At 73.3% G+C, this 52,520-nt stretch carries 51 protein-coding genes and 1 riboswitch; of the genes, 28 read left to right on the top strand and 23 right to left on the bottom strand.

Annotation, left to right across the window (positions count from 1 at the left end; genetic code table 11):
• On the bottom strand, window positions 1-510 hold a 510-nt coding region (locus IH61_RS0130950; RefSeq protein ID WP_031075994.1), incomplete at its 3' end, for a VOC family protein.
• Window positions 444-1,319 carry a hypothetical protein gene (locus IH61_RS0130955; RefSeq protein WP_031075898.1) on the bottom strand — a complete coding sequence of 292 codons (876 nt, stop codon included), beginning with the start codon at window positions 1,317-1,319 and terminating at the stop codon, window positions 444-446. The genes IH61_RS0130950 and IH61_RS0130955, both read right to left, overlap by 67 nt.
• 203 nt (window positions 1,320-1,522) lie before the next feature.
• Between IH61_RS0130955 and IH61_RS0130960 the strand changes: the two genes are divergently transcribed.
• The 9 genes from IH61_RS0130960 (at window position 1,523) to IH61_RS0131000 (ending at window position 12,127) form a co-directional block, all read left to right on the top strand.
• Complete coding sequence (locus IH61_RS0130960; RefSeq protein ID WP_031075899.1) at window positions 1,523-2,509, top strand: helix-turn-helix transcriptional regulator; 987 nt, start codon at window positions 1,523-1,525, stop codon at window positions 2,507-2,509.
• A gap of 263 nt (window positions 2,510-2,772) precedes the next feature.
• The gene (locus tag IH61_RS0130965) at window positions 2,773-4,551 is read left to right on the top strand and encodes an LCP family protein (protein ID WP_078911527.1); all 1,779 of its coding nucleotides are present in this window, start codon (window positions 2,773-2,775) and stop codon (window positions 4,549-4,551) included.
• 97 nt (window positions 4,552-4,648) lie between these two features.
• Window positions 4,649-5,098, top strand: a complete 450-nt coding sequence (locus IH61_RS0130970; RefSeq protein ID WP_051838399.1) for a hypothetical protein — start codon at window positions 4,649-4,651, stop codon at window positions 5,096-5,098.
• A gap of 181 nt (window positions 5,099-5,279) precedes the next feature.
• The gene (locus IH61_RS0130975) at window positions 5,280-6,080 is read left to right on the top strand and encodes a VOC family protein (RefSeq protein WP_031075905.1); all 801 of its coding nucleotides are present in this window, start codon (window positions 5,280-5,282) and stop codon (window positions 6,078-6,080) included.
• A gap of 87 nt (window positions 6,081-6,167) precedes the next feature.
• Complete coding sequence (locus tag IH61_RS0130980) at window positions 6,168-6,929, top strand: HAD family hydrolase (protein WP_031075908.1); 762 nt, start codon at window positions 6,168-6,170, stop codon at window positions 6,927-6,929.
• Window positions 6,926-9,331, top strand: a complete 2,406-nt coding sequence (locus IH61_RS0130985; protein ID WP_031075910.1) for a glycoside hydrolase family 65 protein — start codon at window positions 6,926-6,928, stop codon at window positions 9,329-9,331. Before IH61_RS0130980 ends, IH61_RS0130985 begins: the two co-directional genes overlap by 4 nt.
• A 158-nt stretch (window positions 9,332-9,489) precedes the next feature.
• On the top strand, window positions 9,490-11,202 hold the full coding sequence (locus IH61_RS0130990) for a pyruvate dehydrogenase (protein ID WP_031075912.1): 1,713 nt from the start codon (window positions 9,490-9,492) through the stop codon (window positions 11,200-11,202).
• Window positions 11,203-11,279: 77 nt separating this feature from the next.
• Window positions 11,280-11,906: a helix-turn-helix domain-containing protein gene (locus IH61_RS0130995; protein ID WP_031075915.1), complete on the top strand. Its 627-nt coding sequence runs from the start codon at window positions 11,280-11,282 to the stop codon at window positions 11,904-11,906.
• Between the two features lie 38 nt (window positions 11,907-11,944).
• The gene (locus tag IH61_RS0131000) at window positions 11,945-12,127 is read left to right on the top strand and encodes a DUF6126 family protein (RefSeq protein ID WP_031075916.1); all 183 of its coding nucleotides are present in this window, start codon (window positions 11,945-11,947) and stop codon (window positions 12,125-12,127) included.
• A gap of 1 nt (window position 12,128) precedes the next feature.
• On the opposite strand, the gene IH61_RS0131005 is transcribed toward IH61_RS0131000, so the two are convergent.
• From IH61_RS0131005 to IH61_RS0131015, 3 genes are all read right to left on the bottom strand, one after another.
• Entirely contained in the window at window positions 12,129-13,568 is a 1,440-nt protein-coding gene (locus IH61_RS0131005) for a PLP-dependent aminotransferase family protein (RefSeq protein ID WP_031075917.1), read from the bottom strand.
• 69 nt (window positions 13,569-13,637) lie between these two features.
• Entirely contained in the window at window positions 13,638-14,555 is a 918-nt protein-coding gene (locus IH61_RS0131010) for an undecaprenyl-diphosphate phosphatase (RefSeq protein ID WP_031075919.1), read from the bottom strand.
• Window positions 14,556-14,692: 137 nt separating this feature from the next.
• Window positions 14,693-15,463, bottom strand: coding sequence for an NRDE family protein (locus tag IH61_RS0131015; RefSeq protein ID WP_199823414.1), 771 nt, complete (start codon window positions 15,461-15,463; stop codon window positions 14,693-14,695).
• Between the two features lie 178 nt (window positions 15,464-15,641).
• Between IH61_RS0131015 and IH61_RS0131020 the strand changes: the two genes are divergently transcribed.
• Window positions 15,642-16,490 (top strand): isocitrate lyase/PEP mutase family protein, encoded by an 849-nt coding sequence (locus IH61_RS0131020; RefSeq protein ID WP_420714009.1) that lies wholly within the window; start codon window positions 15,642-15,644, stop codon window positions 16,488-16,490.
• Between the two features lie 58 nt (window positions 16,491-16,548).
• Here the strand turns inward: IH61_RS0131020 and IH61_RS0131025 are convergent, their stop codons facing one another.
• The 11 genes from IH61_RS0131025 to IH61_RS0131075 form a co-directional block, all read right to left on the bottom strand.
• Window positions 16,549-16,812, bottom strand: coding sequence for a hypothetical protein (locus IH61_RS0131025; RefSeq protein ID WP_031075927.1), 264 nt, complete (start codon window positions 16,810-16,812; stop codon window positions 16,549-16,551).
• 71 nt (window positions 16,813-16,883) lie between these two features.
• On the bottom strand, window positions 16,884-18,077 hold the full coding sequence (locus IH61_RS0131030; RefSeq protein WP_031075929.1) for a cytochrome P450 family protein: 1,194 nt from the start codon (window positions 18,075-18,077) through the stop codon (window positions 16,884-16,886).
• Window positions 17,966-19,444 carry a cytochrome P450 gene (locus IH61_RS49085; protein ID WP_234327409.1) on the bottom strand — a complete coding sequence of 493 codons (1,479 nt, stop codon included), beginning with the start codon at window positions 19,442-19,444 and terminating at the stop codon, window positions 17,966-17,968. Before IH61_RS49085 ends, IH61_RS0131030 begins: the two co-directional genes overlap by 112 nt.
• Window positions 19,441-20,082: a GTP-binding protein gene (locus IH61_RS0131040; RefSeq protein ID WP_420714010.1), complete on the bottom strand. Its 642-nt coding sequence runs from the start codon at window positions 20,080-20,082 to the stop codon at window positions 19,441-19,443. Before IH61_RS0131040 ends, IH61_RS49085 begins: the two co-directional genes overlap by 4 nt.
• Window positions 20,060-20,407, bottom strand: coding sequence for a DUF742 domain-containing protein (locus IH61_RS0131045; RefSeq protein WP_031075936.1), 348 nt, complete (start codon window positions 20,405-20,407; stop codon window positions 20,060-20,062). The genes IH61_RS0131040 and IH61_RS0131045 overlap by 23 nt, the downstream gene beginning before the upstream one ends.
• On the bottom strand, window positions 20,404-20,817 hold the full coding sequence (locus tag IH61_RS0131050; protein ID WP_031075938.1) for a roadblock/LC7 domain-containing protein: 414 nt from the start codon (window positions 20,815-20,817) through the stop codon (window positions 20,404-20,406). The genes IH61_RS0131045 and IH61_RS0131050 overlap by 4 nt, the downstream gene beginning before the upstream one ends.
• Window positions 20,801-22,081 (bottom strand): ATP-binding protein, encoded by a 1,281-nt coding sequence (locus IH61_RS41785; RefSeq protein ID WP_051838401.1) that lies wholly within the window; start codon window positions 22,079-22,081, stop codon window positions 20,801-20,803. Before IH61_RS41785 ends, IH61_RS0131050 begins: the two co-directional genes overlap by 17 nt.
• Window positions 22,082-22,266: 185 nt before the next feature.
• Complete coding sequence (locus IH61_RS0131060; protein ID WP_051838402.1) at window positions 22,267-24,552, bottom strand: SpoIIE family protein phosphatase; 2,286 nt, start codon at window positions 24,550-24,552, stop codon at window positions 22,267-22,269.
• A 151-nt stretch (window positions 24,553-24,703) separates the two neighbouring features.
• On the bottom strand, window positions 24,704-25,285 hold the full coding sequence (locus tag IH61_RS0131065; RefSeq protein ID WP_031075947.1) for a TetR/AcrR family transcriptional regulator: 582 nt from the start codon (window positions 25,283-25,285) through the stop codon (window positions 24,704-24,706).
• A gap of 72 nt (window positions 25,286-25,357) precedes the next feature.
• On the bottom strand, window positions 25,358-26,224 hold the full coding sequence (locus tag IH61_RS0131070) for an alpha/beta fold hydrolase (protein WP_078911528.1): 867 nt from the start codon (window positions 26,222-26,224) through the stop codon (window positions 25,358-25,360).
• A 73-nt stretch (window positions 26,225-26,297) separates the two neighbouring features.
• Window positions 26,298-26,582, bottom strand: coding sequence for a YiaA/YiaB family inner membrane protein (locus IH61_RS0131075; RefSeq protein WP_267884082.1), 285 nt, complete (start codon window positions 26,580-26,582; stop codon window positions 26,298-26,300).
• A gap of 197 nt (window positions 26,583-26,779) precedes the next feature.
• A riboswitch (cyclic di-AMP (ydaO/yuaA leader) is annotated at window positions 26,780-26,938 on the top strand.
• 12 nt (window positions 26,939-26,950) lie between these two features.
• Between IH61_RS0131075 and IH61_RS0131080 the strand changes: the two genes are divergently transcribed.
• Entirely contained in the window at window positions 26,951-27,799 is an 849-nt protein-coding gene (locus IH61_RS0131080; protein WP_051838403.1) for a M23 family metallopeptidase, read from the top strand.
• A 78-nt stretch (window positions 27,800-27,877) separates the two neighbouring features.
• On the opposite strand, the gene IH61_RS0131085 is transcribed toward IH61_RS0131080, so the two are convergent.
• Window positions 27,878-28,759, bottom strand: a complete 882-nt coding sequence (locus IH61_RS0131085; protein WP_031075954.1) for a hypothetical protein — start codon at window positions 28,757-28,759, stop codon at window positions 27,878-27,880.
• Between the two features lie 38 nt (window positions 28,760-28,797).
• Here IH61_RS0131085 and IH61_RS0131090 point away from each other — a divergent pair, with 38 nt between their 5' ends.
• From IH61_RS0131090 to IH61_RS0131100, 3 genes are all read left to right on the top strand, one after another.
• Window positions 28,798-29,388, top strand: coding sequence for a GNAT family N-acetyltransferase (locus IH61_RS0131090; protein WP_051838404.1), 591 nt, complete (start codon window positions 28,798-28,800; stop codon window positions 29,386-29,388).
• Between the two features lie 108 nt (window positions 29,389-29,496).
• On the top strand, window positions 29,497-30,243 hold the full coding sequence (locus IH61_RS0131095; RefSeq protein ID WP_078911529.1) for a sensor domain-containing protein: 747 nt from the start codon (window positions 29,497-29,499) through the stop codon (window positions 30,241-30,243).
• 56 nt (window positions 30,244-30,299) lie between these two features.
• Entirely contained in the window at window positions 30,300-31,025 is a 726-nt protein-coding gene (locus IH61_RS0131100; protein WP_051838405.1) for a hypothetical protein, read from the top strand.
• Here IH61_RS0131100 and IH61_RS49765 read toward each other — a convergent pair.
• Window positions 31,014-32,177 carry a hypothetical protein gene (locus IH61_RS49765; protein WP_158845467.1) on the bottom strand — a complete coding sequence of 388 codons (1,164 nt, stop codon included), beginning with the start codon at window positions 32,175-32,177 and terminating at the stop codon, window positions 31,014-31,016. The two genes, IH61_RS0131100 and IH61_RS49765, sit on opposite strands and share 12 nt — an antisense overlap.
• Before the next feature lie 281 nt (window positions 32,178-32,458).
• Between IH61_RS49765 and IH61_RS0131110 the strand changes: the two genes are divergently transcribed.
• The 13 genes from IH61_RS0131110 (at window position 32,459) to IH61_RS0131180 (ending at window position 41,821) form a co-directional block, all read left to right on the top strand.
• Entirely contained in the window at window positions 32,459-34,225 is a 1,767-nt protein-coding gene (locus IH61_RS0131110) for a recombinase family protein (protein WP_158845470.1), read from the top strand.
• A gap of 896 nt (window positions 34,226-35,121) precedes the next feature.
• The gene (locus tag IH61_RS0131115; protein WP_031075967.1) at window positions 35,122-35,496 is read left to right on the top strand and encodes a hypothetical protein; all 375 of its coding nucleotides are present in this window, start codon (window positions 35,122-35,124) and stop codon (window positions 35,494-35,496) included.
• A gap of 6 nt (window positions 35,497-35,502) precedes the next feature.
• Window positions 35,503-35,649 carry a hypothetical protein gene (locus tag IH61_RS47345; RefSeq protein WP_158845473.1) on the top strand — a complete coding sequence of 49 codons (147 nt, stop codon included), beginning with the start codon at window positions 35,503-35,505 and terminating at the stop codon, window positions 35,647-35,649.
• Window positions 35,646-36,206, top strand: a complete 561-nt coding sequence (locus tag IH61_RS41790; protein WP_037973597.1) for a hypothetical protein — start codon at window positions 35,646-35,648, stop codon at window positions 36,204-36,206. Before IH61_RS47345 ends, IH61_RS41790 begins: the two co-directional genes overlap by 4 nt.
• Window positions 36,207-36,217: 11 nt before the next feature.
• On the top strand, window positions 36,218-36,973 hold the full coding sequence (locus tag IH61_RS47350; protein WP_158845476.1) for a hypothetical protein: 756 nt from the start codon (window positions 36,218-36,220) through the stop codon (window positions 36,971-36,973).
• Between the two features lie 651 nt (window positions 36,974-37,624).
• The gene (locus IH61_RS50415) at window positions 37,625-37,867 is read left to right on the top strand and encodes a hypothetical protein (RefSeq protein ID WP_420714011.1); all 243 of its coding nucleotides are present in this window, start codon (window positions 37,625-37,627) and stop codon (window positions 37,865-37,867) included.
• Window positions 37,868-38,039: 172 nt separating this feature from the next.
• Entirely contained in the window at window positions 38,040-38,300 is a 261-nt protein-coding gene (locus IH61_RS0131145; protein WP_031075973.1) for a hypothetical protein, read from the top strand.
• Window positions 38,272-38,796, top strand: coding sequence for a DUF6879 family protein (locus IH61_RS0131150; RefSeq protein WP_031075975.1), 525 nt, complete (start codon window positions 38,272-38,274; stop codon window positions 38,794-38,796). The genes IH61_RS0131145 and IH61_RS0131150 overlap by 29 nt, the downstream gene beginning before the upstream one ends.
• Before the next feature lie 28 nt (window positions 38,797-38,824).
• The gene (locus tag IH61_RS0131155) at window positions 38,825-39,673 is read left to right on the top strand and encodes a helix-turn-helix domain-containing protein (RefSeq protein WP_031075976.1); all 849 of its coding nucleotides are present in this window, start codon (window positions 38,825-38,827) and stop codon (window positions 39,671-39,673) included.
• Between the two features lie 100 nt (window positions 39,674-39,773).
• Window positions 39,774-39,968 carry a hypothetical protein gene (locus IH61_RS0131160; protein WP_158845479.1) on the top strand — a complete coding sequence of 65 codons (195 nt, stop codon included), beginning with the start codon at window positions 39,774-39,776 and terminating at the stop codon, window positions 39,966-39,968.
• Window positions 39,965-40,162, top strand: a complete 198-nt coding sequence (locus IH61_RS0131165) for a hypothetical protein (RefSeq protein ID WP_031075980.1) — start codon at window positions 39,965-39,967, stop codon at window positions 40,160-40,162. The genes IH61_RS0131160 and IH61_RS0131165 overlap by 4 nt, the downstream gene beginning before the upstream one ends.
• A 340-nt stretch (window positions 40,163-40,502) precedes the next feature.
• Window positions 40,503-40,646, top strand: a complete 144-nt coding sequence (locus IH61_RS47940) for a hypothetical protein (RefSeq protein ID WP_014137398.1) — start codon at window positions 40,503-40,505, stop codon at window positions 40,644-40,646.
• A complete protein-coding gene (locus IH61_RS0131180; protein WP_031075986.1) occupies window positions 40,643-41,821 on the top strand; it encodes a methyltransferase domain-containing protein in 1,179 nt (392 codons plus the stop codon). The genes IH61_RS47940 and IH61_RS0131180 overlap by 4 nt, the downstream gene beginning before the upstream one ends.
• A gap of 399 nt (window positions 41,822-42,220) precedes the next feature.
• On the opposite strand, the gene IH61_RS43420 is transcribed toward IH61_RS0131180, so the two are convergent.
• The 5 genes from IH61_RS43420 to IH61_RS0131205 all read right to left on the bottom strand — a co-directional run bounded on the left by IH61_RS43420 (window position 42,221) and on the right by IH61_RS0131205 (window position 49,828).
• Window positions 42,221-43,624 carry a PrsW family intramembrane metalloprotease gene (locus IH61_RS43420; RefSeq protein WP_031075988.1) on the bottom strand — a complete coding sequence of 468 codons (1,404 nt, stop codon included), beginning with the start codon at window positions 43,622-43,624 and terminating at the stop codon, window positions 42,221-42,223.
• A gap of 154 nt (window positions 43,625-43,778) precedes the next feature.
• Complete coding sequence (trmB, locus tag IH61_RS0131190) at window positions 43,779-44,564, bottom strand: tRNA (guanosine(46)-N7)-methyltransferase TrmB (RefSeq protein WP_078911530.1); 786 nt, start codon at window positions 44,562-44,564, stop codon at window positions 43,779-43,781.
• A 123-nt stretch (window positions 44,565-44,687) separates the two neighbouring features.
• The gene (gene lhgO, locus IH61_RS0131195; protein WP_031075990.1) at window positions 44,688-45,923 is read right to left on the bottom strand and encodes an L-2-hydroxyglutarate oxidase; all 1,236 of its coding nucleotides are present in this window, start codon (window positions 45,921-45,923) and stop codon (window positions 44,688-44,690) included.
• A 450-nt stretch (window positions 45,924-46,373) separates the two neighbouring features.
• Window positions 46,374-47,981 carry a TROVE domain-containing protein gene (locus IH61_RS0131200; RefSeq protein WP_031075991.1) on the bottom strand — a complete coding sequence of 536 codons (1,608 nt, stop codon included), beginning with the start codon at window positions 47,979-47,981 and terminating at the stop codon, window positions 46,374-46,376.
• Window positions 47,982-48,400: 419 nt separating this feature from the next.
• Window positions 48,401-49,828, bottom strand: a complete 1,428-nt coding sequence (locus tag IH61_RS0131205) for a hypothetical protein (RefSeq protein WP_031075992.1) — start codon at window positions 49,826-49,828, stop codon at window positions 48,401-48,403.
• Between the two features lie 709 nt (window positions 49,829-50,537).
• Here IH61_RS0131205 and IH61_RS0131210 point away from each other — a divergent pair.
• Window positions 50,538-52,520 (top strand): asparagine synthase-related protein (locus IH61_RS0131210; RefSeq protein ID WP_031075993.1); only part of this gene is annotated, 1,983 nt, incomplete at its 3' end.

Here is a 52,520-nt window from a genome sequence, read left to right on the forward strand (position 1 = left end):
GCCCCAGCCCCCGCCCCCGCCCGAGCCGACCAGCCCACCGAACAGCTCCCCGTAGAACGCCTCCGCGCACCCCGCCGCCTGCACCCGCAGCTCGTGCCCGCAGAGGGCGCCGGGCTCGTCCACGAGGACACCCCCCACGGCCCGTTCGCCCTCCCAGAAACCGACCGTCGCCCCCAGCGCGTCGACGGCCAGGAGGAGTCGGCCCGCCCCGGCGGGGACCGGCGGCATCACGACCCGCCCGCCCTGGTGCCACACCCGTTCGCAGGTGAGGTCGGCGTCGTCCGTCGCCAGGTAGACGTTCCACGCGGCCCGGGGCGGCAGGCCCGCCGGGGCCGCGCCGAAGCCGCAGACGGCCCGGCCGCGCAGCACGGCGAGATGGTAGCCGGGTGATTCGGTGACGAACTCCCAGTCCAGCAGCGCCGAGTAGAACGCCCGGCTGCCGCTCAGATCGGGAGTGATGCAGTCAACCCAGCACGGCGTGCCGTGGGGACTGCGGGTACGTCGGGGCACGGTTCCTCCGTCATGGCGTGGTCGATCAGCCCGGCCGCCTCCTCGGCCCAGCCCACGTCGGGCAGGTGGAGACGGAGGGCGGGTGCCCCGGCGAGGGCGTCGGCGGCGTCGGCGGGCCAGAGGCGGGTGGTGTACTCGCCGGGTGTCAGCCGTACCTCCTCCTCGGCGGCGCGGCAGAGCCGCACCAGGGTGGGCGGCCCCGGTCGGGCGTGGAGGGGGACGACGGGGCCGAGGCCCTCCGGCCGTACCTGCAGCACCTCGGCGCCGCCCCCCGGCGGCTCGACGGTGCGCCAGGCGCCTTCGGGCAGCCCGGCCCCGCGCAGCCAGGCGGCCGCGGCCCCCCGGGCCTCCAGCGGTGCGAGGTAGGGCAGCGGATGGCCGGTGCGGCGGTCGAGGACGAGCAGCCGCCCGGAGACGAACGCCCAGCCGCGCCGCGCGAGCGCCGCCGCCACGTTGGCCTGCTCCCCGTACGGCCCGCCGAGCAGTGCGACGGACCGGCCGTGCCGGGCCAGCACCACGGCGGGTGTCAGGCAGTACCGGTCCCGGAGGGCGGCGAAGGGCGGTACGGCCGGCGGCAGGTTGCCCCAGTCACGGAAGGCCCGCCGCAGCAGGGGGGTGCCGTCCGCGCGCCGTACGAGGAAGTCCGGTTCGGCGCCGCCCCGGCGGATCTCCACGAGCAGCCGCGGGGTGTCGCCGCCGCTGCGCCGAAGGTGCGGCCCGAACCGGAAGGCGATCTCCTCGCGGTCGGCCCCGGTGAGACCGATCCCGAGGCCGAAGAAGTCCAGCACGATCGGTTCGGTGTCCGGCACTTCCCCTCCTGACGTGCGCGTTCTGCTGTCCGACGCCCGGAAGTCTGCTGCAGGCCCCGGGCCTTCGGAAGGGTTTCCGGACGGCAGGAAGATCGCGCTGGCAGCTTGGTGCCACGGCTGGCATGATCGAGCGGCCGACTCGCCCGGCGTCAGGCGGGGAACGGGGACGGGAACGGGGACGAGGTCGCGGGAGGGGTGGGCCGATGGTGCCCGAGATCGACGATGCGGCGCAGGACGTCTACCGGCTGATGCTGACGGAGCACCGGATCGGTGCGCCCGACATCGCCGCCGCGCTGGGCCTGTCCGAGGAGCGGGTGCGCGCCGCGCTCGACCGGTTGGAGGGCCTGCGGCTGCTGATCCCGTCGGACGGCCTGGCGGGCGAGGCGCCCGGGGGCCTGCGGCCGGTGGACCCGAGGGTGGGGCTGCCCGCGCTGCTCCGGCACATCGAGTCGGCGCAGCAGCGCAGTCTGGAGGAGTTCGAGCGGCGCCAGGCCGCGATCACCGACCTGCTCGCCGAGTACCGGGACGAGTCGGCGGACGAGAGCGCCCACATGGAGCGCCTGGTGGGCATCGCGACGGTGCACGCCCGGATGGACCAGGTGATCAGCGGGGTCCGTGAGGAGTTGCTCACGTTCGCCCCGGACGGTGTCCGGCCCCCGACCTCGCTGGAGGCGAGCCGCGCGGGCAACGAGGAGCTGCTGACCAGGGGCGTGGAGATGCGCACGATCTACCTGGACGCCGCCCGCAAGTACCGCCCGCTGGTGCGGCACGCCGAGTGGCTGACGGGGCTGGGCTGCCAGATCCGCTCAGTGCCCGCGCTGCCGCTGCGGATGCTGGTCTTCGACCGGAAGCGGGCGTTCGTGCCGATGGACCCGGCGGACACCCGCCGGGGCGCGATCCTGCTCAGCGCCCCGGGGGTGATCACGGCCCTGGTGTCGCTGTTCGAGCAGACCTGGGCGGACGCGAAGCCGTTCGGCGCCCCGCCCCGGCGCGACGAGCAGGGGCTGACCGGGCAGGAGCAGGAGCTGCTGCGGCTGCTCGGCCAGGGGTTCACGGACGAGATGGCGAGCAAGCGGCTGGGCCTCTCGCTGCGGACGGCCCGCCGGATGATGGCCGATCTCATGGACCGCCTGGGCGCCCGCAGCCGCTTCGAGGCGGGTCTGCTCGCGGGCCGTCGCGGCTGGCTCTGAGGGGCCCGGCGCCCAAGTGGTGTGGGTCACGCCGGAATCGACCGTTTTCGACCGTTCTGCCAGGGTGTCCGGAGCTGTCCGCGGGGGTTGTCGGTACACCGGAGGTTCGTGACCGCAGTGGCCCTAAATATGATCGGAAGTCACGCTCGTCGGTTCGTCCGGGCGACCGTCCGTGCAACCCGGGGCGGTGGTCGGGTCGTCATCCAAGTGTGCGGTGCGCCAGATCGTCCGGGGCGTCGCTTCCGTCGGTGAAAGGTACGCGCATGTCAGGTGAGTGGGGCGAAGGCCCGACCCAGGGCGAGGACGCCTCCTCCGGCGCGGTCTCGACCGGGGGCGGCGGAGCCGTGCCGCCACCGCGCACCGGCGGCCGCGCCGAGGCCCGCAGGGCCGCCCAGGGCAAGGGCGGCGACAGGAGCGGCAGCGGCAGCGGCCCGACGGACGGCGACAAGGGCGGCGACAAGGACGGCAGGGCCGGCGGACGCGCGGCGGCCCGCCGCGGCGGCAAGCCCAAGAAGAACGTGAAGAAGATCGTCGCCTGGTCGGCCGCCGGCGTGCTGGTGCTGATCGCGGGCGCGGGCGGAGCGATCTACCTCAAGCTCAACGCCAACATCAAGTCCTTCGACGCGGACGCGATAGCCACCGACCGCCCGCCGGAGGCCAAGGCCGACGCGGACGGCAACAAGCCGGTCAACCTCCTGCTGATCGGCTCCGACAGCCGCGGCAAGAACAACGCCGACCTCGGCGGCGGCGAGGACGGCGGCGCCCGCTCGGACACCACGATCCTGCTGCACGTCTACGCCGACCACAAGCACGCCGTGGGCATCTCGATCCCGCGCAACGCGAAGGTCCCGATCCCGTCCTGCAAGCTGCCCAACGGCAAGTGGACCAAGGGCGGCGGCGTCGACCTCTTCAACTCGGCCTTCTCGCTGGGCGGCAGCGACGACGGCAACCCCGCCTGCACCCAGAACACCGTCGAGAAGATCACCGGCATCCGGGTCGACCACACCATCGTGATCGACTTCAACGGCTTCGCCTCGATGACCAAGGCCATCGGCGGCGTGGACGTCTGCCTGCCGAAGCCGATCTACGAGGGGGACATCAACCCCAAGCTGACCAAGAAGGGCGCGCTGGTCCTGCCGCAGGGCAAGCAGACCGTCGAGGGCCAGAAGGCGCTGGACTACGTCCGGCTGCGCCACGGCATCGGCGACGGCTCGGACATCGGCCGGATGAAGCGCCAGCAGGCGTTCCTCAGCTCGTTCGCCAGCAAGGCCAAGAAGGACGGGCTCAGCCCCACCAACCTCCTGCCGCTGGCCGACGCCGCCACCAAGTCCCTGACCGTCGACCCCGGCCTGGACTCCGCGGACAAGCTGATCTCCTTCGGCATGTCGCTGCGCAACATCGACATGCACGAGCTCAAGTTCGTGACGGCGCCCTGGCGCTACCGCACCCAGGACCAGGACCTCGACCTCGTCCACCCCGACGCCGAGAAGCTCTGGGAGACCCTCAAGGCCGACCAGACCGTCGACGGCCAGAACGCCACCGGCCAGCAGCCCGACGCCCCCGCCACCAACGCCCCCGCCCCGCAGCCCACCACCCCGGCCGCCCCGGCGGCGGACACCGCCAACGCCTCGATCAAGGTCGCGGTCTACAACGGCACGATGAACAACGGCCTGGCCGGCAAGGCGACGGAACTGCTCAAGGGCGCCAAGTTCACCGCCACGACGGCCGGGCAGGGGCCCAACACCAAGTACAAGACCACCGTGGTCGAGTACGGCTCCGGGCAGAAGGCCAACGCCGACAAGGTCGCCGCGCTGTTCCCGGGCGCCACCGTCAGCTCCGGCGGCGGGCGGGGAGTGAACGTCATCGTCGGCCAGGACTTCGCCGCGGCCAGCGGCATGGCGGGCGCCTCCGGCGGCGCGGCCACGCCCGCCCCGGGCGCCCCGGCCGGCGCCCCGCAGCCGCTGCCGACCAGCGTCACCAACGACGTCCGCTCGGCCGACGACGACATCTGCGCCAACACCTCGTACGGCAGCGGCGGCTGAGCCGCGGGGGCGTGAGGGCCCCGGGGCGCGTGCCCCCGGGGTCCGTGCCATGGTGGCCCTGACGGAGGGGGCCACCACGGCACCGAAAGGCGGGCCCATGCCCGAGATCGCCCTTCAGCTCGACGTCGCCGCCCAGCGCGCCGTCGTCCTCGCCGCGCTCACCACCCACGACGGCCTGACCGGCTGGTGGACGGACGCCGTGGACCGCGAGGGCGACGTCCTGCTCCTCACCCTCCCCGGCGCCCCCGAGCCGTACCGGCTGCGCGTCCAGCGGGCCGACACCGACAAGGTGGTGTGGTCCAACGCGGGCGTCTTCCCGCCGCAGTGGGCCGGCACCTGGATCAGCTGGGACCTCGCCGAGCAGCCCGGCGCCCCCGAGCGCACCGTCCTGCTGCTGCGCCACGGCGGCTGGCAGCCGGGCAGCGAGCAGGGCGTCCCGGCGGTGGCGGGCACCTGGGCGGAGCTGGTGGTCCGGCTCAAGGACTACGCGCAGAGCGGCGAGAAGCAGCCGTACTTCGTCACCACCCGCCGCCACGACCCCGCGTAGGGCGTGTCCTCCGGGCGCCCCCCTTCGCCCGCAGGGCGCCGTCCGGTGGCGGGATCGCGGCGGCGGGCCGAAGGTGGGCGGTGTACCGCCGTCCGCGCGACGGGTGTGCGGGCCGGGGCCCGGCCCGCGGCCCGCCCGACCCCGCCACAGCCGGCCACCACCGCCTCCGGGAGGCCCCGCAATGCCCGTAGTCACCGATCCGTACCAGCCCGGCACCCCCTGCTGGATCGACCTGATGGCGAGCGACCAGCAGGCCGCGCTCGACTTCTACCGCGACCTGTTCGGCTGGCAGGGCGAGGTCGGCCCGGCCGAGTTCGGCGGCTACGCCGTGTGCACGCTGAACGGCCGCCCGGTCGCCGGGATCATGGCGCGGTCCGCGCCCGAGGGGCAGCCGCTGCCGCCCGTCGGATGGACGACGTACCTGGCCTCGGACGACGCCGACGCGACCTCCTCGGCGATCACCGGCGCCGGGGGCACCGTCCTGTACGAGCCGATGGACGTCGGCACGATCGGCCGGATGCTGGTCGCCGCCGACCCGACCGGCGCGGTGTTCGGCGTCTGGCAGGCCATGGACTTCATCGGCGCGGGCGTCGTCAACGAGCCGGGAGCGCTGGTCTGGAACGAGCTGAACACCGCCGACACCGAGGCCGCCGGCCGCTTCTGCCACAAGGCGCTGGGCCTGCGCCCGGCCACCATCCAGGGCATGGACGGCTACTTCTCCCTCAACGTCGGCGACCGCACGGTGGGCGGCATGCAGGCCGTCCCCGGCTACCTGGCGGGCGGCACGCCCTCGCACTGGATGACGTACTTCTCGGTGGACGACACCGACTCCACCGTGGACGCCCTGGTCAAGGCGGGCGGCTCGGTCGTCCAGCCGCCCTTCGACATGCAGTCCGGCCGGATGGCCGTCGTCCGGGACCCGCAGGGCGCCCTGTTCGCCGTCATCCAGGCCCCCGAGGCGCAGCTGCCCGACTCCGCCTGAGCCCGACGGTGACCGGAAGCCGCCCTTCCCGCGACGCGCCGCCGGGAATGGGCGGCTTCGCCGCGCTCCCCGGGTAAGACTGCACCCATGCTGGGGCTACCGGACGACATCCGCGCTTTCCTCTTCGACCTCGACGGGGTGCTCACCCAGACCGCGAAGGTGCACGCCGCGGCCTGGAAGGACACCTTCGACGCCTTCCTGCGCGCCGAAGCCGCCCGCACCGGCGGGCAGTTCGTCCCCTTCGACGCCGTCACCGACTACGACGTGTACGTGGACGGCCGCCCGCGCCTGGACGGCACCCGGGCCTTCCTGCACAGCCGGGGCATCGACCTGCCCGAGGGCACCCCCGAGGACCCGCCCAACTCCCGCACGGTGCAGGGCATCAGTCGCGCCAAGAACGAGGCCGTGCTGAAGCTCATCCACGACCAGGGCGTGCAGCCGTACGAGGGCTCCGTCGCCTACGTGCACCGGCTGCGCGCGCTGGGCCTGCCGGCCGCCGTGGTCTCCTCCAGCGCCAACTGCCGGGACGTGCTGCGCTCGGCGGGCATCGAGGAGCTGTTCGACGTGATCGTGGACGGCCTCGTCTCCGCCCGCGAGCAACTGCCGGGCAAACCCGCGCCGGACACCTACCTGTACGCGGCCCGCGCGCTCGGCGTGGAGCCCGCGCACGCCGCCGTCTTCGAGGACGCCCTGGCGGGCGTCGCCTCCGGCCGGGCGGGGGGCTTCGGCACGGTGGTCGGGGTGAACCGCACCGGCCAGGCCGCCGAACTGCGCCGCGACGGCGCCACGGTGGTCGTCGACGACCTGGCCGAACTCCTGGTCGACGAAGAGCGGGGAGACGAAGCATGAGCCCGTCCGACAACTTCACCATCGACCCCTGGCAGATCACCGAACACGGCCTGGACCTCAACGCCCTGGCCCGCTCCGAGTCCCTGTTCGCGCTCTCCAACGGGCACGTGGGCCTGCGCGCCAACCTCGACGAGGGCGAGCCGCACGGACTGCCGGGCACCTACCTCAACGGCGTCTTCGAGCTGCGCCCGCTGCCGTACGGCGAGGGCGGCTACGGGTACCCGGAGTCCAGCCAGAGCATCATCAACGTCACCAACGGCAAGATCATCCGGCTGCTGGTCGACGACGAGCCCTTCGACCTGCGCTACGGCGAACTCGTCAGCCACAAGCGCTGGTTGGACTTCCGCGAGGGCCTGCTCCACCGCGAGGCCGAGTGGACCTCCCCGGCCGGGCGGACGATCCGGGTGCGCTCCAGCCGCCTGGTCTCGCTCACCCAGCGCGCCGTGGCCGCCGTCGAGTACACCGTGGAGGCGGTGGACGCCCCGGCGCGCATCGTGCTGCAGTCCGAGCTGGTGGCCAACGAGCAGCTGCCCGGCGGCCCGGAGGGGGACCCTCGGGCCGCCGCCGTGCTGGAGGCCCCGCTGCAGGCCGAGGCGCACCACGCGAGCGGGGCGAAGGCGGTGCTGGTGCACCGCACCCGCTACAGCGGCATCCGGGTCGCCGCCGGGATGGACCACGTCATCGAGGGCCCGGAGCGGTACGACGTCGTCGCCGAGGCCGAGACCGACCACTGCCGGATCTCCGTCACCACCGTGCTCCAGCCCGAACAGAAGCTGCGGCTGGTCAAGTTCACGGCCTACGGCTGGTCCGGCGCCCGCTCGCTGCCCGCCGTCCGGGACCAGGTGGAGGCGGCGCTGACCGCCGCCCGGTACACCGGCTGGGAGGGCCTGGTCGCCGAACAGACCGATTTCCTCCAGGAGTTCTGGGCGACCAGCGACATCGAGATCGACGGCGACGTCGAACTCCAGCAGGCCGTCCGGTTCGCCGTCTTCCACGTCCTGCAGGCGGGCGCCCGCAGCGAGGAACGCGCCATCCCCGCCAAGGGGTTGACCGGCCCGGGCTACGACGGCCACAGCTTCTGGGACACCGAGACCTTCGTCCTGCCGGTGCTCACCTACTGCCTGCCCGGCGCCGTCAACCAGGCCCTGCGCTGGCGGCACACCACCCTGCCGCTGGCCCGTGAACGGGCGTCCCAACTCGGCCTGGCCGGCGCGGTGTTCCCCTGGCGGACGATCCGCGGCGAGGAGTGCTCCGGGTACTGGCCGGCCGGAACCGCCGCCTTCCACATCGGTGCCGACATCGCCGCCGCCGTGGTCCGCTACGTCCGGGCCACCGGGGACGTGGAGTTCGAGCGCGAGTACGGCCTCGAACTCCTCGTCGAGACCGCCCGGATGTGGCGCTCGCTCGGCCACCACGACACCGCCGGCAAGTTCCGCATCGAGGGCGTCACCGGCCCCGACGAGTACAGCGCCGTCGCCGACAACAACGTCTACACCAACCTCATGGCGCAGACGAACCTGCGCGCCGCCGCCGAAGCGGCCGTGCACCACCCCGACGCGGCCGCCGCCCTCGGCGTCGACACCGAGGAGACCGCCGCCTGGCGCGACGCGGCCGCCGCGATGTACCTGCCCTACGACGCCGACCGAGGCGTGCACCCGCAGGCCGACGGCTTCACCCACCACCAGGTCTGGGACTTCGAGGGCACCCCGCCCGAGAAGTACCCGCTGCTGCTGCACTACCCGTACTTCGACCTGTACCGCAAGCAGGTCGTCAAGCAGGCCGACCTGGTGCTCGCCATGCAGGTGCGCGGCGACGCCTTCACCGACGAGCAGAAGGCCCGCAACTTCGCCTACTACGAGCGCCTGACCGTCCGGGACTCCTCGCTCTCCGCCTGCACCCAGGCGGTGATCGCCGCCGAGGTCGGCCAGCTGGACCTCGCGTACGACTACACCGCCGAAGCCGCCCTGATGGACCTGCACGACCTCGGCGGCAACACCCGCGACGGCCTGCACATGGCCTCGCTCGCCGGGGCCTGCATCGCCCTGGTCGCCGGCTTCGGCGGGCTGCGCGACCACAGCGACACGCTGTCCTTCCGGCCCCGGCTGCCGGCAGGGCTGACCGGGCTCGGCTTCTCGCTGATGGTGCGCGGACAGCTGCTGGGCGTGCGGATCGGCCACGAGGGCACCACGTACACGCTGCGCCGCGGCGAGGTGATCCACCTGCGGCACGACGGGGAGATGGTGCAGGTCAAGGCGGGTGAGCCGGTCACCCTGCCCACCACGGTCCCGCCCGCCCAGGAGCGCTGCGCCCAGCCGCCCGGGCGCGAGCCCGCCCGCCGCCTGCCGCAGGCGGGCCTGGCGGCGGGCAAGCTCGGCCAGCAGGACCACCTGGCCGCAGAGTAGCCGGGGTAGGCCAGGTGGCCAAGGTAGGACGGGTGGGCCGGGTAACTCACCTGGCCCGCCCCGGGTGCGGGGCGGGCCGGGGCGCCGGAGGGTGGTCACGTCCTGTGGCAACCGGCGCCAGGTGAAGGAGAACTCCCGTGGCGAGCGTGGCCGAACAGATGGTGGAGGTCCTCCGGCAGGCCGGGGTGGAGCGGGTCTACGGCGTGGTCGGCGACAGCCTCAACCCGGTCGTCGACGCGATCCGCCGCGCCGAGGGCATCAGCTGGGTGCATGTGCGCAACGAGGAGGCGGGCGCCTTCGCGGCCGCTGCCGAGGCTGAGCTGAGCGGGCGCCTGGCGGTGTGCGCCGGCTCCTGCGGTCCCGGCAACACCCACCTGATCCAGGGCCTGTACGACGCCCAGCGCAGCGGCCTGCCCGTCCTCGCCCTCGCCTCGCACATCCCCTCCGGCCAGATCGGCACCGGCTTCTTCCAGGAGACCCACCCCGAGCGGGTGTTCACCGACTGCAGCTCCTGGTGCGAGATGCTCTCCGCCCCCGCCCAGCTGCCCCGGCTGCTGCGGGTCGCGATCCAGCACGCGCTGGGCTCGCACGGCGTCTCGGTGCTCGCCTTCCCCGGGGACGTCGCCGCGCTGCCCGCCGCCGGGCCGACGGGATCGAGCCACTTCCTGACCGAGCAGGCGGTGGCCGCCCCGCCCTGGTCCCAGGTGCAGGAGCTGGCCCGGCTGCTGAACGGCGCCCGCAGGGTCGCCCTCTTCTGCGGCGCCGGGGTGCGCGGCGCCCACACCGAGGTGATGGAGCTGGCCCGGGTGCTGGGCGCGCCGGTCGGGCACTCGCTGCGCGGCAAGGAGTGGATCCAGTTCGACAACCCGTACGACGTCGGCATGAGCGGCCTGCTCGGCTACGGCGCCTGCCACGAGGCGCTGCACGAGGCCGACGTGCTGGTGATGCTCGGCACCGACTTCCCGTACGACTCCTTCCTGCCGCAGGCCCGCACCGTCCAGGTCGACCACGACGCGACCAGGCTGGGCCGGCGCACGGCCCTGGAGCTGGCCGTGCACGGGGACGTGGCGGCCACCCTGCGGGCCGTCCTGCCGCTGCTGGACGAGCAGAAGGACCGCTCCTTCCTGGACGGCATGCTGCGCAAGCACTGCAGGGCGCTGGAGGACGTCGTCGGCGCGTACACCAAGGGCATCGACAAGCACCTGCCGATCCACCCCGAGTACGTCGCCTCGGTGCTGGACGAGGTCGCGGCCGAGGACGCGGTGTTCACCGTCGACACCGGCATGAACAACGTCTGGGCCGCCCGCTACCTGACGCCCAACGGCCGCCGCCGGGTGATCGGCTCCTTCCTCCACGGCTCGATGGCCAACGCCCTCCCGCACGCCATCGGCGCCCAACTGGCCTGCCCGGGGCGGCAGGTGATCGCCATGGCGGGCGACGGCGGGATCGGCATGCTGCTCGGCGAACTGCTCACCGTGGTGAAGTACCGGCTGCCGGTGAAGACGGTGGTGTTCAACAACGGCGCGCTCGGCATGATCAAGCTGGAGATGCTGGTCTCCGGCTACCCGGAGTCCGAGATCGACAACGGGGACGTGGACTACGCGGGCATCGCCCGGGCGATGGGCATCCCGGCCAAGCGGGTCACCGAGCCCGCCCGGGTGCGGGAGGTGCTGGCGGAGGCCCTGGAGCGGCCGGGGCCCGCGCTGGTGGACGTGGTGACCGACCCCAACGCGCTCTCCATCCCGCCGAGGATCACCGCCGCCCAGCTCAAGGGCTTCGCGCTGGCGGCGGGCAGGACGGTGCTCTCCGGAGGGGTCGGGCGGATGGTCGACCTGGCGCGCAGCAACCTGCGCAACATCCCGAGGCCGTAGAGAAGCCCGGTTCCCGCCCGGTTTGCCCCTGAGGCAATTTTCTTGCCTGCCAGGCAGGACGGGTGTCCACTGGTCACATGACCACCAGCCCCACCGGCGCAGACGGCCCGAACGACGACCAGGAGGTCGCCGGCCTCGCGGCCCGGCTGCGCGAGCACCGGCTCGGCAGCCGCCTGACCCTGGAGGTCGCGGCGGCCCGGGTCGGGCTCTCCCCAGCCTATCTGTCCCGGCTGGAGACCGGACGGCGCCAGCCCTCCCTGCCCGTCCTGCTGGGCCTGGCGCGCGCCTACGGCACCTCCGTCTCCGGGCTGCTCGGCGAGACCGTGGCCGAGCCGGACCCGATCGTGCGCGGCGGCGCCGTCGAACCCGGCCGCGCGGGCGGCTGGGGCTACCGCAGGGCCGGCGCCCCCGGGCGGGCCATGCAGGCGCTCCACGTGCACGTGCCGCCGGGCGTCCAGGACGCGGTGGTCCGGGTGCACCCCGGCGAGGAGTGGCTGTACGTCCTGCGGGGGGCGCTGCGCGTGACCCTCGGCGAGCGCGTCCACCACCTCGGCCCGGGCGACTCCGCCCACTACGACTCGCTCACGCCGCACTGCCTCGCCGCCGAGTCGGAGGACGGCGTCGAGCTGCTCTTCATCCACACCCTGCTGCAGAGCCCCGGCGGTGAGCTCTGCCTGGGCGGCGGGCCCTCCGCCGGCCACTGAAACCGACGCACCGTCGGAACCCCTCGGAGGAGATCACGATGGCCGATCCCACCACCACCCATGCCCTCAACCCCGACACCCCCGCCGGTCCGAAGACCATGGACGCCGGCAAGTGGGCCAACAAGCGCGTCTACCTCCGCCTGGTGATCTACACCGCGGGCATCCACGTCTTCGCCGGCTTCATCATGCTGCTGTTCGAACTGGGCAGCCGCAACCGGTAGTTCACGCGCCCCGGGTCGACCGGAGTAGCTCGCAGAGCGCCCCCAGGGCCGCCGGGAAGGCGTGCTCCGGCGGGGTCGCGTACCCGATCACCAGGCCCGGCTCCGGGTCCGGCTCCCCGCCGGCCTCGGCCCGGTGCCAGTCGAGGCCCGAGAGCCCCAGCCCCGCCGCCTCGGCGCGGGCCGTCAGCTCGGCCTCCGTCACCGAGTCGGCGGGCAGCCGGATCACCACGTGCAGACCGGCGGCGATCCCGGTCACCCGTACGTGCGGGGCGTGCTCGGCCAGCGCCGCGACCAGCCGGTCGCGGCGCCGCCGGTAGTGCAGCCGGCAGCGCCGCACGTGCCGGTCGTACGTCCCGGAGGTGATCAGCTCGGCCAGTGTCAGCTGGTCCAGCACCGGGGACATCGTGTCCGCCCGCGTCTTCAACCGGGCCACCGGTTCCACCAGTTCGTCCGGCAGCGCCAGCCAGGCCAGCCGCAGGCCCGGCGCCAGGCTCTTGGCGGCCGTGCCCGCGTACACCACCCGCGCCGGGTCGAGGGCCTGCATCGCGCCCAGCGGCTGGCGGTCGAAGCGGAACTCGCCGTCGTAGTCGTCCTCGACGATGTACCCGTTCCGTGCGCGCGCCCACCCCACCGCCGCCGCCCGGCGCTCGGCGGACAGGGCGGCACCGGTCGGGTACTGGTGCGCCGGGGTGAGCAGCACGGCGCCGTCGCCCTCGTGGAGGCCCTCCGTCCGGGCGCCGTCGCAGTCCAGCGGCAGCGGGCGCACGGCCAGCCCGGCCGCCCGGGCCGCGGCGTGCTGGGACTGCAGCCCGTACTCCTCCACCGCCAGCGTCCGGACGCCGCGCTCGCGCAGCGCGGCGCAGAGCAGGCCGAAGCCCTGGGAGACGCCGGTGCAGATCAGCAGGTGGTCCGGGTCGGTGCGCACGCCCCGGACGCGGGCCAGGTAGCGGGTGAGCGCCTCCCGCAGCTCGATGCGGCCCATCGGGCTGCCGTAGCCGAACGCCTCGTGCGGGGCGGTGGCCAGCGCCCGGCGGGCGGCGGCGAGCCAGGCGGTGCGGGGGAACGTGGACAGGTCCGGGCTGCCGGACATCAGGTCGTGCCGCACGCTGCGCCGCTGCGCTCCCGGCCGGACGGCGGAGTGCCTGACCTCCTCGCAGTGCACGGAGCGCTCCGTGACGATGGTGCCCGACCCCTGCCGCGAGCTCAGCCACCCCTCGGCGGTCAACTGCCCGTACGCCTCCACCACGGTGTTCCTGGCGATCCCCAGGTCCTCCCCCAGGGCCCGCGAGGACGGCAGCCGTGTCCCGGGCGCCAACCGCCCGTCCTGCACCGCCTCACGCAGCGCGTCCTCCAGCGCCGCCCTCAACCCCACCCCACCGGCCCGCCGCTCGGTGAGGTCCAGATGCAGATCGCCGCCGAAACTGGTCCAAGTCCCGCTCACGCTCCCATTCTCCCCGACGACGCGGCAGCGCCCGGGCCGTCGGCGGGCCGGGCGCTGCCGGGGGTGGGGTCAGACGGAGAGGTAGATCGCGCTGCCGAGGCCGGCGAGGAAGCAGTAGACGGCGAAGGGGGTGAGGCTGCGGGTCTCGAAGTACTTGGTGAGAAAGCGGACGGAGATGTAGCCGGCGACGAAGGCGGCGACGCTGCCGGCGGCGACGGGGCCGAGGACGGAGGAGTTCTCGGGCTTGAAGAGTTCGGGGACCTTGAGGGCCGAGGCGGCCAGGATGACCGGGGTGGCGAGGAGGAAGGAGAAGCGGGCGGCGTCCTCGTGGTGGAGGCCGCGCAGGATGCCGGCGCTCATGGTGACGCCGGAGCGGGAGATGCCCGGGAAGAGGGCCAGGATCTGGGCGGCGCCGATCCAGGCGCCCTGGACGAAGCTGAGCTTGGTCAGCCGGATGTCGGAGGCGATCGCCGGGTCCACCCCGGGCTCGTCGACGGGGGCCGCGTGGCCGGCCCGGCGGCGGCCGTTGCCGCCGCGCTTGAGGCGTTCGGCGCCGAGGAGGACCAGCCCGTTGAGGGCGAGGAAGACGGCGGCCGGGACGGGCTTGCCGAGGGCGTGGCGCAGGGCCTTCTCCAGGACGAGGCCCGCGACGCCGACCGGGATGGTGGAGATGATCAGCAGCCAGGTGAGCTTCTCGTCGCGGGTCTGGATCCGGCGGTGGCGGATCGAGGTGACGAGTCCGCTGACCACCCGCACCCAGTCCCGCCGGAAGAACACCACCAGCGCGAGCGCGGTGGCCAGGTGGAGGGCGACCAGGGCGGCCAGGTAGGAGGAGCCCTCGGCCGTCATGTCCAGGTCCTGCCCCAGCTTCCCGCCCACCAGGGCGGGGAGCAGGATGCTGTGGCCCAGGCTGGAGACCGGGAAGAGTTCCGTCACGCCCTGCAGCAGGCCGACGCCTATCGCTTCCGGGTAGGTCAGGGTGGACATCTCACGCCTTCGCTCGGGAATCTGCGCCCGCCGAATCCGGGGGCCCCCGCGAAGCTACTACGGACCTGTAGACGCTCGGCAGGTCCGTCGCCAGAAATTCATCGATCGTACGACCCCGCGACACCGGGGCCGAAGGGCTACCCCGGAGGCACGCGCTGCCAGGGGTCCCCGTTCGCCGTGACCGGCGCCGCCGCGAAGTCGTAGCGCAGCAGATCCGGCCCGAGTGCGAGCAGCGAGATCGAGGAGGAGCCCCAGATCCGCCCGTCCCCGAAGTCCCGCCGCTGTATCAGCGCCGCGTCCTCGTCCAGCGCCAGCCCGTCGCCCGTCACGATCGGCAGCCAGGCGCCCCACGCCTCCTGCGCCGGCCCGCCGGGGCCGGGCTGCGGCCGCGCGGCGGCGGTGAGCCGGGCCCGGAAGTGCTCGGCGCGGGCGGCCATCAGGGCGCGCACCCGCTCGGAGGTGGTCCGGTTGGCGGCCCGCCCCTCCAGGCCGTCGTTGAGCACCACGCTGAGCCCGACGGGCAGTTCGCGCTCCTCCGCCCGCCCGGAGCCGCCCCAGCTGGTGACGCGGGCGCCGTCCGGCCGGACGACCACGAGGTGGAACGGGTCGTACGGGGCGAGGTCGAGGTGCCCGATCCCGCCGCGCTCGACGGCGGTGAGCGGCAGTTCGCCCCGGGAGAGCCGGGCCTCGGCGGGGGCGAGCGGCCCGAAGCCGTTGAGCAGGCACGCGGCGGTGCGGGTGGCGGGGTCGACGGCCAGCCAGGTGCCGCCGGCAGCGAGGTCCAGCCCGCCGACCAGCCCGGGCCGTCCGGGCCAGTGCGGGCCGGGCGGCTGCCAGGCGCGCCCGAGGTACTCGTCCCGGACGGAGAGCAGCAGCACCGGCGCCGCGGACTCCGGTTCTATGCTCACGAACGCCGTACACACGACCCTTTGGCCCCCTCGGTCTCGCCCTCCCCGCCCTCCCCGCGATCCTCGCACGGACGTTCCCGCACCGGAAGGGCGGCGAAGTGGCCCGGGAGAGGCGAAGTGGCCCAGGAAAACCGCCGCCGAATGCACCAGAACTCCGGGCCGCCCGCTTCCTAGGCTGATGACCATGACGACCGAGCAGAGCACCCCGCAGAGCCAGCAGACCCAGCAGCAGAAGGCCCGCCTGCTCCGCGAGCTGCACCGCCCCGGCGACCCGCTGGTCCTGGCGAACGTCTGGGACGCGGCGAGCGCCCGCCTGGTGGTCGCCGCGGGCGCCCGGGCGGTGGCCACGGCCAGCGCCAGCGTCTCCTGGTCGCTCGGCAGCCCGGACGGCGGCGGCGCCGACCGCGACCAGGTGCTGGCCCGCACCGCCCAGGTGGTCCGCTCGGTGGCCCTGCCCGTCACCGCGGACATCGAGAGCGGCTACGCCGACACCCCCGCCGGGGTCGGCGAGACCGTCACCACGCTGCTGGCCACCGGCGCCGTCGGCCTCAACCTGGAGGACGCCGCCTACACGCCCGAGCAGGCCGCCGAGCGCATCGCGGCGGCCCGGGCGGCGGCCGACGCGGCAGGCGTCCCGGCGTACGTCAACGGGCGCACCGACGTGTTCCTGCGCGGGATCGGCGCCCCCGAGGGCCGCCTGGAGGAGACGGTGCGCCGCCTGCGGGCGTACGTCGAGGCGGGCGCGGACGGCGTGTTCGTCCCCGGCGTCTCCGACCCGGCGACCATCGCCGCCCTGGTGGAGGCCGTGCCCGTCCCGCTGAACGTGCTGGCCGGCCCGGGCTTCCCGTCCGTGGCGGAGCTGGCGAAGCTCGGCGTCGCCCGGATCAGCCTCGGCCCGGGCCTGGCCGAGGTCGCGTACGCGGCCGTGCGCCGCGCCGCCGAGGAGCTGTACGGCGAGGGCACGTACACCGCCCTGGAGGGCGGGCTCACCTACCCCGAACTGAACAGCCTGTCGCAGCAGCACTGACGACGTGAGACGTGGGCGGCCGGCCGTACGGGGGTCGGCAGGCCGCCCATACCGGGTGTCAGCCGATCTGCCCGCTGAGGCCGGGGTGGCTCATCTGGTTGGTGCCGACGGCCTCCACCTCGTTGGCGGTGTTGCTGGCCACGGGGAGCTGGAGCTTGCCGACCGTCTGGAGGGCGAGGTCGGCGGGGGAGGCGTTCAGGCCGTCGGTGAGGCCGCCGGTGGCGTCCGGCGAGGAGGCGGTCTGACCGGCGGCGGAGGCGGCCGGGGCGGCGAGCGCGAGGCCCGCCATGGTGAGGGCGGCGAGGGTGGCGAGTTTCTTCATGCCCTGCCGAACGACCCGGGCGGCCCTCAGGTAACCCCGAGGGCCCGACTCTCACCCCCGAAGAGTCGCCTTCAGGCCGTCACCCACAGGGTCCGCACGCCGTTGCTGACGAAGGACGGGAGCGGCTCGTTCGTCCGCCCCTCGGCGAGCGCCAGCGAGGGGTGGCGCCCGAACAGGTGCCGCAGCGCCGTCTCCGCCTCCAGCCGGGCCAGGCCCGAGCCGAGGCAGAAGTGCGGGCCGTGGCCCAGCGACAGGTGCCTGGACGTACGGGACAGGTCGAAGCGGTCCGCGTCCGGGTGGTGCCCGCCGTCGCGTCCGGCCGCCGCGTACGAGGCCAGCAGCGCCTCGCCGCGCCGGACGAGCACCCCGCCGACCTCGATGTCCTCCCTCGCGTAGCGCAGCGGGAACTGCCCGACGGGCGAGTCGTGGCGCAGGGTCTCCTCGACCGCCGCCGACCAGGGCCGCTCGCCCTCCAGCAGCAGCCGCAGCTGGTCGGGGTGGGTGAGCAGGGCGCGTACCGCGTTGGTGATGAGGTTGAGCGTGGTCTCGTGCCCGGCTATCAGCATCAGCAGCAGGGTGCCGACGAGTTCGGCCTCGCTGAGCCGCTGCTGGTCCTCGCTGTGGCCGGACTCCCGCGCGGCGATCAGCGCACTGGTCAGGTCGTCGCCCGGCTCGGCGCGCTTGGCGGCCACCACCGAGGCGAGCAGCGCGTTGAGGTCCCGCTGCGCGGCCACGGCCGCCTCGGGGGTGGCGGCGCTGGAGACCATCGTGTCGCAGAGGGCGTGCAGTTCGTCCTGCTGCTCCTCGGCGAAGCCGAGCAGTTCGCCGATCACCTGCATGGGCAGCGGGTAGGCGTAGCGCTCGCGCAGGTCGAACTCGCCCTCCAGCCCGGCGATCCCGTCCAGCAGCGCGAGCGCCCGCGCCTCGACGGCGGGCGCCAGCGCGGCGATCCGGCGCGGGGTGAACGCCTGGCTGACGAGCCCGCGCAGCCGCCGGTGGTCCTCGCCGTCCGCGGTGACCATGCCCGGGACGGCGACGAAGTTGAGCAGCGGCCAGCCCTGCGGCAGCCGGCCCTCCCGGAAGGTCGTCCACAGCTGGGCGTTCTTGCCGATCCGGGGGTCGGCGAGCACCGACTGGAGGGTGTCGTGATGCGTTACCGCCCAGACCACCACCCCGCCAGGGAGCTCCACCAGGACCGCGGGCCCGGCTGCCCGGAGTCGGGCGTTCTCGCCGTGCTGGTCGCGTCCGAAGGGGTCGAGCCGGATCGGCTCGGCGTCGCGGGCGGCTGCGGAGCGGTCGGTGGCGGTGTCCATGCGGATCTCTCAGGTGCAGGGGGGCGGGGCGGGGTGAAGGCGCTGTAGAGCACTGGCAGGGCGGTCAGTGCCCGCGACCACGGGGAGGGGCGCCAGGTCAGGTCGTGGGCGGGGACAGCGAGCTGGAGGTCCGGCAGCCGGTGCAGCAGGGTCTCGACGGCGGTCTCGACGATGATCCGGGCCGGGTGCTGCGCCGGGCAGACGTGCTCGCCGGCGCCCCAGGCCAGGTGGGCCCGGTTTCCGCCGAGGGAGCCCTGCGCGGCGGAGGCGCCGCCGAGGACGGCCGGGTCGGCGTTGGCCGCCGCCAGGCCGAGCACCAGCATGTCACCGGCGGCGATGTGCTGGCCGCCGAGCACGGTGTCGGCGGTGGCCCAGCGGCCGGGGAAGTTCTGCGTCGGCGGGTCGCGCCACAGCACCTCCTCCAGCGCGTCGGAGACGGTCAGCCGCCCGCCGGTGATGGTGGTGCGGAAGCGCCGGTCGGTGAGCAGCAGCCGCAGGGTGTTGCCGGTCCAGTTGATGGACGTCTCGTTGCCCGCGATCATCAGCACCACCAGGTGGTGCACCGCCTCCTCGTCGGTGAGCGCGGCCGGGTGGGCGAGCAGCCAGGAGGTGAGGTCGGCGCTGGGCGCGGCCCGGCGGCGGCGGACGAGGTCCACCAGGATCGCCTGGAACTCCTGGTTGGCGCGCACCGATTGGGCGCCGCTGTCCACGAGGTGGCTGATCAGCTCGATGAGCCGGGGCCCGGCCTGGGCGGGCAGTCCGAGGAGCTGGGTGAAGACCAGCAGGGGCAGCGTGCGGGCGTACTGGGCGATGAGGTCGGCGGTGCCGTCCGGGCCCCAGCCGTCGATGAGGCCGTTGGCGGCGGCCTCGGTGGTCTCGCGCAGCTGGTGGTGGTCGATCTGGGCGAGGGTGTCGGAGACGGCGGCGCGGAGCCGCTGGTGCTCGGCGCCGTCCAGGTTGAGCAGGGTGGGGCGCCAGGCCGTCATCGGCAGCAGCCGGGAGTCGGGGGCGAGGCGGCCCTCGGCGGGCACCCGCCAGTGCCGGGAGTCCTTGGAGAACAGGGTCTCGTTGCGGGTGAGTTCGAGCAGTTCGCCGTAGCCGAGGACGAGCCACGCCTCGACACCGGGCTCCAGCTCGATCGGGGCGACCTGCCCGTGGCGCTCGCGCAGCCGCGCGTACAGGCCGTGCGGGTCCTCGGCGACGGCGGCGCCGTACAGCGGGGCGGGCCGCGGCGCCTGCCCGAAGTGGTGGTCGCCGTACGGGAGTCGGGCGCCGTGGGCGACGGGGCAGCCGGCGGCCTCGGGATCGGGCGGCGTCATGCCCTCAGCTCCAGCAGGGAGCTGCGGTGCAGGTGGTCCACGAAGTCGATCAGGAGGTCGTAGGACTGCCGGCGGTCGCGGGCGTCGCAGAAGAGCAGCGGCACGTCGGGCAGCACGTCCAGCGAGGCGCGCACCTCCTCCTCGGGGTAACTCGGCGTCCCGGGGAAGGTGTTGACGGCCACGGCGAAGGGGATGCGCTGCTCCTCCAGCCGTCCGAGCACCTCGAAGCTCTCGTCGGGCCGGCGCAGGTCGACCATCACGATGGCGCCGAGCGCGCCGCGCGAGAGGTCCTCCCACAGCGGCATGAAGCGCTGCTGCCCGGGGGTGCCGAACAGGTAGAGCGCCAGGCGGGAGTTGAGGGTGATCCGGCCGAAGTCCAGGGCGACGGTGGTGCTGGTCTTGCCGTCCAGCCCGGTCAGGTCGTCGACGCCGGTGCTGGCGGCGGTCATGGTCTCCTCGGTGCGCAGCGGGGCGATCTCGCTGAGCGAGCCGACCAGGGTGGTCTTGCCCACCCCGAACGGCCCGGTGACGAGGATCTTCACCGAGCCCCGCACCGAGGACGGCAGGTACTGCGGCCCCGCGTCCGGGATCGCCGGGGTGTCGGCGGAGTCGACGTCAGCGGAGTTGGCGGAGCCCAACGAGCACCTCCTCCAGGAGGGTGGTGGGCAGGCGCTCGGCCTGCGGGACGGGCGGGAGGACCTGCACGGTGCCCAGGTCCCAGAGGTCGCCGACCAGCACCTTGACCACGCCGAGCGGCAGCCCCAGGTGGGCCGCCACCTCGGCGACGGACAGCAGGCTGTGGCAGAGCGCCACGATGCGCCGGTGCTCCCGGTTGAGCAGCACGTGCTCGGGCAGCGCCGGCGGGTGCGGTAACGCGCTGACGAGGCTCTCCACGGCCAGGTCGGTCCTGGTGGGCCGGCTGCGGCCCCCGGTGATGACGTACGGCCGTACGGGCCCGCTCACCGCAGTCCCTGCGCCGCGTGGTCGAAGCGCGGGGGACTGGTCAGGTGGGCGCCGATCCGCTCGACCAGCATCTGCATCTGGTAGGCGACCAGCCCGGCGTCGACCGCCTCGCCGGTGACCACGGCCAGGTGCGCGCCGGCCCCGGCGGCGACGATGAACAGGTAGCCGCCGCCGTACTCGACGATGATCTGCCGGGTGGCGCTGTCCGGTCCGCCGAAGCCCACCGCGACGCCCCGGGCCAGTGACTGGAGTCCGGAACAGGCGGCGGCGAGCCGTTCGGCGTCCTCGCGGGCGATCTCGGCGCTGCGGCCGATCTCCAGGCCGTCGCTGGAGACGACGACGGCGTGCTGGACCTGCGGCACGGCGATGATGTCGGCGAGCAGCCAACCGAGGTCAGGGGCGGTGGTCATGGAACTCTCCGGGCTGGGGAAGTCGGGGGGAAGCGGACAGGGAAGGGTCGTTCTGCTCCAGGGCCCGGGCTCGGGCGGCCGTGCGGCCGCTGGCCGTCCCGGCCTGGAACATCGCCATGAACGCCTGCGCGTCCCGGGCCGAGCGGTGCGGCGGCGCGGGCGGCGGTGGGGGAGCGGCGTGCTGGGCGGGGCGGCCCGCGCGGGGGCGCCGGTGGCTCCGGCGCGGCAGCGGGGGCGGGGAGCCGTCGGCCGTGGGGGTGGGGCCGGGCGGCGGGGTCTCCACCAGCGGGTGGCCGGTGAAGTGGCCTGAGGGGGTGCCGGCCTGGGGCACGGCGCCGAAGGCGGGTCCGGAGGGGCCGAGGCCCGGGACGGTCGGCGGCAACGGCTCGGTGAGCAGCGCGTTGGGCAGCAGCACGACCACCCGCACCCCGCCGTACGGGGAGGGCGCCGAGCTGAGCGTGACGCGGAAGCCGTACTGCTCGGCGAGCCGGCCGACCGCGGCCAGGCCCAGCTGCGGGACCTCGCCGAGCCGGGAGACCTCCAGGGTGCTGCCCCCGGACAGGGCGGCGGCAGCCTTGGCCACGGCCTGCTCGGGCATGCCGACGCCGCAGTCGTCGATCTCGATCACGGCGCCGTTGTGCACCGGCACCAGGGTCACGTACACCTGCGTGCTGGGCGGGGAGTAGCGGGTGGCGTTGTCCAGCAGTTCGGCGGTGGCGTGGATCAGCGCCTCGGCGGCGGCGCCGATGACGGCGGACTCGATGCGGCTGCGCAGCACCACCCGCTGGAACGGGAGGATGCGGGACTGCGCGCCGCGCACCACGTCCTCCAGGGCGATGGGCTCGGGCCAGTTGCGTCCGGCGCGGGCGCCGCAGAGCACGGCCAGGGTCTGGGCGAGGCGGGCCTGTTGGGCGGCGGCGTGGTCGGCCTTGAGCAGGCCCTCCAGCAGCACGGGGTCGTCGTGGGTGCGCTCCATCTCGTCGAGCAGGGCCTGCTGGTCGTGGGCCATGACGAGGATGCGGCGGGCGACGCTGAGGAAGGCCCGCTGGGTGGAGGCGGTGAGTTCGTGCTCGTGCTGGACGACGGCCAGTTCGGCGTCGCGGTGGCCCTGTTCGAGGGCGAGCTGTTCCCGGGCCTCGTGCAGCTCGCGCTGGAGCCGGTCGGCCCGGCGGCGCTGGGTGACGGACACGGCGCGGTACCGCGCGGCGGTCACGAGGGCGAGGACGGCGAGGACGCCGGTTGCCGTTGCGCACCACTGAGTCATCGTCACGCCGCGAATTCTAGGGCGATGATCCTACGAAGGTGTGAACAGATCTCGCCAAGTGACTGGATCTCGTCAAAATCCGGCAACGTGGCGTCAGTTCGGCCTGGTTCGAACGCGATCCTAGGACAAGAGCCTTGCCCGGTCCAGACCTCGTGGGCGCCAGTGGCGCCCCGGGATTGGCCGAGTCACGCCCCCGAATGTGTGGAACCCGTGTGCAGGCTGTCGGGAAGCGACGGCGCCCGGTGCAGGAGCAGCAGCGCCACGTCGTCCGGCCGGGACCGCCGCTCGGTCACGTTCAGCGTCAGCAGGTCGGCCAGTCGCTCCAGCGCGGCCGGCGACCCGATCCTCCCCGGCCCCGCCTGGCGGGCCCACAGCTCCAGCCCGCCGAGCATCCGGTGCACCGACTCGTCGTAGTCCTCCTCGCGGTCCTCCACCAGCCCGTCGGTGTACGCCAGCAGCGTCTCGCCGACCTCCAGCCGCTCCACCGCCAGCGGGTACGGCTGCCCCGGTTCCACGCCCAGCGGCGGCCCGCCCGGCAGCGCCAGCTCGAGGGCCTCGGCGTCCCCGGTGATCCGCACCGGCGGCGGGTGGCCGGCGCGGGCGGCCGTCAGGGTGCCGTCCGCCGGGTCCAGGGTGAGGTAGAGGCAGGTCGCGAACAGGTCGGTGTCCAGCTCGGCCAGCAGCCGGCTCGTCCGCTCCAGGGCGGCCGCCGGGTCGTGCCCGTCCGTCGCGTACGCCCGCAGGCCGCTGCGGAGTTGGCCCATCACGGCGGTGGCCTCGGCGTTGTGGCCCTGCACGTCGCCGATCACCAGCCCGATCCGGCCGCCCGGCAGCCGCAGCAGGTCGTACCAGTCGCCGCCGATCTGCATCCCCTCGGTGCTCGGCAGGTAGCGGGCGGCGCTGGCGATCCCGGGCAGCGCGGGCAGGGTGCGCGGCAGCATCGCGCGCTGCAGCTCGCTGGCGCGGTGGTGCTGGGTGTCGAACAGCCGGGCCCGCTCCAGGGACTGGGCGAGGATGCCGGCGAAGGCCGAGTACAGGGTGCGGTCCTCGCGGCCGAAGGCGCGCTCGGTGGCGAAGGTGATCAGGCAGGAGCCGACCTGCCGTCCGGAGGCCACCAGCGGCAGCACCGCCCAGGCGGCCGGGGCGCCGTCCGGCTTCGGGCCGGTCGGCTGGCTGAACAGCGGGGCCGAGCGGGTCGGCGCGTCCTGCATCACGCCCTCGGACAGGTCCGCCGACCGGGTCGGCTCGGCTCGGCGCGGCCCGCCGTACACGGTGTGGGAGACGGGCAGCAGCCGGCCCTCGTCCACCAGGTCCAGCACGACGCTCTCGGCGCCGAACGCCGGGCGGGCCACGTCGGTGACGGCGGTGGTCACCTCCCGTACGGTCACCGCGCGGGACAGCGCGCGGGTGAGGGAGAGCAGCAGCGCCGTCCGCGCGCCCGCCGGCCCGGCCGTCGCGGGCCCGGGCTCCCGACGCCGCACCTCGGAGAGCAGCCCGGCGATCCGCACCGGGCGGCCGTGGACGTCCAGCATCACCTCGCCGGACTCCTCGACGGGCGTCGCCCGGCCGCCCCGGCGCAGCATCCGGTAGCCGATCCGGTAGCGCCCGCCGGCCGCCAGCGCCTCGGCCAGCGCGGCCTGCACGTCGGGCAGGTCCTCGGGGTGGACGACCCGCTCCAGCTCCGGCGCCTCCCCGTCCGGGGCGACGGGCCGCCCGGCGAGGCGGAAGGCCGCCTCGTCCCAGTAGCTCTCGCCGGTGACGAGGTCGCGCTCGAAGGCGCCGTGCCCGGAGGCCCGGACGGCGAGCGACACCAGCGGGTGCGCGGCGGCCCCGCCGTCGGGGGCCGGGAGCCTCAGGGTGCGCACGTCCGCGTGGTCCAGCAGGTGGGCGAGGCGGTGGGCGCAGGCGTCGCCGATGGTCTCCAGCACGTCCAGGTCGCGGCGGGGCACCGTCCCCCGGTGGGCCAGCGCCAGGGCCAGCACCCCGACGGGCTGCTCGTCCACCACCATCGGCAGGGTCACCACGGCGACCATGCCGGTGCCCATCCCGACGTTCCGGTTCGGGTAGTCGACGCCGGTGTGCTCGGGGCTCATCAGGTACGGGCGGCGCAACCGCAGCGCCATCGCCGCCGGCAGGTCCCCGGCCGGGTCGACCACGCCGTAGCGCTCGTGCGCCCAGTCGGGCAGCCCGTGCGAGGCCGTCAGCCGCAGCATCCCGCCCGCGTCCACCAGGTAGAGCGCCGAGCCCTCCCCGGTGATCCACCCGGGCCCCTCGTCGAGGACCGTCCCCAGCAGCTCGGCCGCACTGCCGCACCCGAGCAGCAGCCGCACGCACCGCATCGCACTGCGCGGCGTCGTCCGGATCGTCCCGTCGGCGGAGGGCCGGTCGGCGGGGGGTTCGGCAGCGGAGGGTTCGTCGGCGGAGGGGTCGGCAGCGGCGGGCTCGGCGGCGGACGACTCGGCGGGGCGCACTGATTCTTCATACCCCATTTCGCCCACACCCGACTCCCGCGCCACGGGCCCCGCGTGTCCCGGCGGACCGGGGGTCTACCGGGGGTCTACCGGGGGCTCAGTGGGGGCTCGGCGCGGGCTCGGCGGGGTTCACCGGGGGCTCAGCGGGGGCTCACCGGGGGGCGTCGGCTCCCGGCCAGCCACGCAGCGCGGTGGTGAGGGTGGTGATCAGGCGGTCGTGCGTGGTCGTCAGGTCCTCGGCGAGTTGGAAGGCGCCGGAGGTGGTCAGCGCGGCGAAGCCGTGCGCCGTCGACCGCACCGTCCGGGCCGCGTGGATCGCCTCGGAGCCGTCGAGCCCGTACTCGCGCAGCACGGCGATGATCACCCCGACGAGCCGGCCCGCCGCCCGGGTGAGGTCCTCGTCGGGCTGGGGCGCCTGCGGGAGGGCGTGGTAGCGGTGCGGGTACGCCGTGGCGTACCCCTGGTACGCGCGCAGCACGGCCGCGACGGCGTCGTCCCCGCTGCGCCCGACGGCCGCCTCCGCGAGCCGGTCGGCGAGCTCCCCGGTGACGCGGACGGCGATCAGCCGCCGCAGTTCGGTCAGGCCGCCGCTGACGTGCTTGTACAGCGAGGGCGTCGCGACACCGGCCCGGGCGGCGACGGCGGCGAGGGTCAGCCCCTCCGCTCCCTGCTCGTCGATGAGGCCGAGGGCGTGGTCGACGACCTGCTCGGGGTTCAGTCCTACGCGGGGCATGGGGGTGTCTCTCCGTACGAAAGGGGTGGGCGGGGGATCGGGCTTCGCCGCGGGCTTCGGTTCGGCTTCGCTTCAGCCGCGCTCGGCGAGGAAGGGCAGCAGGGCGTCGGCGACGGCCTGCGGGTTGTCGGCCATCGGGTAGTGGCCCGACCCCTCGATCATCACCTTCTGCGCCCGCAGCGCCGCCGCCTGCCGCTCGGCGACGGCCGCCGGGTCGGGGAAGTCGGGGTCCTTGCTGCCCATCAGCACGATCGCCGGGCACCGGACCTCGGCCGCCCAGCCCACCGGCGCGGAGTCCCCGCCGACGTGCCCGCGGGTGGCGGTCTTGCGGCCGGGGGTGCGCAGGGCGGCGACCAGCCCGTCCACGTACGCGTCGAAGTCGGCGGGCTTGGCACCGGGGTAGGCCATCTTGCGCAGGTAGAAGCCCCAGGCGGCGGGCCAGTGGACGAGCATCGTGCCCATCACCTTCATGACGGCCTTCATCAGCCCGCTGGGCGGGTTCTCGACGAAGGCGTCGATCAGCGCGATCCCGGCGACCCGCCCGGGTGCGTCGAGGGCGGCGCGCACCACGGTGGCGCCGGTGTAGGACTGCCCGACCAGGACGGCCCGTTCGATGCCGAGGTGGTCGAGGAGGGCGAGGGCGTCGCCGGCGATCGCGGTGGGGGAGTAGTCGTCCCAGGCGATCGTGGACTCGCCGAAGCCGCGCAGGTCCATGGTGATCACCCGCCGGCCGGCCGCGGTGAGCAGCGGCCTGAGGTGGCGGTACGCGGTGCGGCTGTCGAGCATCCCGGGGAGCAGGAGGACGGGGAGGCCCTCGCCCTGCCGGGTGTCGTCGAAGGCGATCCGGCCGCCGGGGAGGTCGAGGTACTGGGTGGCGGGGGCGGTGGTGCCGTTCATGGTGCTCTCCTCGGTCCGGTGGTCGGTGCTGCCGATAGCCATAAAGCTAAGGCTAATAGCCTTAGCTGTCAAGCTATCGGCGCCACGGATCGGAGATTCCCGGGTCAGGGTCCTGTCAGGCCCCCTGGAACGGGTCGTGTTCCGCCAGCAGCTTCTCCAGCCGGGCCTGGTCCACCCGGGCGACGGTGTCGCCGGCCTCCTGCCGGTCCCGGATCACCTTCGCCAGGGTGAAGGCGGAGGTGACGGTGTAGAGCAGGCCCACGCCGAGGAAGGCGCGGACCCACCCCCCGACCGGCAGATAGGCGATCCCCGCGGCGAGGGCCGTGGCGGAGACGCCGAAGGACAGGACGGCCTGGACGTAGTACGCGGCCGTGGTGCGTGACTGCATCGGTGCGCTCATGGCGCCCAGCATGCGTTCGCTCCGGCCCCCGGCACATGAGTAGCGGTACTCAGCCGGGGCCGTGCAACGGGGGATCGTTCGTTGACGTCCCCTCACCCGCTTCCCGGGCGTCCCGGAGGAACGGCTTGGAATCAGAGCCTCCTCGGATTAACGTTTGATAACGCAGCGCGGTCTTCAACGCCGTACCCAGACGGCACCGTGCGCCGTCGCCTAATCCCGCCGGCCGGCCTTTGGGCAGGTCAGGGAGCCGGGGAACCACGTTCCTTGGGGTGAATCGGCGGGGCTCCGGCCCGGCCGTAGGAGACCTTCCTGCTCCGAACCCGTCAGCTAACCCGGTAGGCGCGAGGGAAGGAAAGGAGCGCGCCTCCGTGGCGTCGACGCACACCCCGGCACACCCGGCCGGCCCCGCAGCCGGTACCAGGCTGCTCGAACACCCCGGCCACGACGGCCCCGAGCCGGACGACTCCGGACTCCTCGCGGTCGAGACCGAGACCAACCGCCACCGGATGCCGCGTCAGACCCGCGGCGCCTCCCCACTGCTCGGCGTCACCGCCGTCGCCGCCACCCTGGGCGCCACCGGCTTCGCCTCCGCGACCCCGGCGGCCGCCCCCGCCGTCGAGGCCCCCGACGAGGCCCCGGTCGCCCTCGCCGCCGACCCCGGCCTCGCCCTCGCCGCCCGCATCCAGCAGCAGGCCGACAGCCAGCGGACCGCCGCCGAGGAGGGCGCCCGCGTCCAGGCCGCGAAGGAGGCGGAGGCCAAGGCCGCCGCCAAGGAGGCCGAGGCGAAGAAGGCCGCGGCCGAGGCCGAGGCCAAGAAGGCCGCCGCCCTCACCCTGCCGGTCTCCGACTACCGCCTCTCCGCCCACTACGGCCAGAGCGCCCGCTACTGGGCCAACCTGCACACGGGCCTGGACTTCGCCGCCGACACCGGCACCCCGGTCATGGCCATCGGCCAGGGCACCATCACCTCGGCCGGCTGGTCCGGCTCGTACGGCTACCGGATCGTCGAGACCCTGCCCGACGGCACCGAGATCTGGTACTGCCACCTCTCCTCGATCATCAAGGGCTCCGGCAGCGTCACCGGCGGCCAGCAGATCGGCAAGGTCGGCGCCACCGGCAACGTCACCGGCCCGCACCTGCACCTGGAGGTCCGCCCCGGCGGCGGCGCCCCGGTCGACCCGGAGACCTGGCTCGAGCAGCGGGGCCTCACCCCCTGACGGATCGCGGAAGGGCCCCGGCGACCGCCGGGGCCCTTCTCGCACTACTTCCGTAGTGCCACTACTCGCGTAGTGCCACTACTCCTGTTGTTCCGCCGGCACCTGCGCCAGGTACGCGTCGATCTCCTCCGGACCGGGCTCCGGCGCCAGCTCCGGGAACTCCTCGACCAGCAGCCGCGCCAGGCCCGGCACCGTCCACTCCCCGAACAGTTCCAGCGCCGTCCGGGCCGCCGCGTCCTCCAGCCCCCCGAAGTCCCCGGCCAGCTCCTCCGGCATCGGCCGGCCCAGCGCCGTCAGCTCGGCCAGGTTGCGGTAGCTGCGCCGCATCAGCCCGTGCTCCAGCAGCCGGCGCGCGCCGTCGGTGGCCATGCCCACGGACAGCACCCGGGCCGGGCCCCAGCCCCGCTCGTCCGGCTCGTCCAGCCACCCGGCCTCGGCCAGCGCCTCGAACGCGGCCAGGCGCTCCTCCTCGCCCAGTTCGGCGAAGGCGGCCAGCCAGTCGCGCACGGCCACCTCGTCGGAGACGTCCACCCCGTGCGCGTGCAGCAGCAGCGCGTACAGCCGGGGCCAGGTCACCAGGTCGGCGCGGCGCAGCAGCCCCGCGGCGACCTCCCCCTGCCACTCGGCCTCGGCGTGCAGCCGCTCCTGGCGCTTGGCGTTGAGCCGCTTGGTCGCCCGCTGGTGGTCGACCAGCAGCCGCACGGCGTCGCCGTACGCCAGCGGGTCCGCCTCCGGCGCGGGTTGGACGTACAGGTGCAGCCGTTCGTACAGCAGGTGCTCCACCGCGTTCGAGGTCAGCTCGGGCCAGCCGTCGTGCATCCTGCCGTCGCCCAGCTCCAGCAGCGCCAGCACCGTCCGCAGCGGCTCCTCGGCCACCGGCGGGCGGTCCTGCCCGGCCGCCCAGGCGAGCAGGTCGGCGGCCCTGGTGCGCGGGGCGAGCCGCAGGTCTTCGTCGTTCATGGTCCGACGGTATCCGCGCGCGAGTAGGGTCGGCAGTCATGGTCCCCGTCCAGCTCACCGGCTCCCGCCTCACCGTCCGCGAGCACCACCACACCCCGGAGGAGGTGGAGGCGCTGCACGCGCTGTTCGGCGACCCGGAGGTCACCCGCTATCTGCCGTTCGGGCCGAGGACGCCGGAGGACTGCGCCGACCAGCTGGAGCTGTACGTGGAGGAGGCCCTGGCCGAGCCCCGGCGCGTCTACCGCCTCGCCGTCGCCCTCCGTGAGGACCCCGGGGCCGCACCGATCGGGCAGGGCTCGCTCTTCCTCGGCCGCCACCGCAGCGCCCACCTCGGCTACGCGCTGCGCCGCGACGCCTGGGGCCTCGGCCACGGCGGCGAGCTCGCCCGGCTGCTCTGCGGCCTCGCGTTCGGCCCGCTGGGCGTGCACCGGCTGGTCGCGGTGGTCGAGGTGGGCAACCCGGCCTCCTCGCGGGTGCTCACCCGGCTCGGGTTCCAACTGGAGGGGCGGCTGCGGCACGACGTGTGCAAGGACGGGGTCTGGTCGGACGCGTTCCAGTACTCGCTGCTCTCCGACGAGTGGCAGCCCTCGGAGGCCGGGTCCGAGGCCGGGTCCGGAGCGGGGGGTTAACCCCACCCCGGATCCGCCGGGCCTCCCGATGTTCCCCGCGCCCCCGTTCGGCCAGACTGGTGATCGTCAAGGAGTACGAACGACCGCGAAGGGCCGGGGGAACGGAACATGAGCAGCAGCCGCGTCACGCAGGACGCCGAGTGGGATGTCCTCGGCGGTTACGGCGACGACGACGCGGGCCCGCGCCCCGTCCGGGCCCGCCGCACCGAGGAGCCGCCGCCGTTCTGGCGGGCGCCGTTCTCCGCGCACTACTTCCGCGAGGTCGGCTACGCGCTCACGGGCCTGCCGCTGGCGATCGTGGGCTTCGCCGTCTCGGTCACGCTGTTCTGCCTGGGCATCGGCACGGCCGTCACCTGCCTCGGCCTGCCCGTCCTGGCCACCCTGACCAGCACCGCCCGCGGCCTCGGGCGGCTGGAGCGGGCCCGGGTGCGCTCGATGCTCGGCGTGGACGTGCCCGCCCCGGCGCCGGTGCGCCCGACCCGGCCGGGCTTCTGGGGCTCCGTCACCGCGCGGCTGACGGACGCGGCGGGCTGGAAGGCCGTGCTGCACCAGGTGGTGATGTTCCCCTGGGCGATCTTCCGCTTCGTGATCACCCTGGTGTTCCTGCTGCTCGGCTGGGCGATGGCGCTCTACCCGGTCTACCACTGGGTCTTCCCGAGGTACGTCGACTGGCCGGGGTACCGGCTCTTCGACTTCACCGTCGACGGCGGGCACTACGAGTACTACATCCAGTCGCCGGCGCAGATCGCCGCCTTCTCCGCGCTCGGCCTGCTGCTCGTCCTCCTCACGGCGCGGATGGTGCGCGGCCTCACCAACGTGGACCGGGCCGCCGCCAGGGGCCTGCTCGGGCGCTGAGCGCCCTCCGTACGGCCCGGGGTGCGGGCGGGGGCGGTGCGTGGTCGGATGGCCGCGTGGCCGCCCCCGCTCGCACCCCGGACGTCCTGGTCACCTCCCGGCCGCTGGACGAGTACTGCGCGCTGTTCGACCTCACCCGGGCCCGCCTCGCCGCCCTCCCCGGCCCGCTGCTCGACTGCCCCGGCGGCGCGGCCGGACTGGCCGCCGAGGCCCGGGAACTCGGCTGCCGGGTGGTCGCCGCCGACCCGGCGTACGCGCTGCCGCCGCCCGTGGTCGCCGCCCACGCGCTGGCCGCCCGCTCCTCGATGGCCGCCGCCATGGCCGAGCGCCCGTACCTCTACCCGCCCCCGGGCCGCCGCCCCGGGAGCTACCTGCGCAGCTGGGACCGCGCCCGCCGGCTGTTCACCGCCGACTCGGCCGCCCACCCCCAGCGCTACGTGGCCGCCCTGCTGCCCCGGCTGCCCTTCGCGGACGACACCTTCGCGCTCACCCTCAGCGGGTACCTGCTCTTCGCCTACCCCGAACTGTTCGGCCCCGAGCGGCAGTTGGCCGCCCTCGTCGAACTGGTCCGGGTGACCTCCCCGGAGGGCGAGGTGCGCGTCCAGCCGCTGCACGACGGGTACGGCCGCCACTGCCGCCACCTCGACGCGCTGCGGTACGCGCTCGGCGAGCGCCGGATAGCCAGCGAGGTCCACCGCTTCCCGCGCCCCGGGGACGGCCGCACCCGCCAGGTCCTGGTGCTGCGCGCGGCCGACCACCGGGCGCGGGGCCTACGGGCCTGACGGCTCGGGGCCCTCGGCCGGTGCCGGCTGAGCGGGCTCCTGTCGGGCGGGCTCCTGCTGGGTGGGCTCCTGCCGGGCTTCCGGCTGGGCCGGGACCAGCGGCGGCATCGTCGGCAGCTGGGAGAGGATCTTCTCCGCCAGCCAGCTGCGGTCCGACCTGTACGGAATCCCCTCCGGGTCCATCAGCCGCCCGGCCACCGCGTCCCGCAGCCGGCGCGCGTCGGCCGCGGGCAGCCGGGAGAGCAGCCCCCGGGCGGCCAGCAGCGCGTGGTACTGCTCGAAGTCCGAGCGCGGGCGCTCGATCGCGTCCAGCACGCTCGACAGGTCCGCCAGCGCCGGATCGCCCTGCATCAGCGCCAGCGCCTGGATGCGCCGGCCCTCCGAACCCTCGGCGAACAGCTGCCGCACCTGCTCGGCCGTCAGTGCCGAGCGCCGCGCCGTCGCCCTGACCTCGGCCACCACGCCGTCCGGCCCGTTGGGCCCGTTCGGCGCACCCGCCGAGGGCGGCAGCTGATTGGCCAGCGCGGCCGGCTGCTCCGCCGTGCCGCCGAGCAGGCCGAGTTGCTGCATCGCCCGTACCCGCAGGTCGTCCGCGCCGACCTTGTCGCCGTGGCGGTCGCGGTCCTGTCCGGCGAGGAAGAGGTCCAGCGCCTCGTCGGCGTCGGTCAGCGCCCGGGGCAGCGCCAGCCTGGTCACCAGCCAGCCGGCCAGGAAGCCGAGCACCAGGAAGTACAGCACCAGGGCCGCCGCGAACGGCACCGCCGAGTCGCCCCCGCCGAGTGCGGGCGCCAGCGCCGTGCCCAGCTGGTGCAGTCGCTCGCCCAGCGAGCCCAGCTGCGTCAGCCCGACGCCCAGCAGCACTTTGGTCAGCCAGTCCGACACCTGCTCGAGATTGGTGTTCGGCGCGTACGAGCCCTGCGGCTCACCGGAGCCGCCGCGCACCCGGGGCACCCCGAACAGGAAGCCCAGCGCACCGCCGAGCACCATCGAGGCCCCGGACACCACCAGCCCGCCGCCGACCGCCTGCCAGGGCTCGTCCCGGCCGAGGGAGAACATCAGCAGGCCCAGCAGGCCCGTCCCCGCGAGCACCCCGGCCGCGGCCCCCTTCGCCGTCCGCAGACCCGCCGCCCCGCTCCGCCGTGCCTTCGCCACCGCACACCCCCTGTGTCCACGCCGTTGCGCTCCGGATGGTAGCGCCGTCGTGCGGCTTCGGGAATGCAGACGGCCCGTGGGCTGCTCCTCATGCGCCGGCCCGTGCACTGGCCAGGCGCCGAGGCACCGGGGATGTACCGGTGAGCCCACGGGCCGGGTGACTGCTATGGATTTCGCCTGCCGGAGGCCGAGGGCCTCACCCTGCGCAGGCAGGGGCGGCTCTAGCGAGCAGCCACCTCACGCATCCTGAAGGTACTCAAGTTCATAACATGATGCGCACTATGACCCCGTACGTGAGCCGGAACATCCGGCAGACAGAACTAGAGTCCGTTCGCGCAGTGATCTACGCCCGCCAGTCGAAGCGGCGCGTTGACGAGTCGGAGACCTCCACCGAATCCCAGATCGCCCGGGGCACTGCCCTGGCCGATGGCAAGGGCTGGAAGACCGGTCGTGTCTTCCAGGACATCGGTAAGTCCGGATGGGACCCCGACACCGAACGGGCCGGGTTCGACGCCATGATGGCGGCGGTGCGTGCGGGCGAAGTAGACGTGGTGGTCGTCTTCTCGCTGGCCCGGCTGACCCGCCAGGGCGCCATGGAGGCCATGCGCATCAACGACGTGTTCATGCAGCACGGCGTGCGCCTGGTCTCGGTCGAGGAGCCGTTCCTTGACACCACGCACCCCATCGGGGTGGCGGTGTTCGCCCTTATCGCTGCGCTGGCTCAGCAGGAGTCGGAGTTGAAGTCCGCGCACATATCCGAGGCCAAGGCTGAGCTGAAGGCCATCGGCGGGCACGTGTCCGGCCGCCCGCCGTTCGGCATGAAGGCCGAGCGGGTCAAGGAAGGGAAGCTGGTCCGCTCCCAGCTCGTGCCGGACCCCGAGACGGCCCCGACTGTTCTCAAGATCGTTGATCGGGTCATGGACGGCGAGACTGTGTCAGGCATCGTGCAGAGCCTCAATGAGAAGGGGGAGCCGTCCCCCGGAGCGCTGGCGCTGGCCGCCGGGCGGAAGCGGTCGGGCCGGTCACGCAGCAACATCACACCGGCCGACCCTGACTGCCCGCCGCTCTGGGATGTGGGCACCTTGAACACCTTGCTGCGCCACCCCGCCCTTGGGGGCTTCGCCGCTGAGTGGGTCACGGACCCTGACGGGAAGCGCCGCCGCAGGGAGATCATGAGGGACAAGACCGGCGCTCCGATGGCAGCCCACAAGGGGCTCATGGAGCCGATCAAGTGGTACCAGCTTCAGGACGTTCTCAAGGGCCGTTCCCGAGCGAGCATCCGGCCCCGCAACCCGGAGAACGACCGGACGCTGCTGGGCGGCTGGGGTGTTCTTCGGTGCGGCATCTGCAACGCGAACATGATCTACGAGGACGGCCAGGCGCGATACACATGCCCCCGGCCGACGAACCGTCTGAATTCCCACGGCCTCACCATCCGGGCAGAGGCGGCTGACGACGCCGTGGCCCGTTCGGTTTGGGCCCGACTTCAGAACGCGGACCTTGAGGATGAGGAGGACCGGGAGTGGCTGACCGCCGCTGCGATCCGCTTCGCACGCCAGCGGGACGTGACCGGCCTCGAAGAGGAACGCGCAGAGACTGCTGCACAGCTCGAACACGTTCAGGAGTCCATGACTCAGCTCTACACCGACCGCTCCGAGGGCTTGTACAACGGGGCTATCGGTCGGCAGGCGTTCAAGGACACCCTCACCAAGTACCAGGCACATGAGGCGGGTTGTAAGAAGAGGCTGGCTGAAATCGACGCCGAGACCACCAAGGCAATCACCATCCCGTCGTCCTGGACCGGTTTGGACGGCGACGCCGACCCGATCGGCGAAAAGAGCCTCTGGGCCAAGTGGGGAGTGGTGGAGAAGCGCGAGTTCCTGAGCTTCTTCGTCACCTCCTTCAAGGTCGCCAAGTCAAAGAAGCGAGGGCGCGGCGCAAATCCGGCGGAGCGGGTGACCGCAGAGTGGGCCAAGCTGCCGATTCCGGACCCTGCGGAAGCAGCACCCGAAGCTAGCGCTGAGGCAGAACTCCAACTGACTCCGTAGTTTCCTGAGAGCCCCGTCCGGCCCCTGTGGGTCGGGCGGGGCTTTCGCATGCCCGGCCTCCGTCGCGCCGCTCCCCCTGCCCGGCACGGCCACTCGGACGCTGTGATGCCTGCCACAGTACGTTTTGTAGGGCCTCGCCAGGCCGGCGAGCAGCACGGCCCCTGTTCTCCCTTGGCTGCTGCCTGGTACGCGTTGTGGGGGTCCTACAGGCGTCGTGCGTCAGCCGCCAGCGCGGACAGTTAGATCCGTTAACCACTCCCCATTAATACCCATGACAGCGGAGGCAGGCCGCAGGGTGGTCCTGTTAGGAAAGAGGCTATGTGTTGTACCTACTTCTGTATCTATCTATAGCAGTACTCGCATATAGCTCTGTAGGGGTAATTGGGAAACCTGTATCACCACCGCCCCACTTTCCCAACACCATCGGGGGAGACCGTTCCTGCTGACCATCGGAACGGCCTGCGACCGGTGCGGGAAGTCCCTGCGGGGCCGCCAGCGCGCCGTCTGCTCGAACGCCTGCCGCCAGGCACTCAAGCGGGCCGAGAAGCGGACCATCGCTGATCTCATGGGGCGCCCCTGTGACGTCTGCGAGGACGCCTCCGACTACGCCAACGGCCACGGGGCATGGTGTGAGGCGCACACTGCCAGGTCCCGGCACGAGGATGCCGAGGCAGCGCGCTGGGACGCCGTATGCGCCTTGGAGGGCTGCGAGAACAACGCCGGATGGGACGGCATGGGGCGAGCCCGCAAGTACTGCTCGAACGCCCACAGCCAGAAGGCGTATCGGCTGCGAAAGGCCGCCGCCATCGCTAACTGAATAACTACTGATCGAGCCCTGTTTCGCCACTGCTCGGCGGAGCAGGGCTTTTGCGTGCAAAATTTGAAAGGAGCAGTTGATGGATCGCAGGGAACTCGTGAACTCGGCTATTGCCAGCGCCATGGAGGAGGTCGATTCGGCGGGAAGCCGCTCCGGAAAGCCTGATTCTCCGAATGTGGACTCACCGGAGATCACCGCTATGCGCGAGAAGGTGGCGAAGTCGTCCGGCCTTTCTCTGGCGCTGGCTGGCCGACTGAGCGGCACCACCGAGGCCGAGATCAAGGCGGACGCCGATCGCCTCATGGAGGCAATTCGGTCCATGCCTGCGAATCTGCACACCCGCCCGAAGTCACTCGTTCCGACCGGCGGCGCCGTAGATCAGCCGCCCTCGCACCTGGACATTGACCCAATAAAGCTCGCCGCCAACATCATGGCTCGCCGACTGGGAAGCTGAACGCCAATGACCGAAATCAGTGGAATCCCCGAAAATTCGGACCCGTCCATTCGAGTGCTGAACCCGGAGGGCTCGAAGGGCAACGGCCAATTCGGCTGGCACTTCTGGTGCGACCCGACCGACACCGGCGAAACGGCGGAGGACTGTGAATGACTGAGTACCGAAATGCGAACTTCCTGCCCGCCCTGGAGGCGACGGCGAGCGTCCTCACCTTCTCGGCCGAGGGCCGCCCCTCGCTGGCCTACCGGCCGGTGATCGGCTGGCTGTCGGACCCCGTGCTCACCTACGCCGAGAAGACCGGCGGGCACTCGATCCCGTACGCCATTCCGCTTGTTCTCACCGCTAGCGGTGTAGCGCACGGAATGTCCCCTGCGGACGTTTCCCCGAAGGAGACCGGGGACGGAATCCGAGTGCCGGCCGACGAATTCCTGCTGGGCGTCTCGCCCAATCAGGCTGACGCGCAGCGGAGTTACGGCGCTGTACCGGATGCAGTCGAGCGCCTGTTGGCCGAGATGGCCGAACAGCAGGAGGCCGCCGAGGCCGAGGCCCGAGAGGCCGCCGAAAGTTCGGCACGCGCCGAGCGTGAAGCCGCTAAGCATGCTGCCGACATGGCCGCTGCAAAGGTGGCACAGCGAGCCGACGTGATCAGCGGCGCCGATGCGCTCATTGCCGATAACCGCGAATTCATCGCATTCCGTCACCACGCCTGAGGAGGACACCCTTGCCTGAAAACCTGACGCCTGAGCAGCAGCGTGCAAAGCGCCTTGAAATGCTCCGCACCCAGGCCGAAATGGCCATCCCGCATTACGTTGACCTGATGACCCCGGATTCCGTCCGGGCCGCCCTCACCGAATTGGAGAGCACTCGGGAGCGCCGGGACGCCGTGGACGACCTGGTGGGCGCGCTCCGCGTGGAGCTGGCGGGCCTGGACGAGAAGGACGCCAGGGCCGCCAAGGACGCGCTCCGCGACGGCAAGCCGATGCCCAAGGCCACGAACCGGGGGCCGCTGGAGAACAAGCTTGCCGAGGCCGAGCGTCAGCAGGTGCCGCTGTACGAACTGGCAGCCGAAGCGGCCCACGCGGTGAAGGCCGCAGCCATCGCCGTCCGCGCGGACTGGCGACAGACGATCTGCGAAGAGGTCGAGAAGACCCGCACCGAGGCACTGGCCGCCACCGCTCGACTTACGGCTCTCATGGATCAACTCAGCATCTACGCAACGGCAGTTGAGGACATGGACGGCGAGCTTGCCCAGCCGTGGGGGGCGAACGAGCGGCAGTGGCGGATCATGGCCCCGCGCGGCGGAATCCCGTGGGATACCGACCGGCGAGCGCTGGACCGGATCGCCTCGGACCGGCTGGAGTACTCGACTACCTACCCCGGCGGCCTGCCCGGCCGACTGAGCCCCGATGCCGACCCGGCGGAGGAGCACAACCCGCTGGCCGTTCCGTCGGCACCGTTCGGCTCCCGAGGATGGTGACCGGGGGCCAGGCGTGGGAAGGCAGCGACCGGCGGGCACGCCTGCCGCGCAACTGGGCCACTCTCCGCCGCAGCGTCATGCAGCGCGCTGGCTGGCAGTGCGAATGGATGCGGGCGGACACGGGCCAGCGCTGCCCCGAGGTGGCGTCCGACTGTGACCATGTGGTCCCGGGCGACGACCACAGCCCGAGCAACCTGCAAGCGCTGTGCGGCTACCACCACGGGGTGAAGTCGGGCCGTGATGGTGGCCTGGCCGCTGCTGCCGGTCGGAAGCCCGGCGGCCGGTACTCACGGCTGCGCAAGCCTCCCGAGCACCCCGGTTACGCCCCGTAGCGGGTCGGGGGTGGGGGAGGACTCCCTTGGTCTCTCTCAGGGATCGGTGCCGATAGCAGGAATCAGCCTCTGTACGGGTCTCGGAAATCCGGCCGGACCCGTCCGACACCCTCTGTGACTTGGCCAAGCCCCCGATTCACGGTCCGGCTCACTCGCGCGTGCACAGCGCGGGTGCACCTGCGCGCCCGCCCGTGCACACGTGGGGGCCGCTGAGTCCAGGACGCCCTACAGAGCTACCACCCGGGGCCCTGGCCGGTCCGACAGCCGGCCGGGGCCCAACGGGTTCACCGGACCCGCCACGGTCCGCCAAGTGCCCACCGTGGCAACAAGACTGGAGACGCCTATCCGAACACCCTTCGTCCATCCGCCATGCGGCCGGGAGTGGTCCGGCCTGCGCGCCGAGCACTGCCCGGTCTGTCACGAGACATTCGCCAGCACCCGAGCGGGCGACGCCCACCGAACCGGCCCGCACAACGCCCGCAGGTGCCTCCCACCGGCCACAGCCGGACTCTGGCAGGACATCCGGGGCGTCTGGCATCGAACGCCCTACCGGACTCGCTGAGCGGCCCCTTGCCCCCGTTCTGCCCTCGCTGGGCAGGGCGGGGGCCCTTCGCTGTTTCGGGCGCTCCCCTCTTTGGCTGACGCATGATCAACTTGCATGCCACCTTGACGACATCGCCGCTTTGAGTGATGGTCGTGCACATCCATGCAACCGGCACAGCACGGAGGGCACGATGGCACTAGAGTTCATCGGGATCGACCCCGAGACGCAGCAGCAGGGATCACCGACTGTCTGGGTGGATGCAGAGAAGAAGGAACTCGTGTTCCTGGGCTGGAAGGCGTCTCCGGCCTTGAAGGAGCAGTGTGAACAGAACACGGCACCCGGGCACGCTACCGAAATCCCTGAGAACGAGGACGTGATCAGGTTCCCCACGCGAATGATTCCTATTCTGAGGGAGGCGTGCGATGCCGCAGAGCGAGCCGGACTTCTTTGAGCTTCTGAAAGAGGCCAGGCACTCCGCAGTTCATCTAGAAATGCGTGATGCGTACGGCGTCGGAGACGAGTCCGAGGACTTCGACCGCTGGGTGACCTCTGGAAAGCGGGATTCTGATCCCGCTTCGCCGTACTGGGCTCCCTGGGTATCTGTCATTTCTGAGACGGTGGCCCGGGGCGTCAAGGTTCGCCGCGCTCGTATTGTTTCGGAGCCGGTTACCGATTACATCCGGTGGGAGCACGCCGGCACGGTCGTGAACATCGCGGCGGGCGAGGAGATTCGATGGCTCCCCCGTCGACTGGCATCCGGGATCGCGCTTCCCGGAAACGACTTCTGGCTCTTTGACGAGAAAATCGTTCTGTTCAACCACTTCACTGGAAACGGTGATTGGGCGGGGCAGGAGCTGAGCGTTGACCCGGACGTTGCCCAGCTGTGCGCATCTGCTTTCGCGGCGGTATGGGATTCGGGAATCCCGCACGACGAGTACAAAGTCTGACCCATCGAACATATCGGATAGCTAGCTCATGCCTTCATCTCCATCATCTAGTGCTCAAGAAGCCCGCGAAGCCGTGGCGGCCCGACTGCGGGAACTGCTCCTAGATGCAGGGCTGACAGGGCGTGAGCTAGCTATCCGCTGTGGGTGGCATCCCTCGAAGTCCTCTCGGATTATGAACGGGAAGACCCCGCCCTCTGATGCTGACATACGTTCCTGGTGTGAAGCGTGCGGCGCTGCTGGGCAAGCGGATGACATTATTGCGGCAAATCGCACTGCGGACTCCATGTATGTCCAGTGGAAAAAACTGCAGCGCCATGGCATGCGCCGAGCACAAGAAGAGGTTGTTCCACTTTGGGAGCGCACGCGCCAATTTCGCGTTTACGCTTCCAATGTCGTGCCGGGAATGCTTCAAACACCGGGATACGCCACTGCCCTCATGGCCTCCATCACTGAATTTCAGGGCACGCCGGATGATGTGGCGGAGGCCGTAGAGGCTCGCATGGCGAGGGCTCATGTGATCCGCGAGGGAAATCACCGATTCGCATTGTTGATGGAAGAAACCGTCCTGCGCTATCGAATTGGTGATTCCGAAGCTATGGCGGCCCAGCTGGGATATCTCCTCGCAGTGATGGCGCTTCCTCGGGTCAGTCTCGGGATTATCCCGTTTACGGCACCGCGCCGAATCTGGCCGCTGGAAGCGTTCTACATGTTCGATGATCAGCACGTGGCTGTGGAACTGCTCACGGCAGGAGTCAATGTCAAGACTCCCAGCGAGATTGCAGAGTACGGGCGAGCGTTCGAGGGGCTGGCAGAGCTGGCGGTCCACGGGTCCCAGGCGAGGGCGTTGATCACGTCGGCGATTGAGTCGCTGGGGTGAATCTGTGCAATCTCATGCAACTTTGTAGAGCCCAACTCGCCTAGGTCCCTAGCGTGTTGCTCATCGGTTCTGAGCAGTCCGAGGGAGTGGCCCCATGGCGGTGAGCACCAACACTCGCAAGACGAAGACCCGCGCCGAGTACCGGGCCGAGCAGCGCCAGCGCGCTCCCGCCGGGGATGCGCTGGCCGACTACGACCCCGCATACGCCGCCAAGGCCATGGGGCGGGGCATCCCCCAGGACTGGCCGTTCTGCACCTGCGGTGCCGATGTGTGTCCGGACAAGGGGGCCGCGTGACGCTGCCCGAGGCACCTACCCTGGCTGTCTGTGCGCCGGAGAACCCCTGTCTCGGGTGCGCCTACTTCGACGGGGTCGAAGCGCAGTACCCGCCCGACACGAACCCCACGATCGCGCGGCACCTGGTCCGGTGGCGGCAGCGCCACGCCGACGACGGCGAGTGCACGAACCCGCAGGCCGACCCGGATGAGTGACCACCAGGACGACCCGCAGACGGCCGCACGGGGCCCCTCCGGGGACGCTGATCCCGTGGACCCGTTCGGGTGGCTGAAGGCTCATTCCTGGCCCCGTGAGCGGCCCGCCAGGCCCCGGCCGGTTCTCAGTCCGGAGGAGCACACCGAGGCGCCCCTGACGCCGGAGGAACGGCAGCGCCGGGCGGTGCTGCTGGCCCGGGTGCGTGAGGCGAACCACCCGAGGCGCTGACGCGCCCAACAGAACTCCCGTCCCGGCCGCCTGGGGAAGGATTCGGCCGGGACGGGTCGCAAAACCCAGCAGGCAACGGCCAGTTGGGCCCAACGGCACGGAGGTACTGAGATGGGTAAGCGCGGCGGCGGCACGGGTGCCGGTGACGGCGGCAAGCAGCAGGACGACAGCAACAAGGGCTCCGGGCACGGCGGCGGCGGGTCCGACGAGGGCGGCAACACCTCGGACGGCCAGAGCCCGGCGGGCGGCAAGTGACCGGCGAGACGCTCAAGGAGGCGGGTCCCCAGGGGCTCGCCTCCGCGCTGGTGGCCAGCGGCGCGCTTTCCTCGGACTGGCTCCCGTCCTTCAAGGCCGTGCCCCGTGAGCTGTTCGTCCCGGATCGCATCTGGCCGGGCATCGCGGACGGCACGAAACAGAACCCCGTGGTGTACCGGTCGCAGGATCCCGAGGCGTGGCGAAGGGCGGTCTACTCGGACATCCCGCTGACCACGCAGTGGGACGACGGAGAACACGAGGGCGACGGGCTGGGCACGACCCCGAGTTCTTCCAACTCCATGCCCACGATGGTGTTTTCGATGCTCCGGGACCTCGACGTGCGCCCCGGTGACACGGTGCTGGAGGTCGGGACCGGGACGGGCTGGAACGCCGGCCTGCTGGCCCACCGCCAGGGCGGCCCCAACGTGGTGACCGTCGAGTACGACGCGGACGTTGCCCGTGGCGCTCGGTCGAACCTGGACCGGGCCGGACTTGAGCCGACCGTGATCGAGGGAGACGGGCGGTCGGGGTGGGCCAAGGGCGCTCCCTACAGCCGGATCATCGCCACGTGCTCCCTGCTGGAGATCCCTGCCACGTGGCTGGAGCAGACGGCCCCCGGCGGGATCATCGTCGCCCCGTTCGGCACCGAGTACGGCGGTGAGCAGGTCGTCCGGCTGATCGTGAATGGCGACGGGACCAGCGCGCACGGCACGTTCACCCGAAGCTCGGCGTTCATGCGGCTGCGCCAGCAGCGCACCGACCGGCCGCCCTTCGAGCACTACCTACGTGGCCGGGAATGGCCTGCCGACGCCGTGAGGAGCACCACCACGCTGGCCCCTCCGGACACGGGTGGGTGGTTCGAGCAGTTCGTCATCGGGGCGGCCGTGCCCGGGACGTTCTGGCGGGCGGAGCGCTACGACAACGGCGCGTACACGCTGTGGCTCTACAGCCGGGACACTCGGTCGTGGGCCTCCGCCGACTACGAGCGGGACCGCACGGAGTACGAGGTGTACCAGTCCGGCCCCCGCAACCTCTGGGACGAGGTGGAGGCCGCCTGGCGCTGGTGGGACGACCAAGGCCGTCCCGACTTCGACCGGTTCGGACTCACGGTGACCCCGGACGGCCACACGGTGTGGCTGGACCATTCGGAGAACCCGGTTCCCGTCCGAGCCTGACCCCAGACCGGCCCGGCCGTCACCACGTCCCCCACGGGGCGGCCGGGCCCCGACATGCCGAACCCCCGGGGCCTCGATTTGAGGGGGTCCCGGGGGCACGACAACTTCTGCGCGTTCCCGTCCGCTGGGCTACGACTAGGCCGTAACCTCAGCGGAGGCGCGCCCGAGCGAGTCAGACGCGCTTACGTGCGCAGTTGCGTAGTTACTCAAGTCAGGATCACCTCCTTTCAGTGTGGGTCCACCATAGGCAGCCCCTCGGAGGGCGGGCAACGGATTTAATTCCGGGCTCCGTGCCACGTGTTCCGCGCCGTCTGTACCGCGCCATGTGTTCCGCGCCAGGTACTCCGCGTCCTGCGGGAACGCGAAAGGCCCGGAGGACGAATCCTCCGGGCCTTCCTGCTACTGAGTAGCGGGGACAGGATTTGAACCTGCGACCTCTGGCCGTGGGCGGCCTGCCGGAGGGAGGGCAACGGATTCGATCCGTGCTCCGCGTCCTGCGGGAACGCGAAAGGCCCGGAGGACGAATCCTCCGGGCCTTCCTGCTACTGAGTAGCGGGGACAGGATTTGAACCTGCGACCTCTGGCGGCGAAGCCGACCAGCGCGAGGAAACAGGGCACCATCAGCACCCCGTACACGACCAGGAAGCCGTCCGTACCCAGGTCGGCGGCGGCGTTCCAGGTGCCGTGCAGCGCCATCGCCAGCAGCAGCCCGGCCGGCAACGCCAGCCGGGACAGCCAGCGCCGGCCGCTGGTCAGCGCGACGGCCAGGCCGATGCCCGTCAGCGCGGTGAACAGCGGGTGGGCGAAGGGGGAGAGCAGGGCACGCAGCACGAAGGTCTGCACGGTGCCGTCGAAGTCGCGGATGCTGGGCCGGGTGCCGAGGCCGATGCTGTCCAGCCGCTGCCGCTGGTCGCTGGTGAAGGCCCGGCCCAGGTAGAGGGCGTTCTCGGTGAAGGCGAAGCCGCAGGCCGTCATCCCGCTGAGCACCACCCCGGCGGCCAGGGTGCGCGGCCGGGAGCGGCGGTGCCCGCCGTCGCCGGGGGGCTGCGCCGGGCTCAGGTACGGCAGCGGGCGCAGGTACGGGCGCAGCCGCAGCCCGGTCACCCGGTCGGTCGGGCGGTGCCCGTACGGGCGGGCGCGGCGCGGGGCGGGGTGGCGGTGCAGCAGGGGTGCGCAGGGGCGGCCGGTGCGGCGGCCGTGGCAGCGCAGCCGCCGGCCGAGCGGGAGGAGCAGGACCAGCAGGGCGGTGGCCTTGGCGGTCTCCTCGATGAGCGGGGTGGCGATCCCGGGGCCGAGCAGTTCGCCCAGCGGGCCCTGGCGGTTGGTGAGGTGACTGGCCGTCCAGTTGTTGGCCAGGATGGCGACGGTGGTGGCCGCGCAGGCGCCCCAGGCGAGGCAGAAGACGGTGTGCCGCAGCGGCACCCTCGCCGTCAGGTTGAGCCAGGCCAGGGCGCCGAGTACGAAGGGCAGCGGGACCATCGCCAGGCCGAGGCCGACGAAGAGGCCGAGCGTCCCGGTCTGCCGCTGGACGAGGTGGAGGATCAGCACCCCGCAGGCGGCCAGGGCCAGCACGGTGGTGGCGGTGACGGAGGAGAGTGCCGTCGGGCGGGTGCGCGCCCCGGCCGGCGGGGGCGGCGCGGCGGCGGCCGGGACGACGGCGGGCCGGGGCAACGGCCGGTCGGCTCGGCACCCCCGGGGCCCCGGGATGGTCCGGGTGTCGCCGGTGCGCGGAGCTGTCGCCTGCGGTGCGTCGTCGGCGGCCCGGGCGGGTGCCCGGAGCCCGCCGCCGGACGGGCTGCCCATGCGGCTCAGGGTAGGCCAAGGGGGCCGCCCGTCGGGAGGAGTCGGGACGAATCGTCCGTCCGGGTCACGACCGATGGTCCGTCCGGGTCAACGGTGCTCGTTCGGGTACGGTCACCCGTTCGACCCGGCCGAACAGGGCTCGGAGGCCGGTGGGTCAGCGGCGGCGGAACAGCAGGTCGTGTACGACGTGGCCCTTGGCGATCCCGGCGCGCTCGAACTTGGTCATCGGGCGCCAGTCGGGGCGCGGCGCGTAGCCGGGAACGCTGCCCTCGGGGTGGTCGGCCGGCTCCAGCCAGCCGGTGCCGTCGCCCTCGGGGTGCAGGTTCTCCAGCTCGGGGGAGGCGGAGAGCACCTCCAGCATCTGCTCCGCGTACGGCTCCCAGTCGGTGGCGCAGTGCACCAGGGCGCCGGGGGCGAGCCGGGGCAGGACGAGTTCCAGGAAGGAGGGCTGGACCAGGCGGCGCTTGTGGTGCTTGGGCTTGGGCCACGGGTCGGCGAAGTACACCCGCAGTCCGGCCAGTGAGGCGTCGGTGAGCATGTCGCGCAGCAGGATCACGGCGTCGCCGGCGGCCGTGCGGACGTTCTGCGAGCCGTCCCGCTCCAGCAGGCCGATGAGGTTGCCGTGGCCGGGGGTGTGCACGTCGGCGGCGAGGATGCCCGTGGCCGGGTCGGCGGCGGCCATCGCGGCGGTGGTCTCGCCCATGCCGAAGCCGATCTCCAGGGTGACCGGCAGGCCCCCGAACAGCTCCCGCAGGTCCAGCGGGGTGCCGTCGATCGGGATGCCGTACCGCTCCCACCCGCGGTCGAGTGCGCCCGCCTGGGCGTTGGTCATCCGGCCCCGGCGCGGCTGGAAGCTGCGGATGCGGCGCTCGCGGTGCTGGGCCTCGGTGGCCTTGTGCGGGTACATCGGCGCGGGGTAGGCGGCCGGCGCGGCGGACATCCGGGCGGACGGCGAGGGCTGGGGGATCGGGGCGGTGGCAGTCACAATCCCCCGATTCTACGGGGCCGTCCGGGGCACCCGTCGGGGTGTGTGACGGGGCTCATCCCGGTGCGGCGGCGCGGCTCAGCCGCCCGCCTCCAGGGCGGCCAGGGCCCGGCGGGCGACCTCCCGGCCGATGGGCAGCGAGGCCGTCGCGGCGGGGGAGGGGGCGTTGAGCACGTGCACGGTCCGGCGCGGGGAGCGGGGGTCCTCCGGGTCGAAGCCGGCGAAGGCGAAGTCGTCCAGCAGCGATCCGTCCCGGGCCACGGCCTGGGCCCGGACCCCGGCGGTGGCGGGCACCAGGTCCTCGGCGGTCACGGCGGGCAGCAGGCGCTGGACGGCGGCGGTGAACGCCCGCTTGGACAGCGAGCGGTGCAGCTCGCCGACCTCGTAGCGCCAGTGCCGGCGCAGGATGCGCCAGGTACCGGGGAAGACGAGGGTGTCGGCCAGGTCGCGGGGGTGGATCGTGCGCCAGTCGTAGCCTTCGCGGGCCAGCGCGGGGACGGCGTTCGGGCCGACGTGGACATCCCCGTGGATGCCCCGGGTGAGGTGCACGCCGAGGAAGGGGAAGGCCGGGTCGGGCACCGGGTAGACCAGGCCGTTCACCAGGTCCCGCCGCTTCTCGGTCAGTTCGTAGTACTCGCCGCGGAACGGCACGATCCGCACCCCGGTGTCGTCCCCGGCCATCCGGGCGATCCGGTCGCTGTGCAGGCCCGCGCAGTTCACCAGCACCCCGGCGCGCAGCTCCCCGGCGTCCGTGGCCACCGTCACCCCGTCCCGGCGCCGGACCACGGACCGCACCGCGCGCCCGGGCCGCAGCTCGGCCCCGGCCTCGCGGGCGAGCCGGGCGAAGGCCGTGGCCACGGCGGGGAAGTCGCAGATGCCGGTGGTGCCGATGTGCAGCCCGGCCACGCCGGTGACGTTCGGCTCGTGGTCGGCGATCCCGGCGCGGTCCAGCTCGACGACGGGGATGCCGTTCGCCCGGCCGCGCTCCGCCAGCGTCGCCATCCGGGGCAGCTCGGCGGCGGAGGTCGCCACGATCAACTTGCCGGTGACCTCGTGCGGGATGCCCTGCTCGCGGCAGAACTCCACCATCTCGGCGGCACCGGCCACGGCGAAGCGGGCCTTGTACGAGCCGGGGCGGTAGTAGACGCCGCTGTGGATGACCCCGCTGTTGCGGCCGGTCTGGTGGGCGGCGAAGGCGTTCTCCTTCTCCAGCAGCGCCAACCGCAGGCCCGGCCGGGCCTGCGTCAGCGCGTACGCCGTGGCCAGTCCGACGATCCCGCCACCCACGACAACGACATCGAACTCGCCCGCCACCGCTCGCTCCCGCCTGACGCCCGGCTGTTGTGTGCCGCCGATGCTGCCACGGGGGCGGGTGGGCGTCGAGAGCGCGTCGAGAGTGCGTCGGGGCGGCAGCCGGCGGCAGTCGGGGGCGCCCGGTGGGGCCCGTTCCCGCGCGCCGGTCGGCCCGTGAAGGCTCCGCCGCGCGGGCAGGTGACGTACCGCCGGCTCGGATGACGTGCCGGTGCGGCGGGGGCGGTCGGCCTGCTGCCGACCACCCCCGCCGAGTGCGGCCGGTCCCCCCGGTCCGGCCGCGTGGCGGCGCACCGGGCCCCCCGACCCGGTGCGCCGCCGTCCCCCCTTCGCCTGGCCGCGGTGCGGCGTGCTCGGCCCCCCGGCCCCGCACGCCACACCCTCCCCCCGGCCACGCTTCGGTGCGCCGCGTCGAGCCCCCCGGCCCTCGTGCGGCACACCGCCCCTGTTGGCCTATTCCTGTGCCTCCCAGGGCCAGCCGGCGTCCTCTCCCGCCTCCAGCAGGGGGATCAGCCGGAAGGCCGCGTCGCTCAGGCCGCCGAAGGTGTGCCGGTTGGCCGCACCGCTGGGGCCGTGGCCGGTGGCGTAGCCCGCGAGGTTCCAGGTGTAGACCGGCACGTGGGCCGGGACGGCGGCGAGCGGGTCGTAGCCTCCCTGCGTCCCGGAGGTCTGCTCGTCGGTCACGACGACCACCCGGTCGTGCTCCTGGTAGTGCTCGCGGACGGCCTGCGCGGTGTTGGTGCCGCCGAGGCTGGAGAAGCGGCCCAGCACCCGCAGTACCGACTCCCCGGGTTCGACCTCGACCGCGTTGCTCGAGGTTCCGAACTCGACCAGGTCCGCCTTCGCCGCGCGGACCTTCAGCGCGGTGCCGAAGATCGCCGCCGAGTCGGCCCGGTTGAGCTGGGTCTGTGCGCTGGGCCGGTCGAACATCGAGCCGGAGCGGTCGACCAGGATCAGCGTGCGGCCCGGCAGCGCGGGCACGTTGGCGAGCGAGTGGGCGAGCGCCTTCTCCAGTGCGTGACCCCACCGCAGCGAGGGCGCGTTCCGGTAGGCGGCCAGGTAGCGGAAGGGGAACTGGCGCGAGCGCCGGACCTCGCCCTTGTCGGATATCCGCCGGGCCACCGCCTCCGCGCCCTCGTCCGACACCCCGGCCCGGTCGAAGTTGCGCAGGTTCCGCACCAGGGCCATCGGGCCCATGGACGGGATGACCGCCTCCCAGGCGGCCGCGTCCATCGGCCCCTGCAGCCAGCCCGCCAGGGCCTCCCACGTCAGCCCGGCCGCGGCCAGCCGCTCGGCACCGCCGGGCGCCGTCACGGCCGCCCGCCGCTCCTCGACGGGCAGCGCGAGCAGCTCACGGTTGGCCGCGAGTATCGCGTCGCCCGCCGGGGGCAGCGCCTCGTCCGGCCGGTGCCGCCGGTCCAGCGCGTACCGGAACAGCGGGCCCTGCCACTGCTTGTCCGGGTGGGGCGCCGGGTGCGTCAGCTCCAGGACGTCGCCGAAGCGGTAGTCCCTGCCCGCGGTGTCGTACTTGAGCAGCGCCCGGGCGTCGTAGAGCCGCTGCACGGCGTCCGCGACACCGCGCTTGACCGGCTTGGGCAGCGCCCGGCCGTAGCGCGAGGTCCAGTACGCCAGCAGCTCGCCCGGCTCGTCCGGGCGCCGCAGCACGGCGGCGACGGCCTGCCGGGACCAGCCGGGCTCGCCCGCGTCCAGCCGGGCACGGGTGAACTCGGCGGCACCGACCAGCGCGGCGGTGCGCATCTGCGCGTCGTAGCGCAGCCAGCGCAGCAGCTTGAACGTCCACTCGGGATCGCTGACGGCGAGCTCGCGGACGAGCGCCGTGTAGCGGTCGTCGCGGGTGCCGCCCTGCTCGTGGAAGGAGTGCTGGCCGACCATGTTGGCGACCGACAGGAGGAAGAGCTCCGACCTGCGGTCCCGGACGTGTCCGGCACCGCCGTTGGCGTTGACCACGACCTCGCCGGTGGTGGCCACGGCCGAGACCGGCCCGGCGGGCCGGGTCTGCTCGGGCTCGGTGAACCTCTTGCGGATGTTGAACCTGGACATGGCGGCAGCCCCCCTCGGCCTGCGGGTTTCGCGACGGGAGGGAGGCATGCTGCGGCCAGGGGTGCCCGAATTCGAGCCGCCCTTGAAACGCCTTGCCTCCCGAGATCTAGGGAATCGGCTGCGGTGTTTCGGTTTGCTTCAACGCGCCCCATGGGGGCACTCCACAGAAGTAACCGCTGCCTTCGCACCGGGAGATGCGGACGAACTGTTCACGTTTAGGTGTCCAGAGTTCGAAAGCGGCTGAGGTGACAAGCTGCTCTACCAACTGAGCTACACCGACCCGAGGTCGGTGACGGGACTCGAACCCGCGACACACCCAATCGAAGTGGAAGTAACCTCTGCCTGCGCACCTGGACGAGAGAGACCTTATCCAGGCCCCTCTCGAAGGTGCATCCGAATTACCGGCCGACGCGCGCCCCTCACGCCGGCGCGACGATCACCGCGCGCGCCCGTTCCGTCAACTCCCGTACGCGTCGCTCACCCTGGAAGGGTTCCAGCCGGCGCAGCATCTCCACCACGTACTCCCGGCTGCGCTGCGAGGAGATCCTTCCGGCCACCTCGACGGCCCGCTCGCCGGCGGCCACGGCGGCCTCCAGGTCGCCCGCCTCCGCCTCGGCCATCGCCGAGACCACCAGCCGCAGCCCGTGCGAGCGGACGAAGCCCTCGGTGGGCTTGGCCAGCGCCTCGCGGGTGAACATCCGGACCTTGGAGGGCACCCCGAGGTCGCGGAAGCACTCCGCGGCGTCGGCGGCGAGGCGGTCGTAGGCGTAGAAGTCGATCCAGGCCGGATCCGGGTCCCCGGCGCGCGCCCGTTCGAGTGCGCTCTCCGCCGCGCCGAGCGCCGTCGCACACGCCGCCGCGTTGCGGGCCTTGGCCTGGGCCCGTGCCTCCACCAGGTGGAAGAAGCTCATCGTCCGGGCGGTGGCCAGTCCCCGGTTGCGCTCCAGCGCGGCCTGCGCGAGGTCGACGGCCTCCTCGGCGAAGCCCCGGTAGCCGGCCTGCAGGCTCATCGAGGCCAGCACGTACCCGCCGAGCGGCACGTCGGCGGCGGCCCGGGCGAGCCGCAGGGCCTGGATGTAGTACCGCTGGGCGGCCTCGTGCTGGCCGGTGTCGAAGGCCATCCACCCGGCCAGCCTGGTCAGTTCGGCGGTCGCGCCGAACAGCGCCCGGCCGACGGCGTCGCTGTACGAGGCGAGCAGCAGCGGCGCCGCCTCCACCCGCAGGCACTCCGGGACCATCGACGAACGCCAGTCCCCGCCGCCGTACTTGGAGTCCCAGCGGCGGGCCTCCTGGGCCGCCTCGCGCAGCTTCGCCGCGTCCGAGTGGCCGACCCGGTAGGAGGTGCTCTCGCTGGGGGAGCGCGGCGCCTCGCGGGCCACCGAGCCGTCCGCCGGGTTGATCAGCCAGCGGGAGACGGGCGTCGCGTAGGCGGCGACGGAGAAGGTTCCGGCCAGGCTGTCGCTCCACCGCCCGCCGCCGGGACCGCGCCGCAGGTCGAGGTCGACCCGCCACAGGTCGGTGGCGGAGCGGACGGCGTCGGCCACCTCGCGCGGGAAGGCCAGGCCGAGTTCGGGCGCCGGGTCGGTGTCGCCGAGGCCGATCTCCTCCAGCGGCACCGGGCGGCCGAGCTTGCCGCCGATCGCGGTGGCGATCAGGTGCGGGACGGGCCCCTGCGGCACCATGCCCTTGCTGACCCAGCGGGCGACGGAGGTCTTGTCGTAGCGCAGGGTCAACCCGCGCTGCGCGCCGAGGTCGTTGACCCTGCGGGCGAGTCCGGCGTTGCTGATCTGGGCGAGGGACAGGAGCGTGCCGAGCCGTTCGTTCGGTCCTCGTGGGCTGACGGTCATGGTGGCGGCTGCACCTCCTGCGGCCTTGTGCGCGGGGCCCGGGCGGCACCGGGCCGTAGCTGCTGTACCTAGAGTAGTCGGACGCGTTCCGAGGGTTAAGAGGTCGCATTCCGGATGGCGGGATCGCGTGCCCGGCCCATCGCGCCGTGGTGGGGCGGGAGTTGGTCCGGACCACTCGTTTCCGGCCGGGTGCGGCGTGCGCCGGAGCCTCGTGCTCCGGTCCCGTGTCGATGTGCGCCCGGCCGTGCCCCCTGGCCCGACCGGCAGGTCGGCGATTCGCTGGTGGTCGTGGGTCGGCCCGCCGTCGAGGACCCGGCGGGCCGGGGGATGCCGCCGCCTCAATCCCCGCGGGCGGCAGCGGAGTCCGGGAGGGCATGCGGATGCCCTCCCGGACTGGGCGACGCCTTTCGGCCATCTCGCGATGCCCATGCCAAGGCGATCCCGGGGCGGCCCGGGCCTTGGAGGGGAAGGCCCGGCCCGCCCGCCGCGCAACCGATTGCGACCGAACGCGACCGAACGCGACCGAAACGGAACCGACGGCACCGCGCCCCGTCCGTCCGGCACGCACAACACCCGCCCCGCCCGGCCCCGGTGACGCGCAAACGGAACCGGAAACACCGGCCCCAGTGGCCCCCGGCGGTGGCACGATGTCTCCAGACGGCGCGCCGGAGCGCCGTCCGGGTGCGGGTCCTCGTCCGGTGGAGGCGCGATGCGGTGGCTGACGGGCTGGAGCACGGGCGCGCCCCGGCCGGGCACGCCGACGCACGAGGCCCTCGCCACCGTCACTCCGATCGCCGCGCGCCCCCTGTGGACCGGCCCCAACCCCCTCTGGGCGGTGGGCGACTGGCGCCCCGAGGAGATCCGCCTCGCCACCCTCCGCCCCGGCGCCCCCGCCGCCGTCACCACCGGCCCCACCACCCCGGACACCGCCGAGGACACCCCCGCCACCACCCGGCTCGCCGTCCTCGGCCACTGCGGCGCCACCGACGCCGAACTCGCCGCGGGCCTCGCCGCCGCCCGCGGCGGCGCCGTCCGCCACCTCACCGCCTGGCCCGGCAGCTACACCGTCGTGCTGCGCACCGGCACCCGCTCCACCCTGCTGCTCACCGACCTCGCCGGCGCCCAGCCCGTCTTCCACACCCCCTGGGCCGGCGGCACCGCCTACGCCACCGCCGCCCTCCCGCTCGCCGACCTCGTCGGCGCCCCGCTCGACACCGGCCACCTCGCCGCCCGGCTCGCCTGCCCCGAATCCCCGGAGGCGCTCGGCACCGGCACGCCGTACCTGGGCGTCCAGCGGGTGCCGCCCGGGCACGCGCTCACCATCCACGGCGGCCGCCCGTACGTGTCCGGCTACGACGAACCGTCCACCACCGAGCAGCCTCGCGGCGAGGCGCCCGCGATCCGCGAACTCACCCGCGCGCTGCTGGAGTCCGTCCGCTCCCGGGTCCGCACCACCGTGCCCACGCCCTCACCGGACGGGCGGGCGCGGCTCGGCGTCGACCTCTCGTACGGCACCGCCTCCGTGACCGTCGCCCTGCTCGCCGCCGCCGTGCCGCTGCCGCCCGCGCCGTCGCCGGCCCCGGCCAGGGGCCCGGCCGCGCAGCCCGTCACCGGCGCCAGGAGCGGCGCCGTCAAGGGCTCCTGGGCCCGGGGCGGCGAGCGCGAACCCGCCGGCCCCGAGCAACTGGCCGCCGTCACCCTCGGCGAGACCGAGGCCCCGGCCACCCTCGCGCTCGCCCCCGACACCCCGCGCCTGCGGCACACCGTCCTCGACCCCGGCCCCGGCACCCTCCCGTACGCGGGCCTGGGCACCGACCCGCAGACCGGCCCGCTCACCGACGAGCCCGGCCCCGAACTCGTCGCCGCCGCCCGGGCCGTGGCCCGCTTCGACGCCGGCGGCGCCGACCACCTCACCGGCTACGGCGCCCGGCAGGTCCTGGACGGCCACCCCGCCCGGCTCGCCGACCTCCTCCGGGCCGGCCGCCCGCGCGAACTCCTGCCGCCCGTCGCCGCGCTGGCCGGAGCCGACCGGGCCGCCGCGGGCGTGCTCACCGGCGCGGTGCGCACCCCGCTCGCCGTCGTCCGGGCCGCCCATCGGCTCTCCCGGGTCCGCTACGCCGAGGCGCTGGACGAGGCCGCCGCCAAGCTGACCGCCCGCCACGTCCCGGACGGCATCGGCACGGCGGGCCGCCGCTCGGCCCTCGACCTCGCCTGGTGCGTCCCCGGCCCGGCCGCCCGCTGGCTCTCCGACGACGCGCTCTCCTCGGTCGCGCTGCGGCTGCGCCTGGCGGCGCGCAGACCGGCGCCCGAGGAACATCCCGGCGCGCACCGTGCCCGGCACGCCCTCCACCGGCAGGCGCGCTCCTTCCGCACGCTGCTGCACGCCGCCGAACAGCCCGGCCAGCGGCTGCACGCGCCCTTCCTCGACAACCAGGTGGTCCGCGCCGCCCGCCTCCTGCCCGACGACGTCCGCCTCCAGCCCGGCGCCCGGCACGCCCTCCTGCACGCCGTCCTCACCGGCGCCGGCCGCACCGACCTGCCCCCCGACTGGGGCCGCAGCCCCCGCCCCGACCGCACCGCCCCCACCCGCGCGGGCCTGCGCCTCGCCGCGGACGGCCTCGCCGAACTCTTCGACGCCCCCCTCCTCGCCGAAGCCGGCCTCATCGACCTCCCCGCCCTGCGCGCCCACCTG

Origin of the sequence: Streptomyces sp. NRRL WC-3742, assembly GCF_000720635.1 — a bacterium.
Classification (GTDB): domain Bacteria; phylum Actinomycetota; class Actinomycetes; order Streptomycetales; family Streptomycetaceae; genus Kitasatospora.

Coding starts and splice junctions, on each gene's coding strand:
- IH61_RS0130960 (WP_031075899.1), top strand. CDS start 1,523: ATGGTGCCCGAGATCGACGATGCGGCGCAGGACGTCTACCGGCTGATG.
- IH61_RS0130965 (WP_078911527.1), top strand. CDS start 2,773: ATGTCAGGTGAGTGGGGCGAAGGCCCGACCCAGGGCGAGGACGCCTCC.
- IH61_RS0130970 (WP_051838399.1), top strand. CDS start 4,649: ATGCCCGAGATCGCCCTTCAGCTCGACGTCGCCGCCCAGCGCGCCGTC.
- IH61_RS0130975 (WP_031075905.1), top strand. CDS start 5,280: ATGCCCGTAGTCACCGATCCGTACCAGCCCGGCACCCCCTGCTGGATC.
- IH61_RS0130980 (WP_031075908.1), top strand. CDS start 6,168: ATGCTGGGGCTACCGGACGACATCCGCGCTTTCCTCTTCGACCTCGAC.
- IH61_RS0130985 (WP_031075910.1), top strand. CDS start 6,926: ATGAGCCCGTCCGACAACTTCACCATCGACCCCTGGCAGATCACCGAA.
- IH61_RS0130990 (WP_031075912.1), top strand. CDS start 9,490: ATGGTGGAGGTCCTCCGGCAGGCCGGGGTGGAGCGGGTCTACGGCGTG.
- IH61_RS0130995 (WP_031075915.1), top strand. CDS start 11,280: ATGACCACCAGCCCCACCGGCGCAGACGGCCCGAACGACGACCAGGAG.
- IH61_RS0131000 (WP_031075916.1), top strand. CDS start 11,945: ATGGCCGATCCCACCACCACCCATGCCCTCAACCCCGACACCCCCGCC.
- IH61_RS0131010 (WP_031075919.1), bottom strand. CDS start 14,555: ATGTCCACCCTGACCTACCCGGAAGCGATAGGCGTCGGCCTGCTGCAG.
- IH61_RS0131020 (WP_420714009.1), top strand. CDS start 15,642: ATGACCATGACGACCGAGCAGAGCACCCCGCAGAGCCAGCAGACCCAG.
- IH61_RS0131025 (WP_031075927.1), bottom strand. CDS start 16,812: ATGAAGAAACTCGCCACCCTCGCCGCCCTCACCATGGCGGGCCTCGCG.
- IH61_RS49085 (WP_234327409.1), bottom strand. CDS start 19,444: ATGACGCCGCCCGATCCCGAGGCCGCCGGCTGCCCCGTCGCCCACGGC.
- IH61_RS0131050 (WP_031075938.1), bottom strand. CDS start 20,817: ATGACCACCGCCCCTGACCTCGGTTGGCTGCTCGCCGACATCATCGCC.
- IH61_RS41785 (WP_051838401.1), bottom strand. CDS start 22,081: ATGACTCAGTGGTGCGCAACGGCAACCGGCGTCCTCGCCGTCCTCGCC.
- IH61_RS0131065 (WP_031075947.1), bottom strand. CDS start 25,285: ATGCCCCGCGTAGGACTGAACCCCGAGCAGGTCGTCGACCACGCCCTC.
- IH61_RS0131070 (WP_078911528.1), bottom strand. CDS start 26,224: ATGGCTATCGGCAGCACCGACCACCGGACCGAGGAGAGCACCATGAAC.
- IH61_RS0131075 (WP_267884082.1), bottom strand. CDS start 26,582: ATGAGCGCACCGATGCAGTCACGCACCACGGCCGCGTACTACGTCCAG.
- IH61_RS0131085 (WP_031075954.1), bottom strand. CDS start 28,759: ATGAACGACGAAGACCTGCGGCTCGCCCCGCGCACCAGGGCCGCCGAC.
- IH61_RS0131090 (WP_051838404.1), top strand. CDS start 28,798: ATGGTCCCCGTCCAGCTCACCGGCTCCCGCCTCACCGTCCGCGAGCAC.
- IH61_RS0131095 (WP_078911529.1), top strand. CDS start 29,497: ATGAGCAGCAGCCGCGTCACGCAGGACGCCGAGTGGGATGTCCTCGGC.
- IH61_RS0131110 (WP_158845470.1), top strand. CDS start 32,459: ATGACCCCGTACGTGAGCCGGAACATCCGGCAGACAGAACTAGAGTCC.
- IH61_RS0131115 (WP_031075967.1), top strand. CDS start 35,122: ATGGATCGCAGGGAACTCGTGAACTCGGCTATTGCCAGCGCCATGGAG.
- IH61_RS47345 (WP_158845473.1), top strand. CDS start 35,503: ATGACCGAAATCAGTGGAATCCCCGAAAATTCGGACCCGTCCATTCGA.
- IH61_RS41790 (WP_037973597.1), top strand. CDS start 35,646: ATGACTGAGTACCGAAATGCGAACTTCCTGCCCGCCCTGGAGGCGACG.
- IH61_RS0131145 (WP_031075973.1), top strand. CDS start 38,040: ATGGCACTAGAGTTCATCGGGATCGACCCCGAGACGCAGCAGCAGGGA.
- IH61_RS0131150 (WP_031075975.1), top strand. CDS start 38,272: ATGCCGCAGAGCGAGCCGGACTTCTTTGAGCTTCTGAAAGAGGCCAGG.
- IH61_RS0131155 (WP_031075976.1), top strand. CDS start 38,825: ATGCCTTCATCTCCATCATCTAGTGCTCAAGAAGCCCGCGAAGCCGTG.
- IH61_RS47940 (WP_014137398.1), top strand. CDS start 40,503: ATGGGTAAGCGCGGCGGCGGCACGGGTGCCGGTGACGGCGGCAAGCAG.
- IH61_RS43420 (WP_031075988.1), bottom strand. CDS start 43,624: ATGGGCAGCCCGTCCGGCGGCGGGCTCCGGGCACCCGCCCGGGCCGCC.
- trmB (WP_078911530.1), bottom strand. CDS start 44,564: ATGTCCGCCGCGCCGGCCGCCTACCCCGCGCCGATGTACCCGCACAAG.
- IH61_RS0131200 (WP_031075991.1), bottom strand. CDS start 47,981: ATGTCCAGGTTCAACATCCGCAAGAGGTTCACCGAGCCCGAGCAGACC.
- IH61_RS0131205 (WP_031075992.1), bottom strand. CDS start 49,828: ATGACCGTCAGCCCACGAGGACCGAACGAACGGCTCGGCACGCTCCTG.